Genomic DNA, 57,671 nt, shown 5'->3' with positions numbered 1-57,671 from the left:
CGGATGCAGACCGGCGCGTGTTCTCCCAGGCACGCGGCGAGAAAGAGGACAGTCACCTTCGGCGGTACGCGGTTCGAACGGCTGAGGACGTGTGTCTCTGTGAACGGGACCGAGAGTCTGGCGAAATCGAGTTCACTGACTCGAGTGGCTCGGAGCTTCAATTGGAACTCCGTGAGCACGTTGAGGCCCGGGTCGCTGTTGAGAATGGTGAGTCGGTGGGTGACGATGAGGACGTCGACGAGGAGATCGAGCGGCGACTGGAAGCGTTGGGGTACAAATAGTGTCGCTTCGCATCGCGATGGTCCAAGACGATTGGTGGCCACGGACTGGCGGTGGCCCGGTTCACGTGAAAGAACTCGCGGTTGCACTTGCCGAACAGCACGGCCACGAGATAGATATCTACACGCGGGCTCTCAATCAAGACGGCGAGAGTCACACGGCTCCTGAAACGTTTGCAGGAGGAAAAGTACGTCTTCACCGACTGAAGCCAACGACGAAGTACTGGAACCCTCTCGGTCGAGTTGCGTCGCTCTTCACGCCAGTTCCGCATCTACTGACAGAAGATTTTGACATTGTCCACGGACATACGTTCCTTCCCGCAGTCCCAACGCGAACAGCAGGGCTCCTCTCGAACGCTGCGACCGTGTTTACCGTGCATGGGACTGCACTCACCTCCGGTGTCGGTCATGACGAATCGGCACTCGCAAGTGTGAAACGCCGACTTGAGAAGCAGTTTATTCTCGGGTTCGACTACGACCACGTCATCTCGGTCAATACAGAACATCTCGATCTTCTCGAAGGACATCACTCCCAATTTTCGTGTGTTCCAAATGGCGTCGATATCGACCGATTCGACGTGGAGGTTGAGGACCGCGACGAGATTCTTTTCCTTGGACGACTTGCACCGAAGAAGCGAGTGAGTGACCTCATCAAGGCATTCAGCAAGGTCGCAAACGAGTACCCCGATACCGACCTCGTAATTGTCGGCACCGGACCGAAAAGTGACGAACTCCAAGCACAATCAAGTCGCCTTGGTCTTAACGACCGGGTTCGGTTCGAGGGCCGAGTCTCTAACGAGGCGATTCCATGCCATTATCGCCGTGCCAGACTTTTCGTACTCCCGTCTGTGTGGGAGGGCCACCCATTGACGCTTCTCGAAGCGTGGGCTGCTGAAGCCCCGGTCATCACGAGCGAAGTCGAAGGAATCGCGGAGTTCGTTGACCACAAGGAGACTGGTTATCTTGTTCCACCGAAGTCCCCAGACCAACTAGCCGATGCCCTTCGCTATGGGCTGGACAATCGCGAGGAAACTGAGCGCTGGGCAGCGAACGCCTACGATCTCGTTACTGCCGAGTACTCGTGGGACGGTGTTGCAGAACAGACGAACGAAATCTACGAACGAATTACTGAATAGCCGTCTCAGCGACCCTGTTCGTTACTCCATGTAGCCGAGGTCAGCAAGGCGGTCTTCGACGCTCTGTGTATCGGTGTCTGCCCCTGTACCAACGTAGCCATCGGCGAGGATATCCCAGTCCTCGCGTTCAAGTTCGTCGTCGGTTTCGAGGAGGTTCCGCCCATCCGTCTGCGAGTCGATTGGTATTCCAAGTGCGGCAGCAACCGTCGGCGCGATATCGTATATTTTCGCCCCATCGTCGGTGTTCAGCGAGCGATTCGACAACAGAATCCCCTCCGGCTTATGATTCTTATGTGGATATCGACGGAACGTATCCAGAATCGATCCACTCACGTCGTATCGGTAGTCTCTGGGCGTCAGGACGATATCGGGTGCGTCGTCGAGATGTTGCCCCTCGTATACCTCTTCACGGGGTTCCACGTCGTCAAAGACCAACTCTCCATCCGGGTCACGAACCTCCTTCAGCTCTGCAATAAGTTCTGAACGAACTGCGTCGTACTCCTGTTCTGGGATGACGCCACTCGGGTCGCGACCCTGGACGTTAAGATGAACACCGAGACTGTTGAAGTAAAGTTGGAACGCCTGCGAGTTCTCGTGGTCAACGACCTGGTTCTGCGCGGCGACGAGCGCTTCGGTGGGAAGAAGTCGTTCGACGTAGCCGGCTGCACCAATCGTGGAGAGACCGCTATGGATTCGCTGCGGTGAGAGGCCAACTTTTGACAGCGAGGACGCCATCGTCTTTACTGTTGTCGCGAGTGGGCTTGCCTCGTCTTTCTCGTCACTCTTTCCTTTGAGTTCGTCTTTCTGCTGGCGGAAGTACTGTGATTCGCCTTCGGTCACTTCGCAGTAGCCGTGTTTGGCGAGCCAGGAGTTGATGTAGAACGTCCAGTCGTAATCGCCCATCCCATGGTCCGAGGCGATGATGACCGTCGAATCTTCACCACCGAGATCGATAATATCCCCGACGAACTCGTCGACTTTCTCGAGGACCTGTCGAATCTCGTCTCGGTCGTCGAGGTCGTGAAAGATTGAATCTGTAACCTGGAACTGGACGGCCATCAGGTCCCAGTCGTACTTGCTATCGAGGAACTCTGCCATATCGCGGCGGCAACGAGCGACATCGACGTACTCTCGTACAGCGTCGTCGTCCGTGCCGTACTCGGGATAGATGACGTAGTCGCCATACTCGGCTTCATATTCCTCGCGGAGCCCCTTCGGGTGGAATTCGGTGTCCTCCTGTGCGAGATAACCAGGGACGACAGCACCGTGTTCAAGTTCGGAGACGGGATGCGTGACGGGATAGTTGACCGCGAGCGAAGTAAGTCCGTGTGCGTCGGCCGCTTCGAAGAGATATGGAGAGTCTACGTCTGAGCGTTCGATGAGCCGTTTATTGTAACCGTCGCGAGTGAAGAAGTCGAAGACACCGTGTTTGCCTGGGTTTCGGCCGCTTAGAAGAGAGGGCCAGGCACAGGGGGTCCACGGGGGTTGGGTACTGAGTAAACCACACATTTCATCAAGGCTATTTAGGTTTTCTAGAGATCCACTACGTAGAATTTTGGAAACCTCTTCCTGACCAACCCCATCTAAGCCAATCAAAATAACCTTATTGAGATCACTCATCTGTGGGTGTTATGTATTGTGCAGGTACTGTAATATTGTTTACCATCGAATGATTCGACAGGGGGTTAGAATTTGAATAATGAAATTGGCTCATCGGTGTGTGGTATGACAGTAGTGGACTGCTCCGAATTGAATTAAAATAACACCAAGTAGTGGGAGTGTTGATATTGACATAACTGTGTAAATTGTTTCAATTATGGGATTAGAAACTAGTGCGGGGAGAGGAAGTAGTTCAATAACTACTGCAAAGTCATCTGCTGTGAAGATGCTCACAGTAAGGCAGGTTCCAATCGCCAGGCAAATTCTTGTGACTATCTTTTCAACTAAGAATAGTGCACTAACCAGAGGAAAAGTCGCGTAAATCATGTAATAGAAATAACTCGGCGTAACTACCAGCATTGCAATTGTTATCGTAAGCATCCCAAGTACTCGAGTCTGAATTGTTGATTCAATCGAGTCCACATGAAATACATAGGTGACGATTGGTACTACCAGTAAGATTGCAAGGATCGTGAGAACGGTATTATCTACCCAGGGAAGCAACACACCAATTGGTTGTTTGATAGTCAATATTGCACTTTCTGGTGAAATACCTCCAACAAGAGCGTCGCTATTCCGCCGAACTAGCAATATCTCGAAGATGTACTTTTCAGTTGACTCGATTCCAAATATAACTGCGCCGAATGCTAGACCACCGACACCAACCAAGATCGAGACAACGACCGATTTATACTTTCTACGATGGAGTTGCCAAACTCCTAATAGTGCTGGAATTGCTTTGAATAGTGCTGCAGTCGCAAGGGCCACCCCCCCTTTCACTTGCTTATCGCGCTCTATTGCTACGAAACCGACTGCAATTATTAATGCTAAATGCGTATTTATCTGTGCTTGCATGTATGCGGGGATACTCAGGCTTGATGCAAGGAAAAACACAAATATTACCGATTTATCGGTGGAAGACAGGTTTCGGCCGTGATCACTAATAAATTCGATTGTGATCCAACCCAAACCTATTGCTGCTAATATGGCAGTAGTCGCCTGAATCCCGAACGCAATTAAAAACGATACAAAGGCATATGGCAAAAATATCACAAGTGTGATCGGCGAATACATATACCCAGGGAAGTACCCGTATATCCGCCCATCTTCAATGAAACCATTTGCTGCAAGCCAGTAAGCTCGCGCAGCATGGCCGTCACCACCTTCACTAAAGAATAGAAGAAACAAGAATGACAAAACCCCTAAGCAAATCCCGAATATTAGTGGAATGCGTTCAAAGATCCATTTTCCGAACTTGTCCTCGGAATCTTGACTAATGTAATCAATAAATTCTTTGTACTTACTACCCATCTATTCTATCCCTTATTGATATTGATGTCCACTTTCCAAGTCAAAAGTGTTTCTGATAAATGATTTATCACCATACCGCCGGCAATGGCAATTACGTTAGTTGCTTGAATATTAAATCTTGAGAGGGGAATCGACATTAAAATACTTGTCAGGATATTTAAATCCATATGCACAACAGTTATTCTAACGGCTTGCACAATATGAGACTTCAAGCAGCGTGAAATGAACGCTGTGGGTTCACCTCTCTTTCCTCGGAGGGCACTATCGATAGTGGACACTAGAAGTAATTACTCACTTTAGGAACAGAGAGTTTGTCGAGAGCGATGTCGATCGCTGTTGTTAGCTCATCGAGCGAGTCAAAGAAGCGGTTGCTAACAGCCTTTTGCAGCGGTCTCCAGCATTCTTCGACCGGATTCAACTCCGGTGAATACGAAGGTAGCGTCACGAATGCGAGGTCGTCACGGGCCGCCAGGTCCGTGACGGCCGACGCCTGGAAATACGGCGCTCCGTCCAGCACCACGAGCAAGTCATCTTCAAATTCGTTACATAGTGCTAAAATGAAATGTTTTGCGTGTTCAGCGGTGACGTACTCTTCGAATCGTGAGAAGAAGCGATCACCGTCCTCGGTGATCGCGCCCAGCAGACACGTCCAGTCGCGTTGACCAGAGAGTTTGACCGAGGGCCGCGTGCCGCGTGGTTTCCGCGCGGCACGCGGCTCGACTTGCACGGATTTCTTGGATTGGTCAATACAGACTACGGTGGCGTCCATCTCCCGCCGCTTTTTTGAGTTCTTCGTAGAACGCTTCTTGCTCGGTTTCATCAGCTTCGGCGGCTTTCCGGCGTGGTTTCTGATAGCTCAATCCCGCTTCTTTCAGCAACCGCCGACAACTCAGGATTGAATACTCGACGTCGTATGTTTCCTCGAGAAAGTCTTGGGCAAGCGCCGGCGCGTCGAGCCCGACTTCTTCAGGAGGTTCGTGGACGGTCTCTTGAAATCCTTTTTGCTGTGTTTCTGAAAGTTTTCGCTTCCTTCCAGTTCGTTTATCATCAGAAACGGCTGGCTCAAGCGACTCGACACCGACGAGTCGCTTGAGCCAGCTGTAGATCGTCCAGCGCTGAACGTTGTACCACTAGGCTAGCTCGGTCTGCGTGACACCGTTCTTGTACGCGATAGCTGCTAGAGCCGTTGTGTCGGCTTCTTTCCGTCCACGTTGTCGAGGGCGTCGTGCAATTCCTCGACGGTGATCTCGTCGAGATGCTTCACTATCTCTTGCAACAGTCTCTGTGCAAAAATTCTAACGGTTACTATAGACAGTGCCATCTTGAACATTTTGATGACACCTACGAACCGTCTGATACCGTTCTTCGTCATGGCCAATCGTTATGTGATTTGGAGACTTGCAAATTATCAATGTCACAGCCAAACATCATCCTTCTCGTCATGGATACTGCCCGTGCATCAACTGTTTCAAAAATGTTGTCAGATGGGCATTTGCCGAATATCAAAAAAATCGCCCGTGAAGGTTCAAAATTCGACAAATGTTTAACTACTGGCCCATGGACTTTACCCTCACATGCATCTATGTTTACGGGAGAATATACATCCGATCATAATTCACATGCGGGGAATAAAAACTTCTCTCCAGATGGAACAGTTCTCGCCGAGTATGCACGTAAGAAAGGGTATCAAACAATCGCCTATTCAAACAACACTTGGGTGAGCCCTGAATTCGGGTTTGATACTGGATTTGATGAGTTCCTCGTTCGTTGGGAAGTCTCAAACGACAGTATCGATCTCTCATCTATTGAAAAAGCAGACTCCAATCGGGAACGATTAAAGCTTCTAGTAGAGAAGGTAAAGGAAGATCCAAAGAATTCCATTTTGAATTTTTTCTATGCATTATATCTGAATTTTTACCATCAAAATGATTCCGGTGCGAAACGTACGAATGAGCGGTTAGCAAATTACCTTGATAGTGACGATTTTTCGTCTCCATTTTTCTTATTTGTGAATTATGTTGAGCCACATCTTCCCTATGATCCTCCCAGTAAATTCAAACACAGGTTCGGTGTAGAATCAGGTTCCGAAGAGGTGAATCAAGACCCCTGGCGATATCTGTCCGGAGATGTTGAAATGCAAGATTCTGAGTTTAAAACTCTTGAATCTCTGTACAAGGCCGAGCTAGCTTATCTTGACGAACGTCTCGGAGAACTCTTTGATCATTTGCGATCGGTCGGCGAATACGAGGACTCTGTTATTATTATTACTGGAGATCATGGAGAAAACATCGGTGATTATGGCTTCATGGATCACCAATTCTGTTTATATGATTCTCTAATCAATGTCCCGCTCATATGTCGACACCCCGATTACTTTCCTCAAAATATGAGCTTTGATGGGTTGGTTGAACTCCGTGACATATTTCCCACCATCTTAGAACTTCTTGAGGTTGATATCGAATCGACTCCTGACCATACATCGTCAAACAGCTTGTTATTCCCAGATGAAACAAGTTATTCTCGGGACTATGTTATTGCAGAATACCTTGAACCGCAACCCTCCCAAGAAGCACTATCAGAGTATACGGTGTCAACGGATAATGATCTATCCCAATATGATCGTGCCCTTCGATGTATACGCACAGAATCGTGGAAATATCTTGAAGGGTCCGACGGGACAGAGTCATTATTTGACCTAACCAAACCAAATGGCGAAAGTGTTGATGTTTCCAAAGATAATTCCGATGTTATCTCTGAACTCAGAAATAAGATTAAATCTAAGCAGGGACCTCTTGTCAGGAATCCCGGAGATGATAATCAAGAGATGAGAGAGGACACAAAACAAAGATTAGAGGACTTGGGATACCTACAATGAAAATTATCTCAGGCTAGCGGATTGGTTCTTCAACTTTCTTTGGGATCTTCTTACCAACTCCGACGAGTATCCCTACCGCCTTTGTCCAATGAAAGTACAGTCTATTTGTAAATAATGGTGCCAGAACTTCTAATAAAAGGACACCAACCATTGCCCATAAGAATAGTGGCCAATGTCGAGTAGTCCCATATTTCTTGAAATACCTCACTCGGTTTTGCCCATGTTTGACTCCAATTTCATATCCAGAATCTTGTTTCGGGGGATCATAATGACGTACCGGGAGATCTGGATCAATTATGCAATATTTTCCTTCTTTTGATAGTTCCCATCCGACTGCTATGTCTTCTAGTGCTTCACGTCCTCCGTTATATTGTGGAAAGAGGTGGTCAATAATCACGTCTCGTCGATACGCAAAGTTGTATCCTGGCATCCAATCTGCTTTTGTTGGCCTGTCAATCCCAACGGAGCGTGATTGTATTCCAACTTTATTGATTTTCCAGCCACCCTCTTCAAGCAAGAGTAGCTTTCTGATTATTCTCTCTTTTTCTGAGACTTCTCTCAACCGGTCATCAAACCCAGCTACCCCGACGAAATTTGGGTCTTCAACTTCACGAAACCAACTCTGAACTCTCTGGAGATAATCTGTTCCGATCTCTGCATCGTCATCCAACGTGAGGACAATTTCTCCACTTGCTGCTCGAATACCTGTGTTGCGAGCAACTGAAAGACCGGGTGGACCCTCTGAGTCTGTGACTATAAGATTTGTTTCGTTTGGCAGCTCTCGGTTAAACGAATCGATTAATTCTGACTCAATGTTACCGTCGTCAACTATAATCACTTCCCCCGGAGATGTTGTTTGATTACTGATGGAATCGATACACCGTTTCAGATCCGTTTCCCGGTCTTTTGTTGCGATAATTATCGAGATACGTTCGGTATTAGAATCTGCCATGATTACTGAATCATCGACGAATACTCTTAATGTTATTTCTACTAATCAGTTTCGTAGATGTAGTGCTTTCAATATCCGTCCTATTTATATGACATGACTCCCTGACATCATCGTACTGTATGTCTTCGCGAATTGTTCGAGGATTTTTGTCTATTGTGAGTGCACGGATCGGCGCAATAATAGTCACGATGATTGTCACTCCAATATTAGTCAGAATTTTAGGGAGCTCTCAGTACGGTGAGTATGCAGTAATTGTCTCATCACTAGGATTGATAAATATTATTCTTGATGGAGGTCTGTTTGATGGGCTTAGAAAATTCATTGCTGAACGACCAGACTCTACTAGATGGAGAAACGAGATTTTTGGTTTTTATTTTAGATTTGGTATGGGTCTCACAATCACCGGAGTGATTGTTATCCTAATTGGAACCACGATAGGAATTCCTTCAAGAGTTTTTGGTGATGAGTTCACTTCGTACTTCATCTTCGGGGCTGGCATTCTGATCGGGAGACAGCTTTTTTCTATCTTTCGCAGCACTCTGATGGGCTTTGGACGAGAATCGAAATCTGAACCCTTACGAGTAATATCCCAATTGGTATTTGGTATCTTTGCATATCTCCTTGTGTCGTCTGGGTTTGGGGTTAATGGTGTACTATTGGGCCGAATCATCTCGTTGTCAATAATCTGCCTAATCGGCTTTTATTTTGTCCAAAAGTTTGTCGACCCACTGTCCATATTTTCCAAGCTTTCTGAGGACATATCCCGTGAAAAGCTATTGTCATTTAGTTTCCAGAGTGTAGCTTTTGCTCTGCTCACAGAGTCATTATACCATGTTGACATACTACTATTACAGTCCCTGTCTGGAAGTTCCTCAACTGGTTACTACAAAGCGGCACTAGTTGTTGCTGAATTTCTCTGGTTCGCTCCTGTTTCAATTCAAACTGTGTTCTTACACGCTACATCCCAACTTTGGAACGATGGAAAAGTTGACAAAATAAATTCAATTGCTGGCCGAGTGACTCGCTATACACTACTATTATCATTACTTTTGGCTATTGGGTTAGCCTCATTGTCCCATGAATTTATTACATTATACTATGGACCGTCATTTAGTGAGAGTGTCTCACCACTAATGTTGCTTCTTCCGGGTACTATTGGGTTTGCGGTTGCTAGACCGATATTTGCAATTGGGCAAGGAAAAGGTGAATTAAGACTAATTTTGATAGCAACCGCCGCGGCAGCCATAATTAACGTTGTTCTCAATATACTATTAATCCCAAAGTTTGGAATGAATGGCGCAGCAATCGCTACTAGCATTGGCTATGGATCTATGCTTGCTTTTCACTCAGTTGCAGCTCGTTATCTAGGATTCAATCCGCTCTCTGATCTAAGACTTGGTCGGATCCTCCTGACTTGTGGTGTTTCAGCTCCGATGATTTTTGTCATTCCAAACTACATCGCATCTGACATTCTCTCTTTGCTAATCACGCCTTTGGTTGGTGCTTTGATTTTCATAGGCATGACCATCATATCTGGTGCTGTAAGACCCTCTGAGATTTCAAACATTATTAAAAATATCTAACACCTAGAGTCTCAGAACCAAGACCACCATGTCGGTTTAAATAACTGAATTATATTACTTTCACAACCGGTTGGTCCGAATGTAATACAATAATAGAGATATTATTAAGTTCAATGATGCCACTTCGTATACTAATGGATGAGAGTATACGAGAATCGACTCAAGGTTTCTCCATTAGCTACCTCTCAATTATTGGGTTTGGTTGTGCACTCTTACTCTCTCTCCAGAGTGGCAAACCTGTACTGATATACTTATGTTCAACATTATTCTTGGGTTCATTTCTCGCCCTATCTCTTCAAAATAGTAGATATTCAACTCACCCACATGATAAATTAAACAAGCCACTACTGATCCTCTTGGCATCATCAATTCTGTGTGTTACCATTATAGGTCGTTCAACTGCAGTAGGTGTCCCTTCGATCTACTATGCAACTGTTGTTGTAGCTGTCAGTCTTTTAGGTGCCAAGCTCGTTTTGTCTCCTAAATGGTATGACATCGGAATGATTGTACTATTCGCGACTGCACTACGTAGTTCCTACTACTACTCTTCAGAGGTCATTGGTCGTGATGTTCGACGGCATTACGAATATGCAAAGTATATCGGTGAGTTCGGCCACATCATTCCCGAATCTATTGATTATTACCATTATTACCCGATCAGTCACATATCTGCAGGCGTCACTCAAATTATATCTAACTTACCACCTCGGCCGTCATATTTCATTGGAGTTGGCTTTGGTTGTATAGTTGGGATTATACTCATGGCAATAGTATCTAGAAAAATATTTCGGTCGGTTGGTAGAGAATCAATGAGGATTGGCCTATTCTCAGCACTATATTTGGCAATTGCTCCATTTCATATACGCTGGTCTGTGATCTTGTATGCACAAAGTTTAACCCTGCTATTTTTCCCACTTTGTTTATGGGCCGCATTTAGTGAAGGTCAATCAAAAAAACTAATTGGAATTATTGGGGCTATTTGCTTATCACTAACGCACAATATCCCCGCAGTTATTCTTACTGTGTTCTTATTGATATTTATCATTGGGTCGAGGATTGAAACTTCGATTTTGAATGATCGACCCCTCAAGGTTCGTCATTCAAAGGTTCTATTATCCGCAATCCTGGTGCTGAATTTTTATCTTTGGTACCAAATAGATTATTTGAGACTTCAGGTTTGGCGAATACTGCAGATAGCTACACCAGAGAGTGCCACAACACCGTCAAGTTCAGAAAGTGCAAATCTCTTTCTGACACCATTCTTGCACACCTCGATGGGGTTGCTATTTCTCGGTGCCATTTTCACCAGTATGGGTCTGTATCTAGTCTATAACTATCTCAATGAGGACAAACAAATTTCGTACTCGTATTATCTTGCTTCTAGTATAATTGTAGCCGGGTTGGGAAGTGTTTTAGTTGCAGCGTTTAATACGCGTGCAATTAGATTAGTCCCCTACATTGTCATAGTTGCAGCCCCGATCGTAGGGTTCACACTAGGGAATATTTCACTTGGTAGGTTTAGAAACAAAGTATTGGTCCTTCTTCTCGTATTGCTACTCCCTAGTTTCGTGTATTTCTCTGCTGTAACTGTGTCTCATTCGCCCGGAACTGCACCAACGGAAGAGCGTCCCGGATTGCCAACATCACATCTGTCTACGTCTCAGGTCCAGACAGCTGAGTTTGCACTTGAATATGTTCAACCTAGATCGATTACTGCAGACACGTACACTTGGAGGTGGATGGAAAAACAAAATAGTCTGGAAACCTCCGCAGACCCAAGCCTTCACTCAATTACGTTACTGAACAGTAGTAACACAGTTGACTGCAAGGGATATTACATGTATTATCAAAGTCACTCTCAATTTGGTATTAATATCACACCAGACCAGTCCGTCATTTATGATAACAAATATTCATCAATTGTGACTTGCCCTCTCTAGAAACACAAAATGCGACTTACGCCATAACCGTGTTCAGAGTAGAATGATGAAAATATTATTCTATGGAGGGGGCGATTAAAGAAAATAAAAGATATATGTTTACTGCTTGAATCACAATCTGTGACTGACTCGAAACCCCAACCGCCAGTATTTCTATATCCGGACTATGGTCAAGAGGATGTCTGCAACCATTATGCACACCGTGATTTTGGAAGAGCAATAGATGCTGAGTTCGTTGGAGTTTCTCCTCCTGGCTATATTCCCGGGAGTCATGCAACGATAGTTGGGAAAACACTTAGTTCACTCAATCTGCCAGACATACATAATAGGCCAATAATCTTAGAATATAGTGAAATCCTATATGCCATACCGCACTTAAAGGTGAAGTTCCCAAATTCACCCATTATCCTTCTAGCAAGTCATCATAAATTGTATGGAGGAGATCTACACTTGTCTCCAGGCGGGCTCAAGAAAAAAATTATGAGCACATATAGAAGAATCGAATGTAACTTGGAATCATTTCTTGCAAATTATTGTGACGGAATGATTGCGGTCTCTCAACTTGTGTCAGACTACCTTCGGATTAAGTATCCAAATATGCCCGTATCTCATGTAGCACCACATATTGATGAAAATTTAACTAGTGAACTCTCAAAAACGAGACCTCAGTTGGAAGCTAAAAAAGCAACTTTCGTAGGCTTCGGACGCGATCACAAAGGTGTTGACATTCTCGTCAACAATTGGCCGAAAGTACGGGAGATACACCCGTCTGCGGAGCTGTCTATTGTTGGTCAAAAGCACCCGTCATCCTATGAACAAGTTCCTGGCGTTAAAGTCAAAGGATATGTTGATGACCTAGTCGATGAACTAAACGAAGCATCATTATACGTCCATCCAGCTCGGATCGACCCATTTGCTGTATCCGTTACTGAAGCAATGGCTGCTGGTCTTCCAGCAATTGTGACCGAAACAACAGGGGCAAAAGAAGCAGTAAAGCAAGTGAATTCAGACTTTGTTGTTCAACCAATAGGTGCTAAAATTGTAGAGGAAGTAAATAGATATTTTGAGCTAGAAGTAAATGAGCGCACCACGTTCTCTAACCAGTCACGAACAATAGCTAATTGTTATTCAAAAGAGTCACAGTGTAATGCATTTTTTGATGCGTATAATGAAATAATATCTTGCATATCTGCGTGACATCTACAGATATCCCAAGTCTCGAAGTCTGGTCTTAGTATCAACATTAATGTCTTCGGTTGATAGTTCGGGTTCCATTTGGTGGGTGTCTTCAGCTGACGTGGTCACCCATGGGACCCGTTTCAATGCAGGGTGAGGACATGCAGCAATATGGGAATACAGTCCACACTCCCCAAATAACTCGCCATGGTCCGAGGAAATCACCACTTCATCAGCGTCAATATTCGCAAGCAGATTCTCTACTGAATGCAATACTAGTCTTAGGTTATTAAGATATGCCTCCCATACCTCTTCACGCGACGTAGAACCGTTTCTAAGCGACTCAAACGGGGAATTATGCATCTTCGGTAATTTGTTTCCATCTCTCTCATGCAGGTACGGCGCGTGTGGTTGCATATAATGAACAACCATCCGTTCAGTATTCGTTTCTCTCCCCGTCTTTATTGCGGCATTTGTCACATCATCTGGTAAGGCAACTGTTCCGCAGTCGCCGCCTCGATCCTCATATACTGTGACATACTCGCCAAAGTCTTCCTTCGAAGGTAGAGGTCGATCTAATGCATTATTGATTACTGAACTGTTATGCCAAATCGAATGGCGAGTCATCGTCCAGTATGACCAGTTTGGCTGTCCCTCGAAGAGTGGTTCAACCCACCCGTTTCCACTAACTAGAGCAGTCTCTCCAATCTCTGGACGGTTGCCCTGAAAGGTATTAGCGTACCACTCTTTTGATGTAGATCCAACGGACCAAATAGAATTAATATCATCAAGAAAATTAAATTCAGGCGAAACTTCTTTTAGCGCATCTACACGGCACGCATCAAGAATAATGAGTAGGTCCCATTCCTTATCAAATACATTTGTTCCTATGTCAATATGCTTTTCAGCCCACAGCATCGGGAACATATAGCTGCCGTACAAGGTTTCCAAAGCAGACTTCATAGGCGAGTATCTCAGTATAGCTGTAAAATAATTACGTTGACGCTACAAATGGAACAAGTAGTCACCTGGGATTCATCAAAAAATTTAATTACTCGGCGAGCGACCCCAACAGGAACGACCCGAACACCATCTGGAGGCCAATGACCACAGCCACGGTGGCCACGACGTCGGCAACGGCAATCGGGAGCGCACTAAACCCGCTCGTCACCCACGTAAAGGCCAGGAAGCCACCGTAGGCGAGTCCGGTGAGGAACACGAGCGAACCAATCGTCGCCCCTCTTTCAAGCGAGATATGCTCCGTGAACCAGGTCGTGAACGGATCCGACGCACCACGAACCGGATCCGAAGACACCGTCGAGAAGGCTCCGAACAGCATCAACTGGAAGCCGGCCAGCGTCAACAAGCCGCCACCAATCCCGGTGTGAATGCCGAACTGGGCACCACCGATCTCGACGCCGGTCCACGCTAACAGAAGCGCCAGCACACCAACCATGGACAGCCCAAACCCAGGCGCGGAGAACAGGTAGCCGGGCGCATTCACGAGCATAAACCGAACGTGTCGCCAGCCATCGGGGAAGCTCTCGAGGTTCGCCTCACCCTCACGGGGATGATAGGTAATCGGCTTCTCCTCGATCTCCAAATCCTTCGCGCCGGCCTCCATAATCATCTCGCTGGCGAACTCCATGCCCGTCGACGAACACTCCATGGTCTCCCAGGCATCACGCGTGAACACGCGCATTCCCGAGTGCGCGTCACTCACGCCAGCGCCGTAGAAGACGTTCAGGAATTTCGTCAACAACGGATTCCCGACGTGTTCGTGCAGGGGCGGCATCGACCCCGGCAAGATCTCACCTTCAAGCCGCGAGCCCATGGCCATATCTGCATCACCGGAGCGAACCATGTTCAACAACTTGGGAAGCTCCTTGAAGTCGTAGGTGCAGTCGGCGTCGCCCATGGCGATGTACTGGCCGCGGACGCGCTCGAAGGCGTACAGGTAGGCGTAGCCGTAGCCCTTGCCGTCGGGTTCGATGACGACGGCACCGTTCTCTGCCGCAATCTCGGGCGTGCGGTCGTCCGAACTGTCGGCGACGACGACCTCGCCGTAGATCTGCATGTCCTCGAGGGCGGCTTTGACCCACTCGATACACTGGGCGATGCCACCTTCTTCGTTGAGGGTGGGCATCACGACCGAAAGCGTGGGCGTGATGTCGCTGTCTGCGGACAGCAGCAACTCCTCACCGCTTAGTCTGACGTCCGATGCTGACGTACCGCTCTTGCCGTTGCTCAGCTGTTTCGTACGCTGAGCGTCGTTGTGTGCGCTTGACGTTCCCATAGAGATTGACCACCTGTTGTGAGCACCGTCGAGACTGGATTGCAGTAGCCGGTGGACCCCACGAACGGTTTCTATCTGGTAGAGTCGGACACGTCAGTAAAGAGTTTATCGTCTGAGCACTCTTCCAAGACAGAATATAATATTGATAATATATATGCGAAAACAATTTCGATGAATGAGTTTATGCGGGGGACGAACCTGTGTCGATGTGTGTATCCACTCGGTCACCTCGCGCTCGGCTATCTCGCCGTCGTGGCTCTCGCTCGCGTGCGTGACTGGGAATTTCGCTACCCCCACGGCTTGACCCTCGCCCTCCTCGCGGTCGGGACGCAACTCCCGGATCTCATCGACAAGCCGCTGGCCTACGCGGGCGTGCTCCCGAACGGCCGGTCGCTCGCGCACTCACTCCTGATACTCACCCCGGTCGTCTTCCTCGGCGGCCGGTATCTCACACACAAGGGCTACGGCACCGAAGCGCGCGTTCTCGCGGTCGCCATCGGGTCGCACATCGTCGGCGACTCGTACCTCCTCGTCTTTCGGCAGGAGTGGCGCGAACTCGGCTTTCTGTTGTGGCCCGTCGTGCCCGGCCTTCAGTACCCCGGCGACAATGTCGCCCCGTGGGTTCGGATTCTCAACGCCGGCTTCGACAGCCCGCAACTGCAGTTTCAGTATCTGCTCTTCGCCGGTGCCGTGGCCATCTGGCTCGTGAGCGTCTATCGACGACGGCAGCGTCGAGCGGCGACGTGACACTCTGGTGGTGTAACGTACATATGGGTGTTTCACAAGCTGACGAAAGTAGTTAGAATACCAACTGTTTTGTGCCATGCTAACATACATGATTGTTGGGGTGGGACGAGTTGTCAGCTCGGCACCCAACATCGAACGACGACTGCGTACCCGAGTGGGCACCCACATCGGCCGGTGGGTTACTGACTCGGGGACGGTCACAACCGGATTGGTCTCCGCGATCTCCGCTGAGAGTTGGTCTGGCGTGTGTCGTCGACGACTGTAGTGCAGTTGGCGTCGCCTCCGTGTGAACACGGAGTGGCGCAACCCCAATGGATATGGTTGTGTTTGCCGTAGTCGCGCCTGGGAGCACACGTGCGAGCACACGCTCCCTGCCATCCCCTCTATGATCGACGAGTCAACGACGATTGGCCGTTGTCCGGACTGCGAGACGGAACTCCACGAGTACCACGTGTTAATCGAGTTCGAGACGGAAGACGACGAGACTGGGGTGTTTGCGGACTGTCCCGAGTGTGATGACGTCGTTCGGCTGAATCGGTGACGCTCGCCTGTTTGGTTGTGCGGTGTCTACGAGACTAGTGACTGGGACTACGCGCTACGACACGGTGAGTTCTCTCTGAGTCTGATGCGCTCGCGAAAAATCTGAAAGGTTGTTTAGCCGTTGTACGTCCAGGTCTGCAGGGTCGCAGAGTTGGATCCGGATTCAGAGGTCCAGACGATACGGATGGTGTCGCCCGAGGAGACCGAGAGGCTATCGCCACTACCGAACGTCGTGGAGTCACCCGCGTCGACGTTGTCGTCAGACCCAGTATCGGCATCTGGCCACACATCGTCAAGGCCGCCACCAATAATCGTCAGGCGAGCTGGGTCGATGGCCTCACCGCTTTCGTGGGTGATGACGAGCTGTGGCGTTGTATCATCGTAGTCGAAACTGAAACTCGCTTGCGGCGCAGTATCGCCGACTTGGTCACCGAGACCGAGGACGAACGTCCCGATGACGGCCGCGAGGATGACGGTAATTGCGACCATCAGAATCACGCCGATAACCGGCGAAACAGCGGAGTCGTCTTTGAAGAGGTGTGTAAGTTGCATTGTGTATCTCCTGGCCCGAACAGACGGCTGTCGACGTGTCGTCGACGCGTGTCGCAAAGCAGCGAACAGATGAATCACCTGCTGCGTGTACGCGACCCCTGCGGGCTTACAACCAAACATATGTTGGGCATGCTAATAAATATAGATTGAGTGACTGTCACATAGCACGGAGTATCCGAACATGTTGTCAATCGATTGCAACCACGCCCTCGAACAACAGTCGTCGTGGTTTACATCCTGAATGTCTTGAACCGCGATAGTTATATTTGGATAACACGTTCTAAGCGTCATGCCGCTTGCGACGGAGCCAGTAGTCGCGCGGACGTATGCGACGCCGGTCGATGACCCGTGGGAGTACGTCCTGCAGTATCGCGAGACGATGGACTACGTCGCAGCCAACCCCGATAAGGGGTCGACCGCGGTCGGCACCGCGCTCGACCTCCCGCGGAGTCGCGTTCGCGAGTGGATGGACGGAAGCGTCCCGGACGTGGTCCGTGGTCTGAACACGGCCATCGATAACGGCTGGGTCCCCGACACACTCCGCCAGCCAGCGGCCCGCGCGCTCAACCGCCTCGTCGCCGCGGTGTTCGCAACGGGGAGCATCGCCCTCGAGAACTACCGGCCGTCGTTCGTCGTCGACGAGGCAACCCGCGACGCCGTCGTCGACGCGCTCACGACACTCGGCGCGGGCCACCGGACGATTCACACCGACGACGAGCGACGCGCGACCGAACTCGTCCCGCGACGCGACGCCGCGGTACTGGGTCGCGTACTCACCGCGGCCGGTGCGCCAGTCGGCCCGAAAGCCCAACTGGAGGCGCTTTCGCTTCCCACGTACCTCGACGACGCACCGCTGTCGATACAGGTCGATTTTGTCGAAATCTACGTCGACAGTCGCGGGACGGAACTCGACGGGAAGGCGACGACGCCGCTGCTCGAACAGCGAAACGAGGCATTCCGGCGCGACCTTGCGGCGCTCGTCTCGCGGGTGACCGACGAACCCGTCTCGGTCGGCGCGAACGGTGTGTATCTGTCGGCGACGGCCGCGCGCCGACTCGGCGTGCGGTGACCCCGAACTGCCAGACTCCGCGAGAGTGAATATCGACGCGGTATGCCGTCTCAATCTGCTTCGAGTCCGTGAGTCCCGCGCAGAAAGACGAAGCGCCGACTGAGTCGGTGTCCGAGTCTCGGCTGCAACCCCCAAGCCCCTCCGCGTGATATCTCCCCTCGAGAGGAAGTGCGACCCGCCCAGCAACCGAACGCGAACGTCAGCCCAAATATTCGTAGAACATCAGCGTGGAATGGACAAGTGCGATTTGGATTGCGGTGATCACGATTAGAACCGCGCCGCGGAGGCTCATCCAGTCCGTCTCGCTCTCCGAAAGATGCAACAGGACCGATGCGGCGAGGGTACTGGACCCAAGTAGTGCGAACGGAAGGATCCGATACGGTACGCGGAAGTACCCGACAAGTGGCCAGTAGGTGTGGAACAGCGAGTACGGTGCCCACGGCGAAAACGGCCCCCAGGCGATGAGGACACAGATGCCGAACAGGAAGGCAAACGGTGCTAACTGCCGGAACCGCCGCCGAGAGACGGTATACAGCGTGACCACACCGCCAACGATCAACAGGAGTCGGAAGGTGAACTGAAGCGGTGCGTCCGCAGCGAAGAACTCGCCGATAACGTTCTGGACCTGATACCACACGTAGTTGTCTGCTTGGAGTGTGGTCTGGCTAGTCGTCCCCGCTTGGATAAGCCGAAATCGCGCGTAGAGATACGGCGAGGTCACGATTGCGGCGAGGAGCGTCGACGCGCCAAAGCCTTTCCAGAACAGCGCCGACCGGAACCCAGTCTCCCCGTACAATAGCCGCAGAAGCACGTACAGCGGAAGGACGAAACTCAGATACACGGCGTATTGCATCGATGAGAGGACCTGAATCACGAAGGCGAGACTCAGCAACACGACGCTCTTCCCGACGAAGTCGGTCGCTGCGTGTACGCGCATCCGTTCGACGCTAAACAGAATCAGCGGAATCCACTGCACCTGCCATTGGTTCGTGTGGCCCATTACGTAGGCGTTGAACAGGTAGAACGACGACATGTAGAGGACACCAGCGAGCAGGGCGACCTCTCGGTCGTCGAGCACCGCCCGGACGAAGAGATACGTGAACACGCCAGCGAGGAACATCGAGACGACAAAATACAGATTGTGAAAGAGTATCGTCGAGATGGGGAAGACCAGCGTCGTGACCATCCCTGCGATGATGTACGTCGGCGGAATCGTGTAGTCCGAGAGGATGATGATCTGGCCGTTGCCGGCGAGCAGTCGGTCGATACCCCCCTCGATGGCCGCCATTGCACCGAGGTGGTCGATGTATTCTCCACCTTTCGCTGGATGCTGGATCGTCCACGCACCGTCGTGAAAGAACGAATACGTCGCCGGGGCAGTCAGATGAATCCGGTCTGGAACGGCCAGAAGGGGGAACGTCAACAGCGCGGTAACCGTCGCGAAAAACACGAGGTCGGTCACAGCGGTGGGGGGCCGAACCACGTAGTCCGTAGAGACACGCTGTATGACCCGGTCAGCAACGCCCATTAGTGGTCACCACCCGCGATCGGGGCGACTAGTCCGAGCGGCCGACGCTCCGTGTTCTGGCGTTCGGTCAGGGACACGGCCTGAGCTGGCTCGCTTGCAGTCGACGCCGGCGACGATGCGGCGTCTGCGTCGTCAGTCTGTGACTCCGCGCAGGCGTGGCTGACCGCACGCGAATCCTGACCACCAGTTGCCGCTCGGTCCGCGGACTCGTATCGATAGACGTTGACCGTCGTGCCGTCCATGAGCGTCAGTTGTGTGTGAGTCTGATTGAGCGACTGGAGGACACGGCTGTCTGTGGTCCACGCGGTGAGTTGGTCGCCGACATCGCCCGCAGCGAACATGACTACCCACACGGTATCGTGCTCCGCAACCGCCGCTTCCATCTCGGTTACGTCCTGTGCAGTCAGGCGGTCAGGCGGCGGTAGTGAGAGCGAGTTGACCGTGCTGAAGACATCGTAGTAGCTGAGCGGGGTCTGCTCGACATCGGCTCCCCAAAACGTCTGGACGATGACAAGGTCACCAGTTGTCGTCTCCGAGTCGAGGCAGGCCATCGCTCCATCGATGTTCTCGACAGTCGTGTTGTTGTAGTGGTCGCTAAGCATCACACCCGAGGCAACGACGAGCACCGCGACGACGAGGGCCGCGGCCGTATTCGTCTCGATGTTATCGATCCCTTTCCCGACGAGGATGAACAGTCCAATGCTTGCCGGGGCAGCGTACCGGTAGAAGAACATCGGGACGAATACGTACGAGAGGATGAACGGCACGACGATCGGAACGAGCACCAAGAGCGCCAACTGCCCGGCGCTATCGAGGTCCGTCAGTTCGAATCCGTCGACGGAATCGTATCGGACGACTGCAGTAAAGACGAGCAAGGCGTAGATGAAGACCGTGACGATGGCGACGGGAACCGACAGTCCAGTCCCGTCGACGAGTGGATACTGTCGGGCAACACCAGCGAACTGCCGCACCAACTCAACGATGTTGTAGAGCGAGGGTGGCTGCAGCCACGCAATCAGCGCCTGTGCCCCGTCGGATGAGACAATCGCTGAGAGATAGAATGCCACGACGGGGATGGTACACAAGCCGATCAGGAACTGTGCGCGACCCCAGCGCCGCAAGTCGAGACCGGTCCGGTCATTCGAAAAGAGCACGTAGATGTTCTGTGCGAGAATCACGAAGACTGCCCAGAGATGGGTGTAAATGAGGAGCGCAGTTGCCGGACCGTAGATGAGACTCCCCCGGTGTGGGCTGGATTTCATGACCACAAACCCGTACCACGAGACCGCGGTCAGAAACGCGACGAGCGTATACATCCGCGCATTCTGTGCGTAGTGGACGTGGTAGACGGACAGCGCCGTCACGAGCGCTGCGGCGAGCCCTGTTCGGTCGTTGTACAGCTCAACCCCGAGGAGGTAGACTGCAACGACAGTTGCGACCGAAAACACCACCGACAGCGACCGAACGCTGAGTTGTGACTGGCCGAAGAAGTCCATCCAATAATGCAAGAGAAGATAGTGGAGCGGCGGGTGCGTGTCGTGAGTCACGAACAAGAGCTCCGCGATCGGGGCGCTCGCACGACCGATGGAGTAGAGTTCGTCGTTGAACAGACTCCATGCGGTGATATTGTAGAGTCGTACTGCAAGTGCGACCCCCACAACCACGCCAAGCGCAGCAATGTTGGTCCGACGAGAGAGTGTCCAACGATGCTGCGATCGCTGGTCGGTCACTTCGCTCGTGTCGGCCGCGGCCGCGGTCGTGTTGCGTCCAGCGTGCGCCGTCTTCACCCAATGGAATTCACCTCGGTACGTCCGAGCGAACGCGCGGATGTCTGCGAGCCAATGGAGTACCCAGTAAAATGGGATCGTGGCGATAACGACCATCGCTCGTCTGAATCGGGTTCGACGGGGATGCTTCGACGTCACCCAATAGCCGATGCCGTATTCCACCATCGTCAGCCCGAGAAAGCCCAGTCCGACCAAAAGCAGGGATGTCGGCAGGGAGTGCCACGTATAGCCACCTAAGTTCGCCGCGAGGAGGATCGTGAACAGAGCGAGGATGTTGACGACGCCCAGGTGTGGAATCGCCGACTGCGTGTACAGATGGACTCGCTCACGGGCTGTGTCGGGCGGGTAGCGCAGGTAATGTAACAGCGTGTAGATCTTTCCTTTTTGCCACCGCGTCCGTTGGCCCATCCACGAACTCAGCGTCAGCGGTGACTCTTCGTCCGTCACCGGATCGGAGAGATACCCGGGGGTAAAGCCGTTCTGCCAGAGGAACAACCCCAATTCGAAGTCTTCGGTGACGTTCTCTGGGTCCCACGGCCGTGCGCCAACAAGGTCGTGTTCCGTCGCCCACGCGTAGTCCGTGTCACTCCATGGGTCGTCGTAGCGCTCACGACGAGCGTCACTAATCTGCGCCAGTACTGACCGGCGGAACAGACAGGTTGTGCCTCCCATCGGAATCGGGTAGTTCGCTCCGAAAAAACGTGGGAAAATGACTCGATACCAGTAGCCGTATTCCGCACGGAAGAACGTATTGAGCCACCCATCGTCCTCGTTCACCATATCGAGGCGTCCCTGCAGGAAATCCACGTCGGCATCACGGAAACGCGCACTCGCGTCCGTGAAGATGTCGGGGTGGAATACGTTCTCTGCGTCGATGACTGCGACGACGTCGCTGTCTGTTTTCTCAAAGCCGTAATTGAGTGCTCGCGGCTTGTTCTGGTCACCCGGATAGCGTTCCGGTACACAGAGTTCGGTGAACTCGTACTGCTGTGCAAGCGTAGTGAGCGTCGCTCGTGTTTCGTCGTCGTCTGGTTCCGTGAGGATGACGAGGTTGATACGGGACTGTGGGTAGTCTGCCGCTCGAACAGATCGAATCGAGTTCTCAATGACGCTACTTTCTGCGTAGGCTGGCAGGAGTACGTCGAACTCAAGCGGTTCCTCGCGAGCGACGTCACTCCCACCGTCAGTCACTTTGCCGTCAGGCTGGAGTACACGCTCTGGTTGCGTCTCGGCCGACGTCGCGGGAATGACGACCCCATTGAGGACACGGGAGACAAGCGCTTTCACGAGCGGGTAGTGGAGATACAGATTCACCCACAGCCACGCCAGACTGAAGAGAACGCCCAGCAGGTTGAGGATAGCCCAGATCAGTCTCATGCATCGATCACCCCGTCGACACCACAGGCACGCTTGAGACTCGCTTCGAGCGAGACCTGTGGTTCCCACGCAAGTTCCTCGGACAGCTTCGTACAGTCAGCGATGCCGGTGTGGTTCCGTGCTGCGAGTGGGGTGGTGTGGGCGATGTACTGCGGTTCAGCCGTCACCTGCAGTTCAGTCGCAATCATTGAAACCAACTCGTTGAGCGAGACAGCTCGTCCAGAGCCGATGTTGTAGATGCCAGTTAGCTGGCTCGCTGCGATTCCGACGAGCCCGCGAACGACATCGTCGATGTGGATGAAATCCCGCTGTTCGGAGCCGTCTCCGTAGAGAATTGGTGGATATCCATGCGCAATCGCGTCCACTAACTGCGTGATTATATTCGGATATGTGATCCGACCGGTCTCGCTTCGGGGGGCTTCGGTATAGACAGAAAAGAGCCGAACCCCAGCGATGTTCAGCCCGTAATGGTCGGCAAAGTATCTCCCATAATGCTCACGAGCGAGCGATGCTGCTTGAAGCGCCGTCGTCGGATGAACCGAACTCGTTTCTGTGACTGGCTGTTCCTGCTGTACGTACAACGACCCAGTTGAGGGATACACGACGGTCGAACAGCCGTCTTCGAGTGCCTGTTCAACGACATTGACGAATCCTTCGACGGCGACCGACACACCGCGTCTTCGATCCTGTTCGTGGACGGTGTATGCTGAGAGATCAGCAAAATGGAACACGATATCGACGTCAGTTGGCAGGTCATCCTCGAGCGTACTCCGCTCGTAGAACGTCACACGATCCGGAACATTTGCGAGGATGCCAAACGAGCCGTCGTCGATTGCAACCACGTCGTTTTCGGCAGCGAGATGCGCCGCGACGTGCGAACCGATGAACCCTGCTGCACCAGTAACGAGAATCTGTTTGTCCTGCATCGCTGCTCACTCCACAACCTCAGCCGTGTGACTGTTGTTCGGACGCTGTTCTGTATCGCTGGGTGATCGAAACACCCGCGTGTCGCTCCCGAGGAAGTTGATTCCCGCTCCTGCGAGAATGGCGAACAGGTTTGCGAGCAACGCAGGTGTGTTCACTACCACGAACGCAGCGAGTGTGGCTGTGTAGACGAGAAATCCAGCGAGAGAGACGGAATGAAAGCCGAGGTACTGGCGAACCGTGCTGCCAGCTGGGCGGTCGTACGTCAGGATATAGTTGAGAGCGAAGTTCCAGTGAACAGCCGTCATAAACGCGACTGTCCCCGCAACGAGAAAGTGGGCACTAAGGACAGCAGTACACACTGCAAACACGAGCATATTGACGAGCGAACCAGTTGCACCAACCAGCCCGAACTCGGCACAGCGTACCGCCCGTTTCGGATCGATGCGGTCTGAAACCCCGCGTGAAACCAGACTGAGTTGACCGAGGTGCTCGAGAAAGTTCTGATACTCGCGCGCTGTCAGCTTGCTGTCTCCTCGTTCGCGCTCGGAGAACACGTAGGGAACTTCCGCGACGCGGTCGGCGTCGTAGTTGCCCTTTGCAAGCACTTCAAGCAGAATCTTGTATCCCTGTGGGTCCAACTCGAGGTCACGGATAACGTCCTGGCGAACAGCGAAGAACCCTGATAACGGGTCGGAGATGCCACGCGTTTCAGGGAGTGCAACGGCGGTACACATCGTTGCGCCTTTACTGACGAGTTTTCGCCAGAGCGGCCAGTTCTCGATGTGACCGCCGCGTACGTGACGACTCCCAATCGAGATATCAGCACCCGCTTCGAGCGCATCGACGAGTTCAGTAAGCTTTTCTGGAGGGTGTTGGCAGTCACCGTCGATAACGGCGATGTAGTCGTGGTGTGCGTTGTCGAATCCGTCGACAACAGATTGTGCGAGTCCCCTATCAGCGGTCTGGCGACGAATAACGCGGACACGCCGATCATTCCCAAAGAGGCGAGTCGGATAGAGCCACGTGTAGTCTTCTGAATCGTCATCGACGACAAGTATCTCCAGCGCTAACTGCGAGTCTGAAGCTGTTTTGAGACACCTGCCCAGTAGATGGCTGATATTGTCTCGTTCGTTGTAAGTGGGGACAACGACTGACACACCGTGTTGTCTCCTGCCGTGCGTTCGTTGTCGAAACGAGTTGGCAGTCATGGTGCCTTGTCAGTCATCCATACGCCAGTTAGTTATTGACTTATTGTCACTTGGATCTGGTTTTTAAGTACAGGTTTGTAGGATACACTTATCAGAGATACTATCGCCCGCCTTGATACCGGAATATCGACCGATAATGTCAATGGATAACACAAAATTAAGTCGGACAGTCAGATTGCAAACATGCTCTGTAGCAGTATCTCCGACTCCTTCCTCGTAAAGTGGATCTCGCGGCGCTCATCTCGGTCGGCGCGAACGGCGTGTATCTGTCGGCGACGGCCGCACGCCAACTCGGCGTGCGGTGAGTCTCCCGGTCGAATCCAGACTGTGGTGTCGACTACTCAAGACGCAATATATTCTCAATAATTGAGTAAATTATCTTGGCGGTAGTGAGTTCAACACAATCAACCACAGTAAAATAATAAAATGCGGAATTAATTCAATAGTTGGCTTTTTCACCGTAAGTTGTAGAACATTTATTCATTACGCGGAGAGAAGACGTCGACGACTCTCGATCGAAAATATGTCGAACAACAAATTATATTCAAATAACCACACAGAACACACATATTCTAATCGAACTGTCGATCCAGGTGAGTGCGCCGGGGTGACGCTTCCCCGGAGATTGTATGCAGACGATTATATTATCGTCTCCATACTGGTCGGCCGCGAACACGAACTGGGCGTCGCTATCAGGAGGTCCATCGCTCGGAGATTGTACTCCTCGAGAGGAGAGAACGGCGTCAATCGACGGTGCTAGTCCGACTGGTCGGTCACGCCGTCACACGCACAGAGTTGCAGCGCAGTCCGAAGGTGGAAGTCTTTCTCGTCGGGGTCGTTCGTTTCGAGGGCTTTGTGCAGGTGGACTTTCGTCTGCTCGACGAACGATGACGGCTCACTCATCGCGCCAAGTACGAAGTTCACCAACAGGCGTTCGGCGGCCAAGCATCGTCCTGTCCACGTGCGGTTCGGATTGTTGAAACATATCACTCATGTTGCCTAGCTAACCATATTCTCAAAAGTGTTTCTAGACGATTGCTGTCCCTATAGCCGTGTCTCAGTAGGTTTCGATACGAATGTAGACGGTCAGGTCCACGGACAGTCAGTCGACACGCCAGTTCACCACTCGGCGAGTCGGCCGTCGTCGTGGTGCCACACGGGGTTGTACCAGTTGACGTCGCCGCGCGAGCGCTCGCGGACGTACGCCTCGTCCACGTCGATACCCAGTCCCGGGCCGGTCGGTCGCTTGACGAAGCCGTCGTCGAAGTCGAACTGCTGGGGGTCGTCGAGATACGCGAGGCCGACGCTCTCGTCCGGGTCGTGGAGGCCGAGGTCCTGTTCCTGCATGACCGCGCTGTGGGAGGCGAAGCCGGCCTGGAGGTTCGCGGCGAAGGCGACCGGGCTCAACGGACAATGGGGGACGACCGACACGTCGAACGCCTCGGCCATCGTCATCACCTTCCGGAGTTCGGTGATGCCGCCGACGTGGGTGACGTCCGGCTGGAGGACCGACACCGACCCGTCGGTCAACAGCGGCTTGAAATCGTAGCGCGAGTAGAATCGCTCGCCGGTCGCGAGCGGGGTAGTCGTCCCCTCGGCGAGCGCGGCGAGCGCCTCGGAGTGTTCGGGGCGGACGGGTTGGTCGATGAACATCAGACCGTAGGGTTCGAGCGCCTCGACCAACCGCGACGCCATGGATTTCGAGACGCGCCCGTGGAAATCGACGCCGAGGTGGAGGTCGTCGCCAAGCGCCTCCCGAACGGCGGCGACCCGCTTGCGGGCGGTCTCGACGGCGGCCGGCGGCTCCAACGGGCCGAACTCGTTGGTCGCGTTCATCTTGAGCGCCGTGTACCCCTGGTCGCGCCGCTGAATCGCCTCTTTGGCGACTTCTTCCGGCGTCTCGCCGCCGACCCACTGGTGGACGGGCATCCGGTCGCGGACGTGGCCGCCGAGGAGTTCGTACACCGGTGCGTCGTAGTGCTTGCCTTTGATATCCCAGAGTGCGTGGTCGATGCCGGACAGCGCGCTCATGAGAACCGGGCCACCGCGATAGTACCCGCTTTGGTACAGTTTCCGCCAGTGGTACTCCGTGCGAAGCGGGTCTTCGCCCAGCAGGTACACCTCCACGAGTTCTTCGACCGCGGACCGGACCGTCCGGAGGCGACCCTGCACGATGGGCTCGCCCCAGCCGACGAGGCCGTCGCTCGTCTCCAGTTTGAGCAGCAGCCACCGCGGGGGCACCGCGAACAGTTCGTAATCCGTGATGTGCATGGTCGCACAATCCGGAGAAGATACTTCAATGGGAGGGGGGAGCGTCCAGTCGGCAACAGCGGGGGACGACAGCGGGGGCCGTGAGCTGAGTCGGTCGGAGTCGGCGCGAGCCCGTTCAGTCAGCCCCCGCGCTCGCGTTTTCGAGCGGCTGCGAGAGCGCGTGCTCTGCGTCGTCGGTGAGTTCTCGCTGGTGAATCGTCTCGCCGGTTTGGGTGTCGAACAGGTGGACGTCAGTCGCCGGAGCGTGCGCGTACAGTCGCTCGCCTTCGCTGATGGGTTGTTGCCCGTCGATTTCGACGACGAACGTCTCGTCGTGAGACGCCGCGACCGACCGGACGTACACGTACGAGACGCTGCCCATCGGTTCGACGACGTCGACGACGACCTCGAAGCCGTTGTCCGTGGGCGCTTCGGAGAGCGTGTAGTCCTCCGGGCGCGCGCCGAGGGTCACCGCGGTCCGGTCGCCGACGTTCCCCTGCATGCGTTCTGTGAGGGCGTACTCGAAGCCGTCGGCGACGAGCGTGCCGTCCGTGACCTGGCCCTCGAAGAAGTTCATCGACGGCGACCCGATGAACCCGGCGACGAACCGGTTTGCCGGGCGGTAGAAACACTCCAGCGGCGTGCCGACCTGCTGGAGTTCGCCGTAGTTGAGGACGACCAGCCGGTCGCCCATCGTCATCGCCTCGGTCTGGTCGTGGGTGACGTACAGCGTCGTCACGCCGAGGTCGCTCTGCAGGCGGTTGATTTCGGTGCGCATGGTCGTCCGGAGCTTCGCGTCGAGGTTCGACAGCGGCTCGTCCATCAAGAACACGTTCGGGTCGCGGACGATGGCACGGCCGAGGGCGACGCGCTGCTGTTGGCCACCGGAAAGTTCGCCGGGCGTGTTGTCCAACAGCGACTCGATACCCATCATCTCGGCCGTCTCGGTCACCGTCGCTTCGATTTCGTCGGCCGAGAGGTCGGTCGACATCTTGAGGCCGAACGACATGTTCTCCTCGACGGTCATGTTCGGGTACAGCGCGTAGTTCTGGAACACCATCGCGATGTCACGCGCCCGCGGGCCGAGCTGATTGACGATCTCGTCGCCGATGTACACGTCGCCGTCGGTCTGCGTTTCGAGGCCGGCGACCATCCGCATGAGCGTGGACTTCCCGCTCCCGGACGGGCCGACGAAGACGACGAACTCGCCGTCTTCGATGTCGAGCGATACGTCGTCGACGGCGACGACCGCGTCGCCACCGTCGCCGAACTCCTTCGTTACGTCGTCTAGCGTGATGCTGGCCATGAGTGTGTCTCCGTGGTCGTGGTGCGGCTGGTTGCCCCCGCCGCGCGGGTGTGGGTGTGAGTGTTGGTGTCGTTTGCGAGCGATGCGCGCCGCCGTGCCGACGGTCGTCGGCCGTGTGCTGGGTCCGTCAGTCTCATTCTTTGATCACCACGCCGAAGCTCAGCCCGGCGGCGAGGTACTTGTTCACCGCGATGAGGAAGACGACGACCGGGAGAATCATCGCCATCGAGGCCGCGGCGAGCATCCCCCACTCGATGGAGCGCGAGCCGATAAAGGAGTAGACGAACAGCGTCACCGGGACCGCCTCGAAGTTCGTCAGGACGAGTCCGAACAGGAGCTCGATCCACGCGAAGATGAAACTGATAATCGCGACCGAGAAGATGCCCGGTTTCGCCGCCGGGAGGACGACCTTGCGGAAGCCTTGGAACCGGGTCGCGCCGTCGACGCGGGCGGCCTCTTCGAGCGTCTCGGGGATGCCGTCGAAGAACGCCTTCATCACCCAGACGACGAGCGAGAGGTTGATGCTGACGTACATGAACACCATCCCGATTCGGGTGTCGAAGAGGTTGAGCGACCGGAAGATGACGAAAAACGGGATGACGACGGCGATAGGCGGGAGCATCCGCGAGGAGAGAATCCACACGAGCACGTCCCGCTCCATCGGGATGGCGTACCGCGAGAGCACGTACGCCGCGGGCACGCCGATGAGCAACACGAGCACGACCGACGCCGACACCATGACGACGCTGTTGGCGAACGCCGCGAGGAACGCGCCGTCCTGTGCGAGCCGGATGTAGTTGTACACCGTCGGCAGGAAGAGCCAGTCCGGCGGCAGCGCGTTGGCTTGCCCCGGCGGCTTCAGCGACATCGACGCCAACCAGTACAGGGGGAACAGCACGACGAACGACCACGCCAACAGGAGTCCGTGGCGGGCGACACTCACGAGCGTCTCGCGGGTGTCTTTGTCGAGGCGCTGGTCGCCGGTCGCGGGACCGGACGACTGGGACGTAGACTGCGACGGGTTCTGGGACGCCATCAGTCCCACACCCCCTCGAAGCCGACCTTGGCGATGACGATGTTCGCGATGGCGACGACGAAGACGAGATAGACGACCGCAATCGCGGCCGCCACGCCCGGCGAGTTGTTGATGAACATCTGTTCGTAGATGTTGATGCTCACGAGTTGGGTGGCCGTTCCCGGGCCGCCCTGCGTCAGGCCGTAGACGACGCCGAACGTCCGAAAGAGGTCGATGAGTCGGATGAGCGTGGCGACGAACACCACGGGCTTCATGTACGGGATGACGACGTGGAGGTAGCGACGCCACAGCGGCGCGCCGTCGACGCGTGACGCCTCGATGAGCGTGTCGGGCACCGACGAGAGGCCGGCGTAGAAGATGATGAACATGAACGGCGTCCAGTTCCACGTGTCGAGAAGCACCACCGTCAACAGCGGAATCTCAGAGAGGAACGCCGGGGCCGCGAAGGGCGTCGTCGCCTCGATGAGGTAGGGGATGACTCCGATTTCGCTGTTCAGCATGATGCGGCCGATGGTCGCGAGGGAGACGGGCGCGACGGCCATCGGGATGATAAACAGCACTCGGTAGAACGACTGCAGTCGCTCGGACTCCACGCCGGCGACGAGCGCGGCGAGGCCGAACCCGAGGACGGTTTCGAGGGCGAGCGCGCTGACGACGACGGTCACCGTGATGATAAACGAGTGCATCGCGCCGCCGCGACCGAACGCCGTCGCGTAGTTGTTTAGGCCGACGAACTCGGCCGCGAAGACGTCGAACGTGGGCTCCTCGATGACGCTGAGGTAGAGGTCGTACGCGCCGGGGAAGAAGGTGATAAGCACCATCACCAGCACCATCGGCGCGATGAACCAGTACGGGAGGTAGTCGTTCCACAGCGCCCGCAGCCTGGCGACCCCCGTCTCGCTCGTCGTCGTTTCGGTCTGTGTTTGCGTGCTCATGGCGTCACTCGCTGTAGATCTCCTCTGCGACCTCGGCGGCCGTCGTCATCGCGGCCTCGGGGGACTTCTGGCCCGCGAGGGCGCGCTGGAGTTCCTCGGAGTAGCGCTGTCCCCACTCGGGGTACTTCCGGTCGAACGGGTCCGGCGACGCCGACTGGAGCGATTCGAGCGTCACCTGCGCGAACTCCTCGCCGACCTGCGAGCGGAACTCGTCGTTCTCCCAGACCGACTGGCGGACGGAGAAGGCGGCGTCGCTGTGGAGGTGCATCCACGTGTTGGTCGGCTCCGAGGTCGCCCAGAGCATGAACAGGAACGCCTGCTTCGAGTTCGCCGCGTTCTTCGACGTCGAAATCTGCCAGTTGTACGCGTTGGGTGCGAACTCGCCGTCGGCCGGCTTGGGAACCTTCGCGATGCCGACGGTGTCGGAAACCGACGACTCCGAGCCGGTCAGGCCGGGCCAAAACAGGTTCGCGTCGGCGACGATGTGGCCCGCGCGGCCCTCCTGCATCGTCGAGAGCACGTCGGACCACGACTGCGTGGACGCGCCGTCGGGGCCGTAGTCCCGCAGGAGGTTCGTGTACCACGTCGCCGCGTCGATGACGCCCGACGAGTCGAGGCCGGAGTCGGTCGGGAACTCCGTCCAGAGAGACGTCCCCATCTCGCGGAGGAGCATGTTCAGGATGAAGATGTTCATCCCGTAGCCCTTCTGCCCGCGGCCGACGGTGCCGACGGCCTCCGACTCGTTTTCGTGAATCGTCTGGGCGTTCTGTCGGAACTCCTCGAGCGTCTCTGCGACTTCGAGGTCGTGTTTCTCGTAGAGGTCCGTCCGGTAGAACTGGGTCTGGACCTCGACGGTGATGGGCAGGCCGGTCCACTCGTCGCTGAAGCCGCCGCCGTGGGCCTGCCACCGCGACGCCTCGAAGAGGTCGTCGGGCTGGTACCAGGCTTCGTCGTACAGGCTCTCGTCCTCGAAGTAGGGGTCGAGCGGCTGGAGCCAGCCTTCGTTTCGGTACTGGTTGACCACCTGGTCCATGAAGAAGACGTCGAACTGGCCAGCGCCGGTGCTCACGTCGGTCTGGCGCTTCGTCCGGAACTGGTTTTCGGGCAGGATGTTCCAGACGACGTCGATGCCGGTGAGTTCCTCGAAGACGGGTATCGCCGGCTTGATGGCCGAGACCCACGGGTGCTGGACGGCACCGATGTTGATCTGCGAGCCCTCGAACTGCGCCCAGTCGATGTCGGCGTCGTACTCGCTGAGCGGGATGACGGGTTCGGACGACGACGCAGTCGAGGTGCCGCCGTCGGTGCTCTCCCCGCCGTCAGTCGAACCGCCGCTGTTCTGTGCCTGTTCGCCGCCGCGGGTACAGCCGGCGAGGCCGCCGAGGAGACCCGCTGCTGCTGCCGTCTTGATGAAACTTCGTCGGTTGTGGTCGTTCGTCATTGGTAGTGATGTGGTGTGTGATGTGTCTGAGTGGTCAGTCGCGTCGTGCCGCGTCACCGGGCCGGGTAGATAATCTTCTTCAGCCCGCGGTTGTCCTCCATCTGGTCGAAGGCGGTTTCGAGGCCGGTGAGCCCGAACTCGTCGGTGACGAGGGTGTCAACGTCGATGCGGCCGTTCTGGAGCAGTCGCACCGCTCGCGCGAACGTGTCCGGCGTGAGCGAGTAGCTCGAAACGACCTCGCGTTCCTCGAAGAACAGGTCGTACGGCGAGAGTTCGATCGTCGCGTCGTTCGGGGGGACGCCGAAGATGAGCGTCCGGCCACCCGGCCCCGTGAGCGAGTGCGCCTGCGCGATGGTCTGGGGGAGGCCGACGGCCTCGACGGCGATGTCTACGTCGCCGACGAGGTTCGGAATCACCGTCGTCGGGTCCGTGACGGTCGGGTCGATGGTGTGGTCGGCACCGACCGCTTTCGCCACCTCTCGGCGGGTATCGACCGGTTCGGAGACGACGATGGTCCCCGCGCCGCTCGCCCGGAGCGCCTGGACGAGAAGCAGGCCGATGAAGCCCGCACCGACCACGACGACCGTCTCGCCGCTCGTCAGGTCGACCTGGTCGACGCCGTTGATGACGCAGCCGAGGGGTTCGGCGAACGCGGCCGTCCGGTAGTCGAGGTCGCCAATCGGTTCGAGGTTGCCGACGGGGACGGCCGCGTACTCCGCGAACGCGCCGTCGATGACGTGTTTCGCGGCCCCGCCGAGCGAAGTGAGGTCGTGACAGAGGTTCTCCCGCCCGGCCTTGCAGGCGCGACACTCGTGGCACGGCACGGACGGGTTGATGGCGACCCGGTCGCCCACCTCGTAGGCGTCGACGTCCGACCCGACAGCGACGACTTCGCCCGCACTCTCGTGGCCGGGCACCGTCGGAAAGTCGACGTCGAGGTTGCCGTGGTACATGTGCAGGTCGGTCGTACAGACCCCACAGGCGTGTATCTCGACCAGCACCTCGTCCGCGTCGGGGCGCGGTTTCGCTGTGTCGGTTATCGCTACCGTGTGGGTGTCCGTCAGTTGGGCAGATTTCATTGGTTCGACCGTGACAATCCGTTCAAAAACTGATTGATAAAACCCCATGGCCGAAATCGAAACCGCTCGTTTAGAGAGCCATACTACCGAAAATCGGACGATTCAGATTGTTTCGCAGAGCAAAACGAGGTAGCTATTGCCGGGCATTTGTTGTATAAGCTATAATAATTAACAATTGTGCACGTACTGGGGGCGTGTGTGGTGTGGGCCGTCGTTCTGCTCTGAAAAACAATTTCTATATAGCCGTGCTACCTCGTCGCACTATAGAGATGACGGGGACAACGACGGTCGACGCGACGATGAACTCGTTTCGCATCCTCGAGCGACTGGTCGCGTCCGACGAGGCGCTCGGCGTCACCGAACTCGCGGCCGACGTCGGGCTCTCGAAGGGCGTCGTACACACGCACCTCAACACGCTCGCGGAACTCGGCTACGTGACGAAACGAGACCGGAAGTACCTCGCGTCGATGGGGCTGTTGGCGCTCGGTGAGGACGTGCGGTCGCACCTCGGCGTGTTCACCGCCGCGAGACGGCACGTCGACAACTTGGCGCGGGTCACCGGAGAGGTCTCGACGCTGTTCGTGGAGGAAGACGGCGTCGGTATCTGCGTCTACATGGCCCACGGGTCGAACGACTGGACGCCCGAGTACGCGTGTGGAACTCGCATCCCGCTCCACGTCACGGCCCCCGGAAAGGCCATGCTCGCGTCTCTCGGCCGCGAGCGCGTCGCTGACATCCTCGACGAACGCGGCCTCGATGCACAGACGGCTGAGACGATTACCGACCGCAACGTGCTCCGCGGCGAACTCCGAACGATTCGCGAGAACGGGATTTCGTTTTGCAGAGAAGAACAATCCGCGGGGGTTATCGGGGTGGGAACGTCCATCGCCCTGACTGAGCGCGCGCCAGCGGCGGCCATCGGGGTCTGTGGACCGTCGAGTCGACTCACCGGTCGGTATCTCGAAGAGGACATCACCGGGCAGGTCATCAGCACCGCGAAATCGATTCAGGTCGACCTGACGAGGTGACTCGTGTGGGTCGGAGGTGACGCTGCGCGCTCACCCCGGCGACGCGCCTACAGATTCTCGCCCGTGACGATTTCCTCGACTCGCCCGTGGTCGAACAACTGTTCGTCGGCCCCGAAGTCGGGGTAGTCGTCGCCGTCCTCGTAGGTCGGCCACTCGCCGAACTGGTCGGGATACAGCTGTTTGGCCGTCATCTCGGTCTGGAACAGGTTCATCAGCGGCCCCTGCCACCGGGTCCCCTGCGGGTAGACGCGGTCGTTCTGGACGGCGGCCAGTTCGCGGCCGACCGGGTCGTCCTGGAGGTTCTGTTTCAGCCCGTCGAAGTCGAACGTCTCGGTGACCGTCCACAGCGCGAGAATCACGTCGGGGTCGGCTTCGAGAAGCGCCTCCATGTCGACCTCCTGGAACGGCCCCGTGAATTCCTCGTCGCCGAAGGCGTCGACCGCGCCGAGCGGCCGAGTGTGGGCGTTCCAGTAGCCGGGCGCGTTCAGGCGGAGCAGGTAGATGCTCGACAGGTCCGTCGAAATCGAGAGGTACGCGGCGGTCGGGCGCTCGGACTCCGGCGGCAGGCCGTCTTCGATGGTAGTGAGCTGGTCGTCGCGGACGGACTGGAGCGCCTCGTAGCGCTCGCGCTCGCCGTACAGCGACCCGACGCGTTCGAACAGGTCCCAGAGGTCGTAGTACTCGTAGCCGTCGGCCCACTCTTCCGGGGGCGTGGAGTTGAAATTGCTGTAGTAGTTTCCGAACCACGGGCCGATGTTGTCCGCGACCTCGTCGATGTCGGCTTGGTTCCAGTTGTCCTGCGTGGACACCCACGCGGGGTCGACGAGGTGGAGGTCGCTGTCGAGTTCGTACAGTTTCTCTTTCGTGAAGCCGTACTCGCCCGCCGCGTCGGCCCACTCGATTTCGAAGTCGTCGAAGCCGGCGGTGAAGTACTCCAGGCCCGCGACGGTGCCGTCCCACCAGAGGTTGTTCACGGTGTCGCCCTGCCCGAGCGCGCTCGCCATGTCCGGGAACCACGGGAAGTGAGTGAACACGTTCGTCGGCGGTTCGTCCAGCGTGACCGTCCCGACCGGCGATAACTCGGCCGTGTAGCTGGAGTCGTCGGTCTCAGTTTCGGTCGCCGTCTCGGTGGCTTCCGTCTCGGTTTCGGTCGCCGTGGCGGTCTCAGTCGCCGTGGTCGTCGCGTCGCCGCCCGACTGCCCGGCGCATCCCGCGAGCACCCCGCCACCGAGGAGCGCGCCACCGTACGTCAGGTAGTCTCTCCGCGTCGGCCCCGTGTTCTCGTCGGTCTCTCTCATACGAATTAGGCTCACCTAAACCGATATAGGTGCTTCGAAATTTAGGCCGGGCTAAAAATGAATGACACGACGGTCCGCGTTCTGGGGGGCGACCGTCACCTCACCGACGGTCGGCGGCGAAGCTGCGCGTTATGGTTCGGACACGCCGACGACCTGCTTGCCGATGTTGTCGCCGGAGAACAGGCCGAGGAACGCGTCGGGCGCGTTCTCCAGGCCGTCGACGACGGTCTCGCGGTGTTCGAGGTCGCCCGATGCGACCCACGAGCCGAGTTGCTCGCTGGCCTGGCCGAATCGGGTCGCGTAGTCGCCGACGAGCAGTCCCTGTACTTTCGCCCGCGGTGCGATGAGTTGCGGGAGCTTTCGCGGGCCAGTCGGCACGCCCTCGTCGTTGTAGTGGGCAATCTGTCCGCAGACGGCGACGCGGGCGTCGAGGTTCAGTTTCGTGAACACCGCGTCGGTGATGGGGCCGCCGACGTTGTCGAAGTACACGTCGACGCCGTCGGGCGCGGCGTCGTCGAGCGCCGCGCGGTAGTCGTCGACTGCTTTGTAGTTGATTGCGGCGTCGAAGCCGAGGTCGTCGGTGAGCCACGACACCTTCTCGTCGGAGCCGGCGAAGCCGACGACGCGACAGCCGTTGAACTTCGCAATCTGGCCGACGACGGAGCCGACTGCACCGGCCGCGCCGGACACGACCACCGTCTCGCCGGGCGAGGGGTCGCCCACGTCGAGCAGGCCGAAATACGCCGTCCGGCCGGGCATCCCGAGCACGCCGAGGTAGGCGGGGAGGTCCGCGACCGATGGGTCGACGGGCGCGACGTTATCGGCGTCGAGGACGGTGTAGTCGGCCCACGTGCCGTTACCGCTCACGAGGTCGCCGGCGTCGTACGCCTCGCTCTCGCTTTCGACGACTTCGCCGACGACGCCGCCCTGTAGTGGGTCGCCGACCGACCACGGTTCTGCGTACGACTCTGCGTCTCGCATCCGCCCGCGCATGTACGGGTCGACGGAGAGGTATCGCACGCGTACGAGGAGTTCTCCGTGTCGCGGCTCCGGGAGGTCGCCCTCGCGGAGTTCGAAACTGTCCATGTCGGGTTCTCCCTCGGGGCGCTCGGCGAAGATCCACTCGCGGTTCGTATCGCGCATACCCGAACACCGACCCGCGACGGTAACGACGGTGTTGTTTCCAGCAGCACCGTCCGGTTCGACGGGAAACGCCGGGCATCGGTGCGCCGCCGCGACGAGTCACGGACACCACCTTCGCCGAACCCAGCCCCTATCTGGCCGGGGCGACTACGCGACGGCGAACGATGCAAGTCGCAGTCATCGGCGCGAATGGTGGTATCGGACGGCAGCTCCTCCCGCGACTCGCGGACGCCGGTCACGACCCCATCGGCGTCGTCCGCGACGAATCGCAGTTCGAGGCGGTCCGCGACCGCGGCGGCGAGCCGCGACTGGGCGATCTCGAAGGCGACTTCGAAGCGGCGCTCGAAGGGGCCGACGCGGTCGTGTTCACCGCCGGCTCCGGCGGGTCGACCGGCGCGGACAAGACGCTCATGGTCGACCTCTGGGGCGCTCGACGGGTGATTGACGCCTGTGTCGAGGCGGGAATCGACCGCTTCGTGATGGTGAGCTCCATCGGCGCTGGCGACCCGCTCGCCGGCCCCGAGCCGCTGCGACCGTATCTGGTCGCCAAGCGCTGCGCGGACGACTACCTCGAACAGTCGTCGCTCGACGCGACGATTCTCCGCCCCACGAGGCTCACCGACGCGGAGGGCACCGGGGCCGTCTCGCTGACTGTCGAGGGTCTCGATGGCGACACGCCCGAGATTCCGCGGGCCGACGTGGCACAGGCGGTCGTCGCCTGTCTCGATATCGACCGGACGGTCGGCGAGACGATGCACCTCACGGGCGGCGAGACGCCCATCGAGCAGGCGCTTCGGGGTGGCGACTGAGCCAATATTGTCTGAATAGTGATACTCAACACAAGCAGGAGAAATGCAATAAATAAACAATAGTGTAGTGAAGTATCAGTTTTTGCTAATACAAATTTCGTGACAAACTAAAACATATAATACCACTATTAGGTATTTAAACTGCTTTCGGACAGATAGTGGCGACTATCTACCGTTTCATATTTTGTGCGCACAGTTTCGAGAAGGGGGGACGCCAATATAAAAATGTATAGAAATGGCACAACTATATTGGTTCTCTACCGATCTATATCAGAAAATACATCCAAGAAAACGTGGTCAGCGAAAAGTATCATCCACGTAAGAGGACATCCCACAGTATGTGCTGTGGGGGAAGAGACGACAACTGTCCTCGGGAGTGAAATCGACGAGTGGTACGTGTTTCTCCCGGCTACCGGTTACCGGTCGGTGTCTTGTATTGACGGTTGTACATCGATGGACCTAGTTGTTGATGGTGTCGCCGACAGCAACGTTACGAGTCGCGAGCTGTTGGACGACGAAGAGCGTGATAATCACGCCAGCCCCCGCGTACTGAACTGTCGAGTTGGGGTACACCATCGTGAGGACACCAACCACAAAGAACGCCACTCGAGTGCCGAGTTGCGCCCATTTGCCGTAGCCAAAGCGGTAGTTGATTCCGTGGATGATGCTGATGCCGCCCAGCAAGATGAGCAACCCGGTGAAGACGGCACCGCCGCTGAGTACCCCTGAGACGATGACAGGGTGGTAGATGAACGAGAACGGCAAGACGAACAGTGGGGCGGCGACTTTGATGGCTTCGTAGCACGTCTCGACGAAGTCGGCATTCGCGATACCGGCGGCGACCGCGGCACACGTCGCAATCGGTGGCGTGAGTCCCGAGAGAATCGCGCCGTAGAAGACGAAGAAGTGGGCAGCCAGATCGGGGACGAGGAAGCGACTGACGAGCGTCGGAGCCACGAGGAGTGCCACAACGGTGTAGGCGGCAGTCGTCGGCATCCCCAACCCGAGGAGGATACAGATCACCATCGATATCAGAACAGCGACGAGCATGATGCCACCCGAGATATCCATCATCGAGAGGGTGAGGATTCCGGGGACGCCCGTAGTCATGAGAATATCAACGACGCCGTTGATCGCCGCGAGGATAATGGCGATGGGTGCCGTGATGATCGCACCGCGCCGGAAGCCAGCCACCGTGTCCGAGAGCGTCTCTCGAGTCGCGGCCGTCACCGAGCGCGACTCGTACGCCGCCTGGAAGACGGGGAATGTGATGCCGGTGATCAACATCGTGACGGCGGTGTACAGCGCGGACGTCATCACAGTTAGCTGAATGACGCCGAGCGTGTACACCAACACGCCGAATGGGATGATGAACTTGACCGTGTCGACGAGGGTGTCCCGACGAGTCCGGTCTTCCAACTCGTCGAGGACGGCGTCGACGTCGATCGAGTCGAGCTGATTGCTCGCGATGTAGTGAACCGCGAGAATTATACACACCATCATGATCATCGCCGGAATGAGCCCCGCGGTGATGACGGTCACGTAGCTGATGCCGAGAAGCGAGGCCATGATGAACGCTCCCGCACCCATAACTGGTGGAAGAACCTGCCCAGTTGTGGATGCGACCGCCTCAATCCCCCCTGCTGTCGAGGGCTTGATGCCGTTTTCTTTCATCATCGGGATTGTGAACGACCCGGTCATACCGGCGTTTGCGGTCTGTGAACCGTTGATCGAGCCGATAACCGCACTTGCGACGACAGCGGTCTGTGCAACGCCCGAGTCGATGTACTTCGACGTTCGGACGGCTCCACGGAAGATGAGGTCGAACGCACCATAGCTCTCCAGCAGCCCCGCATAAAGCAAGAAGAGCGCGATCCACGCCGCGACTAACTGAGTCAGGAAGCCGTAGAAGCCGGTGATGTCGAGTGCGAGCAAGAGGAGCAGTCGACTGTAGCTCAACCCGCTGTGCCCGAGGATTCCGGGAATCAGATCACCGAAGTAGCCGTACAGGAGCGCACCCACAAGGATGCTAAGGAACGTCAGCCCGAACGAACGCCACGAGAGGTAGACAATTGCTGCGAGGAATGCAGCTGCCAAGGCGTACTCGTGTGGAAACGCGTAGCCAACACGGTCGATGTACAGTTCCCTGAAGTGCAGGTTGACGTAGACGGTGATGGCAATGGTGATCACTAACGACCCGAGTAACAGGGCTGCGTCGAGATAGTCCCGATCAGCGATGACATCTTCGAGTTCGTTGAGGATGTACACCCCGATTGCACCGGCAATGAACAGGACACCGTACTGTGCCCGCGGCATCGACACGGTGTAGGCATAGAAGATAACGAGTGCCCACAACGCGAGAGCAGCGAGCGTTAACGTCCCACCCACCGCGTCTTCCAGGTCTGTTGATCTCAATCGCTGGATACGTCTTGCTACCATGGTTCACTCTCACAGTAGATTCAAACATATAAATTAGTTATGGTAGACTCAGTCATATGGCGACGTCTTGCATGACAGCAGACAAACGAATCCGTACCTGAGACGTCCGAGTACATCGGCTCTCGGTTTCCGGGGAGTGTGACTGAAGCCGTTGGGAGGCAATCTCAGCTGACGAAAACGGGAGTGGGGCAGCAGGCTGTCGGGCGGTCAGGAACTAGGCAACGATGACTGGACACTCGGCGTCAAGCAGGACGCCCTGTGTGACGCTCCCGAAGAGCACTTTCCCAACCGGAGAGCGACTGGCGGGCGCCATGGCAATCGCATCGGCGTCACAATCCGCTGCAGTCTGTACGACCGTCGCCGCTGGGTCGCCGTGAGCCGCCTCGAACGTCCAGTCAATTCCGTGCTCGTCCAGTCTCTCGCGGGCGACAGTTACGCTCGATGGCGGATCGTACTTTTCGAAGAGTTCCTCCGACGTCACGTGTCCACCGCTGTCGTCGATTGCATCGAACTCCTCGAACACGTTGAGGATCGTGACGGTGACGGCTGACTCGGCAGCGGGGAGGTCGGCAACCGCGTCGACTGCGGCTGCCGTCCGGTCTTCATTCCCGTCGACCGCAAGTAGCACGTGATACATGGGTTACTCGAGAAGTCGTTCTTCGAGGTCGCCCACAACATCCAGCGTCGTTGCCGTGCCACCGATGTCGGGGGTCCGCGGTGCGTCCGAATCAGCTAGCTGTGCACCGACGCCGTCCCAGAGCGTCTCGGCGAGGTCGTCCTCTTCGAGATGCTCGAACATCAACGACATCGACAACAGCATCCCGACCGGGTTCGCGATGCCCTCTCCCATGATATCGAAGGCGCTCCCGTGGACCGGTTCGAACATCGACGGGTACTCCCCGCTCGGGTTGATGTTCGTCGACGGGGCCATCCCAAGACTCCCGGAGATGATGCCACCGATGTCGGTGAGGATATCGCCGAACAGGTTCGATGCGACGACGACGTCGAACTCGTTGGGACGACGAACGAAGTCCATACTCCCGGCGTCGACGAGGAGTCGTTCGACGGTGATGTCCGGGTATTCCTCGCTAATCTCCTCGACGATTTCGTCCCAGAACACCATCCCGTAAGCCTGTGCGTTCGACTTCGTGATGTTGGTTAGTTTTCCACTCCGCTCTGTCGCGGCCTCGAACGCGGCCCGGACGATTGCTTCGGTCCCCTCGCGTGTGTAGACCGCCGACTGAACTGCGACTTCGTTCCCGAATCCTTGGTGTTCGCGTCCACCGACGTCGGCGTACTCGCCTTCGGTGTTCTGCCGGTAGACAACGAGATCGATATCACCGCCCCCGTAGCCACGAAGCGGGCTTTCGACCCCATCAAAGAGATACGAGGGGCGCTTGCAGATGTGCTGGTTGAATCCCTTGGTGATCGGGAGGCGAAGGTTCCGGAGTGTAACGTGGTCCGGCACGTCTGGGTGACCCACCGCACCGAGCAGAATCGCGTCAAACTCTTTGAGCGTCTCTAAACCGTCGTCGGGCATGAGCGCACCCTCTTCGAGATACCGCTCGCTTCCCCAGTCGAACCACGTCGTCTCAATCTCAACGCCGTGGGCCGCAGCAAGTTCGATGAGAAGTGGCTCGGTCGCTTCTGTCACTTCGATTCCGATACCGTCGCCTGGAATCACCGCTATGTCATACGACATCGGTCCGATTGATGCTCTATCTTGATAAAAATATTTGGGTGGCGACCAACCAAGGGGGTATCTCGCTCTCAGGCCGACTGCCACAGGACCGACCCCCTGAGGATAATTTGAGTACCAATCAAATATTGGAATTAACAACAAGGTTTATCATTGATGTACATGAACGTCAAGAGCGGATGTCTAAGCAAGCACACAGCGCACGGACTAGACGGAGTATTCTCAAAGCAGCCGCTGCGGGTGCCGGGACCGTTGCAATCACCGGCTGTCTCGGTGGCGACAGCGAATCCGACAGTGGGTCTGGCAGTGGATCCGGCGGCGATTCAGGGTCGGACGGCGGCTCGAGCGATGATTCGGGTTCGGACGGTGGCTCAGGTGGTACCTCGTACCAACTACGAATGGGCGGCTCCTCACAGGGGAGTACGGCGTTCAACTCGATGCAAGCACTTGCTCGAGCACTCAACGAGCACAGCGACACCCTCCGAATGACCGTCGAGCAGACCCAGGGGAACGTCGCCAACATGTACCAGTACGACCAGGGCAACATCCCTGCCATCGCGACGGACAACAACACGATCAACAAAGCGGTCAACGAAACGGACCGATTCAACGATGAACCGGTCGACAACATCGGCTATCAGTCGTTCCGGTTCAACGGTCTCGATATCTTCTGGGTTGCCGTGGAAGGCTCTGGAATCGAATCGACCGCAGACTTCGCGGGGAAAACCGTCTACCCGATTCAGCCGGGCTTTGGGACGCGACTACTCACCGAAGAGGTGATGCGAGTCGCCGGAATGTGGGAGGAAGTCGACATCATCAACGTCAACACGAGCGACATCCCCGGTGCGATCGAAGAGGGACGCGTTGACGCTGTTGCGGTGTACGGATCGAATCGCGTCGAACTGACTGGCTGGGCAAAGCAGATCGACGCTCGAAACGACGTCTATCTCGTCGATGTCGCCGACGACTTCAAACAGGCCATCGAAGAGGTCGGGGGCGCACGTTTAGCCGAAATCGAGCCGTACGGATGGAATCAGGAGGTCACGAAGGTTACCGACTCGATCGTCAGCTGGAATCTTGACCTGCAGTGTCTGCTCGGCCCGGAAGTGCCAGCAGACGCCGCACACGAACTGGCTCGGATTAGTCACGAACACGGCGAGACGATCCGAGAGGCCGACCAGACGTACGCTGACCACTCTGACCCGGCAGATATGGCCACCGCAGTCATTCCAGAACATCCGGTCCACCCGGGTGTTGCTGAGTTCTACAAGGAACAAGACGTGTGGGACGACTCCTGGACCGTCGGCGACGAAGCGTAACGAAACCAAACTGACGGACGTTTCGTTTTTTATGATTAGTCACCGATTGCACTTCGTATTCAGCAACTTTGTATATAAAGTTCCGTATCATGGCACACACTCGATGCTGATTAGCGGCCAGTATGGGGTCTCACTTCGTTGCGTTCGAAGACGGATGTATGGACACGCGAACAACCATAATGATTGTTGAGTGCATATGTGTGAGTATGACTCACACGAACACTACGTGTGTACGCCGAGACACGCGCGCCAATCCGAAGTGAGGCTCTGAGTGTTCTGTTCCACATTGTGAAACTTTATGTGTCATCGCTGAGAATCACGACTAACGGAAACACAAACCATGAAAACGACACACAAGCTGTTCAGGATTATCGAGGAACTACGAGACCGAAACGGGGCTCGAGTATCGGAACTGGCGACGGAGTTAGAGCTGCCCAAGAGCACGGTTCACCGGCATCTCAAGACACTCGAAGAACGAGAGTACGTGATGAAGACGGGGGATCTCTACTACATTGGCTCCCGATTTCTTTACATCGGTATGGGTGTAAACAACCGACACGAGGCGTTCGCTCAGATCGAACCGAAAGTCAAAGCACTCGCCTCGGAGACTGACGAACGTGCTCAGTTCATGATCGAAGAACACGGCTATCTCGTGTACATCTATCGAGAAACCGGAGAACACGCCGTTCAGACGAACACACAGCTCGGAAAGCGAATGCCAATCCACGCGACCTCCGGTGGAAAAGCGATTCTCGCTCAACTGACTGACGACCAAATCGCTCGCATTATCGAGCGTCATGGGCTCCCAAAAGTCACCGAGAACACCATCACGGACGAAGACGAGCTCTACGACGAACTCCGCGAGATCAGAGACGAGGGCGTCAGTTTCAACGATCAAGAGTATATCGAGGGTCTCCGGTCCGTCTCAGTTCCAGTTATCAAGCCGAACGGACAGCCGTTAGGTGCGATCGGTATCTCTGGTCCGCAGAACCGGTTCAAAGGCGAATTCTACCGCGAAGAACTGCCAGACAAACTCCTGGGAGTCGTCAACGAGGTCGAGCTCAATATGAAATACCAGTAGGACGACTGCCGTGCGGGTGAAGCCATGTTCGTGCGATACATTACAAATATACCGTTGTAATCTCTTGCCACATAATCTATCATCGATAATTATGTCCCGTGAGATGGAACCTTATATAGTACGTGTTGTTGCGTAGATAGATGCCGGCCGGCTCGCTGCTGGGTCACGATTGAGACATTCTCGTGCGGACCACGGCTCACGAAGGGGAAACACAGAATATCGGGTCTACCCACGGGAAGTCCCGGGGCTTGACCCCGAAGTAGTTCACGTCGACGTGATTACCATCACACGAAGATCGTTTACATTTGTCCCGGTCGGCCCCGATCGAAGAAGTGCCCCCGTGGCATCGAGGTGTGGATAAACGTCGTTTTGTGCGAGCCCAGCCTGTGCACTCTCCTGGTCGTCAAGTAGCTCGGCATCGACGAGTGCCCCAGCGGCGTCGGTATTGCCATCGATGCCATCCGTATCAACCGCTCCAACGACGACGCCCGCCGCATCGAGTTCGAGTGCAGCACTCAACGCGAACTCTTGGTTTGGTCCGCCATGTCCGTCGCCCGAGACGGTTACTGTTGCTTCGCCGCCGGAAAGGACGACCGCCGGTGGTTCGACCGGTCGTTTCGCGGCGAGCGCTTCCTCTGCGAGACCGACGTGTACTTTCGCGATTTCGCTCGCTTCGCCTCGGACATGCGATGACAAGATCATCGGCTCGTACCCGTGTTCGTGAGCGACTTCGGCGGCACTCTCCAGCGCGGTTCCGTTATCTGCCAAGACGTGAACGTCCACACCAGCGAAGGCCGGGTGGTCTTCTGTAGGCGTTTCTGGGTGCTCTCCTTGGCAGCCGTCTTTGAGGTGGCGCACAACCGGTTCAGGCGGTTCGATGTTGTAGCGGTCGAACACCGCTTGTGCGTCGTCGTATGTCGTCGGGTCCGGCGAGACAGGGCCGCTCGCCACTGCACCCAAATCGTTCCCGACGACATCGCTGAACACGAGCCCGATGACATCCGCTGGCGAGGCAGCGACCGCGAGACGACCGCCCTTGATTGCTGAGAGATGTTTTCGAACCGTATTGATCTCTCCAATCGTCGCACCGGCCCTGAGAAGTGTCTCGGTGACTGCCTGTACGTCACTAAGAGTGAGTGTACCCGCTGGGGCAGGAAGGAGAGCGCTCCCCCCACCCGTCACGATACTGAGCACGAGATCGTCTGTCGTCGCGTCTGACGCGAGCTCCAGTAGCTCGGCGGTCCCCGAAACGGCGGACGCATCTGGAATCGGGTGAGACCCCTCGACACAGCTGACCCTCGAGAGCGAAACAAGATCGTCTGTCACGACCAGTCCGTCGTCGATTCGGTCGGACAAGCACGTCTCGAGGGCCGCAGCGACGTGGGCAGCGGCGTTACCACCACCCAACACGAGCAGGCGGTCGTAGTCGTCGAGGTCGTAGTCGTGCTCACCGACGTGTAACGTGTTGTCAACTACCGACACAGTCCGCTCGATAACCGACTGCGGGTGTGCAGCGCGAATCCCCGCCTCAAGGCAGTCGAGTACGAGTTTGTGTTCGGATGTAGCTGCAAGGGCAGCCCGATTTGCAAACATCAGTGGATACTCTCAACCAAGAACTCAAAAATGTACTGGCGTTCCGTGTCTCGTGTCGATAGGTAGCTCCGCGACGTTATCGTGCCTTCACAAGCCTATTCTCTCTCCCAACGGGATAGTAACGTCATCCAGGAATATTGAGAATGAACAACAATACAAATACTAGATCTCAGGAATGGGACAGTCAAACCCAGGAGAACGTAGTTGTCACCATATGTCTCAAAAAAACCTCGATAAAATATGTGTGCCGCACTTCTAATCAGATTCATCAGCTATTTTTGCCGTGATATCTTTTTCCATAGTGTTTCACATCGGCAGTCGTCCCAGATAATCGAGCGAAGATAGATTTCACTAGTAATGGAGTATTGTACTATCTTGTGCCAATTGGTCGAGGCAACACCGTGCTCGAAGAACGACAGTAATCGACAAAAAGTACAAAACTAGCGTGTGGCTCATTTGCTCAGCACAGCAGAACGACAAACGATTTCAGCCCACGCCGAGCAGGTGGTAAAACCGTGAGTACGACAACGGACGGGATGGGCACGCGACGCGAGATACTGGGCCTCGTCGTCGGCTTCTTCCTGCTTTCGACGGCGGCCGCGGCTTACGAAATCGCCCCGGCAAGCGTCTTTCCGGCGATTCAGGAGTCTCTCGGGCTGAGTTCGAGCGCGGCGGGCTGGCTCGTCAGTATCATGTACGCGACGGCGGTCGTCACGAGCGTCCCCGTCGGCGTCGTCCTCGACCGGTTTTCCGTGCGCCGCGTGGTCGGATTGGCGACCGTCGCGCTGGTCGTCGCCGGCGGCTGGGGCTGGTACGCGGCCACCGCCGGCGCGTACGGCTGGCTCCTCGTTTCGCGGGTGCTCGGCGGCCTCGCGTACGTCACGTTCTGGAACGCGGGCGCGAACGTCGTCGGCAACGCGGTCCCCGCGGAGCAGCGTGCGACCGCGGTCGGTGTGTTCACCGCGAGCGCGCCGGTCGGGTTCGCCCTCGGCCAGTTCGGAAGCCCGCTCATCGCGAACGTCGCCGGGTGGCCGGCGATTCTCCCGCTGTACGCCGCGCTCGCCGTCGTCGGCGTCGTCTTTTTCATGCTCGCGACCCGCCGCCGCGTTCCCGGCGTCGACGCGCCCGCGCCCGACCGGGCGGCGCTCCGCGAACTGTTCGGCAGCCGGGCGGTCTGGACAGTCTGCGCGCTCTGCTTTCTCGCCTACTCGCTGTACCTGTTCGTCAACACGTGGCTCCCGAGCTTCCTCGCAAGCGAGTTCCCGATTTCGCTGGCCGCGAGCGGCCTCCTGACCGCGCTCTTTCCCGCCATCGGCGCGGTCGCGCGCTCGACCAGCGGTGTGGTCACCGACCGCGTGTTCGGCGGCCGTCGTCGCCGGGTCATCGTCTCGTCGTTCGCCGTCGCAACCCCCGCGATCGTCGCGTTCGCGTTCGTCTCGGGACTCGGCGCGGTCGTCGTCGGGGTCGTCATCGTCGGCTTCGCCATCCAGCTCGTGACGGGGCTCATCTTCTCGTACATCGCCGAACTCGTCGCCCCCGCGGTGCGGACGACGGCCGTCTCGCTCCTGACGAGCGTCGGCCTCCTCGGCGCGTTCGCCGCGCCCATCGCCGCCGGCGCGATTATCGACTACGCGGGGTACGAGCCGGCGTTCTTCGCCGCGGGCGGGGTCGCCGTCGTCGGCGTACTCTTGGCGCTCCGCGCGCCGGAACCAAGTCGGGCGTAAGCCCACCGTTGCGTCGTGTTTTCACCCACAACTGTCGCCCCCGCTCTCGCGCCTATTTATATATTAACTATCCAGTTAGCTTATGTATAGGGCAACCCGACGAGTAGGTATGGCTCGTGCAGTCAACCCCGTTCGAACCGACTACTCGAACATCCAGATGGGTCTGATGGGGACGCTCATCGTCGCTGGAATCGCGGTGCTGATGATACCGTTCGCGCCGTTCATCCTCCTCGGACTGGTGTGGCGGCTGTTCCACTAGACGCGCCGACCTCCCGACAGGCCGCAGTTCGACACGTGTTTTTTGACCGCCTGACCGTCGGGTGTGCCGCGACGCCCCCGATGGCACTCGAATTTGTGGATAACTGGGGCCGCAGTTCTGCCCCAGTTCGGCCAACGGTTATCGGCCCGACGGCGAACAGACGACTATGGACAACGACGACGAACCGGTCGGTCGGCTGCTGACGCGGCGGCAGGCGCTCGCGGTCGGCGGGACGGCCGCGGCGGCGTGGCTCGCCGGCTGTACGTCCGGCGGCGACGCCGAGGGGACAGACACCGAGAACGCGACGAGCACCGAGACGACCGTGTCGCCCGCGATGTCGACCGACGACCCGGACTACCCGGCGACGGGGACCATGACCGATACGTCGGTCACGACGAGCGACGGGACGACCGCCTGCGTCGCCCAGCCCGAACTGACCGAAGGGCCGTACTACGTCGACGAGAACCTCCGACGCTCGGACATCCGGGCGGACAGCGACACCGGCGAGCAGGAAGACGGCGTCAGGCTCGACCTCAGGTTCAAGGTGTTCGAACTGACCGAAGACAGCTGTACGCCCCTCGATAACGCCATCGTCGACGTGTGGCACGCCAACGCCAGCGGCGTCTACTCCGACGTGGAGATGCAGAACACCGTCGGGCAGGACTTCCTCCGCGGGATTCAGCTCACCGACGACGTCGGGGCGGCGTCGTTTACGACTATCTACCCCGGCTGGTACACGGGTCGCGCCGTCCACATCCACTTCAAGGTTCGCTCGTCGGACGACGCGACGGAGGCCTACGAGTTCACCTCACAGTTGTTCTTCGACGACGACCGCACCGACCGGGTGTACACCCAAGCGCCGTACGCCGACCGCGGCGACCGCGACACGCTGAACTCGGAGGACAACATCTTCCAACAGGACAACGCGGCACAGTTAGTCCTCGACGTCACCGAGACGAGCGAGGGCTACAGCGGCACGCTCAACGTGGCGCTGTACACGTCCGGCGAGACGGCGGCGGACGACTCGTTTTCGGGCGCTGACGGCGGTCCGGGCGAGCCACCGAACGGGTCCGAACCGCCGAGTGGGTCCGAGCCACCGAGCGACTCCAGCCCGCCGGCCGCGATGAACGACACGACCACCGAGTAGTCGTCGCTCTGACCGCTGGTGAGTCCGTCGCGACGCCGCAAACACAGCCGGCGGCGACGTTCATCTCTTGGTAGCGACGCGTGCCGTAGTACTTCGCTGTAGCGACAGACTTTACGGATAGTAGTATATATCAGGTGGATAGAAAACAGTCTTTGCTGCTGTGGTAGCAGGTATTAGAAAATACGCCGATGTGAGCGTTCTAGACCGCCGCGAACTCGTTTGTACTCATTCAAACACCAGATTACAACCTCTGTACAATTATAATCTGAATCACCAATTATCGCTACTTTCGATGTGGTTGTACGAGATATCACGTGAGAAATTCGAACTCCCCGTGAAAACTACATATTCCAGAATGATTCTAGAAAACATAATATTTCTGTCTTAAGCTCGGGCGGGGAAATTCGACTGCTTCCGCGGTCTCTACCCGCCGCGGTCGAACTCGTCGTCAATCATCGCCAGCGCGCCGCCGGAGTTGAACAACAGACGACTCACGACCACCCACGTCGGCACCGCGAGGACGACCAGCGCGACCGTACTCACGAGGGGCGACAGCGGCAAAACAAACGCAACAGTAACCGATTCAAACCCTACCGTCCGAGAGTTCTAATTCGACTGTGACGATATCCGCGACCGTCAGTCCAGTCGCGCTTCCAGCGACTCGACGAGCGGTTCGTTGCCGATGTAGACTGGCACGCGGTCGTGGATACCGTCGGGCGTCCCGGAGAGGAGCGACTGCTCGCCGTCGGAGGACCGCCCGCCAGCGCACTCGATGATGTAGCCGATGGGGAAGCCCTCGAACTGCTGTCGGAGTTTGCCGCCCGGGGCGTCAGTCTGTGCGGGGTACGCGAAGACGCCGCCGTAGTGGAGAATCTGGTTCACGTCGCCGATCATCGACCCGCCGTAGCGGAGTTTCATTCCCTCGGTCCGCTCCGTCTCGCGGGCGAACGCCTCGAAGTCGTCGAACCAGCGGTTGACCCGGCCGCCGAAACTGAAGATGGCGGGGTCGTCAGGGAGCGTCAGTTCCTCGCGGAGCGGACGCTTGATGCCTGATTCGAGGATGTACTCGCTGACGACGCCGTCGCGGGCGGCCACGAGCGTCGTCACCGGGCCGTAGAGAATGTAGCCAGCGGCGAGCAGGTTCTCGCCGCCCGTGGGGAGCGGTTCGTCGTAGATGCTGTAGAGCGTCCCCATGACGTTGTTCGGCTTCAGGTTCGTCGACCCGTCGAGCGGGTCGAGCGCGACGGACACGCCCTCGCCGATGTCGATGACGTCGGCGCGCTCCTCGCTGGCGTACTCGCCGACGCCGTCGAGGGGGCGGAGTCGCTTCAACAGCAGTTCGTCGGCGTAGGTGTCGGCTTCCAACTGGCGCTCGCCGCTCGGGTTCGTGCCCTCCTCGTAGACGCGTCGGCCGGGCAGCCCCGCCCGAATCGACGGCGCGGCCGCACAGAGCGTCTCGACGACGGCATCGACCACGTCGTCCGCCCGACTCGATGGGTCTGTCATGTGTTCGATACACCCTGCGGAGTCGGGGATGCGCCGAAGCGATTCGACGGGACGCCGACGGGCGGCGCGCGGACGGGCGTCGGGGTGGTCGTCATAACCGACAGATACCGTGGGCGGAGTATAGTTCTGTCCCCGCGCGTAAGCGTTGCACCGCGCCGACGACGGAGTTGGCGGCGGGTTTTCGACTCGGGCACTAGTAGAATCCTCAGTCGCAGAGCGGTTGTCGGGGCCGCGCTGAACACAGCGCGCGAGTCGGTTATCGGGTGAAACCGACGACGTCTCGTGATGCACCAGCGTCGGGTCAAGGAACATCAGGCACTCGTTAGAGAGAACAGATAGAGAAACAGTATAATCGAACTGCCAAACGTCAATGCTCCGTACAGCGGCACAAACTTCCACGAGGAGGTTCGGCTGAACCAACTCGACACGAGAGTTCCGACTGCTGACAGTCCCAGAAGGCCATACACGACCGGCATTCCCTCTAACGAGAGATAGCCACCAATAACCTCCACAGCGATCGTTGTAGAAAGGAGTCCACAACAGAGAGCGAGGACGCCAGCGGTGGACCGTCGCGTAATCGTCAATCCCATACGAAGTTGTGACAATTCGCTATAACAAATTCGTTGTCGCTCAGTGGAAGCAGATTACTGCGCGGCGAATAAGCGTTCGAACACGACCGTCGGGAACTGCGGTTCGAGTCGGCTGGGCGGCCGCCCCTTCCGGTCGACGCGCTCCGCCGTGACCCGGCGGGTGATGCCGTCTTCGGCGAGTTCGTAGAGGATGCGCTTGACCGTCGCCGCCGAGAGGTCGACCGACTTGGCGATGTGCTGGCTCGTCGCCCGCACCGACTGCTGTTGGTCGGGACGTAACGCGAGGAGTTCGTGAAGCACCTGCTGGCGGTTCGCTGGGAGCGCAAACACGCGGCCGAGCGAGACGCAGGGCCGCGGCACGGCGGCGATGCCCGCGGCGGTGTCGGCGGCGGTGATGCTCTGGTGTCTGTTCCGAGTCGCCTCGTCGGCCGCGCCGAACAGCGCCGCGAGCGCGTCGTGAGCGTCGCCGTCGGCCCACTCGGCGATGTCGCGGGCGAGTCGGTGGTCGAGCGTCCGCTGGGACCCGGCCGCCGACGCCCGCGTCATCAGCACGTCGATGAGCACCTGGCTCTGGTAGGGCTCGAACTCGATCTCGTTGGCCGTGTAGTCGGTCAGCACCGTCTCGTCGGGCGACGAACGCCCGATAGCCAGCCAACTGACCTTGCTCGGAAGCCCGGCACAGAGGTCGACGAACTCCTCGCCGTCGAGCGTCCCCGGCTCCTCGAGGTGGTCGACGGCGACGATGGCACCCGTCTTCGGACCGTCGAGGGTGGCTTTGAGCCGCGACTGCAACGCTTCGGTCTTGATGCCCTGCTTCGGCACCGACTCGTCGACGAGCGCGTCGAGGACGGCGTGGTAGAACGCGAACGCGCTCGTCGTCTCGCGCGCGTCGACGTAGACGAACCGCGGCGCGAACGTCGCCTGCACGCGGGTCGTCGTGTGGATGGCGGCGTTGTTGACGCTCGACACGCGGACGAGGTGGTCGAACAGCGACGTCACGACCGCCGACTTCCCCGACCCCTTGGGTCCGTAGACGTAGGCGTTCGGCGGGAGGTGGCCGTCGAACACCGGGTCGAGGTAGTCGAGTAGTCGCTCCAACACCGGCCCGCAGTTCACCGGGTCGTCGGTGTGTGCGACCGGCGAGAGCGAATCGTAATCGACGAGAAGGCGAGGCGTCCCGTCTCGGCGTTGCCGACGTTTGATCCTCGCTTCGATGTCCATGTCGTGGGAGTAGTTCCGAAATGGGAGGTATATCAGTTCTGACTGCTCACGGGAACAGCGCCGTCCCGGCCGGCTCACGTCTGCGTGTTCCGCTCCCGGCCAATTCGTTATTGGTGGTGTGTGCTTGTCAGTAAACAACATGTTGATTGGTTATAAACATGCCTTTCTGACCGGGATTCGGCGAGCCGTCTCCCGAGTTCTCGAACCGGGGTGTCTCGTGACGGGAGCGTTCGTCACCGGCAAGCCCGTAGAATCAGCATAGTTACGCACTCTCGACCGCGAACAGTATCGATATCTTCGCTTCCGCGGTCGAACGTGTTCGGGGTAATCGACTCGACGGTCGCCCGCGAGGTGCGACGTGTATGGCAGACACCACTCTCGACGTGCGCGACCTCCCACCGGCGGAGCGCCATCCGAAGATTCACGCCGCCTTCGACGACCTCGACGCCGGCGAGTCGCTGACGATTCTCAACGACCACGACCCGAAACCGCTGTTCTACGAGATGCAGGCCGAAGTCGACGCGTTCGACGCCGACAACTACACCGTCGAACGGCGCGCCCCCGACGAGTTCGCGGCGACGTTCCCGAAGCGGTAGCGCCGCGGTTGCGGGTCGTGACCACGGTCCCGGCCCGTCTCCTGCGTTTCTCCATCCTCGGCGAATATGTTCGGAGTCACCGGTAGGGCTCCGCGCCGCGCTAGTCCGCGTATGAGCGTCATTCCCGCGGACGTCGACACGGCCCGACAGCCCCCGATGACGATTCCGCTCCGGCACTTCGTCGTCGCGCTCGGCTTCCTCGTGGCCGCGGTGGGCCTCCGGGTCGGTCTCGCCATCGGCGTCGCCCCCGGTGCCACCCGGCTCGCGCACGCCCATCTCCTGCTCGCGGGCTGGGTGTGCGTCACCATCATGGGCGCGATGACGCAGTTCGTCCCGGTCTGGTCCGGCGTCGACCTCCACTCCCGACGGCTTGCGACCGCCCAACTGTGGGCCGTCGGCGTCGGTCTCGCCGGCCTCGCCGGGTGCTTCCTCTTCGGGGCGTTCGCGTGGCTCCCCGTCTTCGGTGCCGCCGCGCTCCTCGGCTTCTGGGCGTTCGCCTACAACGTCGCGCGCACGCTCTCCCGGCTCGACGGCTACGACGTGACCGAGCGCCACTTCGGCCTCGCACTCGGCTTTCTCGCGGTCGTCACCGCGCTCGGCTTCCTGCTCGCGGTCGACTTCACGCGCCCGCTTTTCGCCGGCGTCGGCGTGAGTCACGCGAGCGTCCGCGCGGCCCACGTCACGCTCGCCGTCTTCGGCGTCGTCGTGACGACCGTCGTCGGCGCGCTCTACCAACTCGCGACGATGTTCACCCAGACGAAACTCCGCGGCGTCGACGTGTGGCTTCGCCGCGTCGAGGAGGTCGGCTACCCACTCGGCGTCGTCGCGCTCGCCGGCGGCCGACTCGTCTCCGACCCGACGCTCGTACGGGTGGGCGGCACACTCGTCGCCCTCTCACTACTCGGGGTCGCCGTGATTCTCGCGCGCCGGCTCGTCGAGTCGTCGGTCGACTGGACGCCTATGCTCACGCGGTACGCCGTCGCGGCCGTCGCCCTCGCAGGCTGGAGCGTTCTGACGCTCCCCGCGTGGCTCGCTGACCCACTTGCCGGGGACCGGCTGTTCGGTGCGCCGGGTGCCGACTCGCTGTTCCGCCTCGGGTTCGTCGGGTTCGTCGTGCTCGGGACGCTCTATCACGTCGTCCCCTTCATCGTCTGGGTCCACCGCTACAGCGACCGCCTCGGTCTCGAACCCGTGCCGATGCTCGACGACCTCTACAGCGCCCGTCTCGCCCGCCTCGATTTCGGCCTCGTCGTCTCGGGCGTCGCCGCCGTCGTCGCACACGACCTCGCCGGACTCTCGTCAGTCTTCGAGACGGCGGGCTGGACGCTCGTGCTCGTCGGTGTCGCGGTGTTCGCCGCGAATCTCCTGCGGGTCATCTGGCTTCACAGCCCGCAGTCGTTGGTCGGCAACGCGGCCGCGTCGGCTGTCGATGCGGACGACGGCGCGGGCTGAGTCAGGGCGTCAGCGACGCGTCTCGCACTTCCTCAGAGACCGAACAGTTCGGGCGCGAGAAAGAGAATCGCGAGCAAGCACGTCAGGACGAGAGCCGCCGCGATGCGCAGGACGCCGGCCGCTCGTCGCCGGTCCTCCGGAAGCGATTCCGCGATTCCGGACAGGGCAGTCCCGGCGATCATAAACAGAAGCCACCCGCCCGACAAGGACTGTTCTACGACGGCGTACTGCCAGTACAACCCCGAGAAGACGAGCGCGCCACAGAGTTGGACGACAGGAAAGAGGCCGCCGGAGGGCTCGCTGAACACGGTTTGGTCCACGATGGAGGGCATCGAACACGTCAACTCACGCGAACGTGAAAAGAGCACCTGCCGTCACTCACCTGTTCGTTCTCGCGCTCGTTCGCTCCCGGTCGTGTCTCCCCCGAACGGGTTCGGCCGCAGGCTTACCGGCCGTTCGGCCGACAACCTACCCGTAATGCCAGAACACGCCGCGCTCGACGACCTCCCGGCACAGATGCACGCGCCCGTCTTCGAGACCAACCGCCCGAAAACCGTCAGACTCCGCCTCGAAGCCGGCGACGAGGTCCCGGCGCACTCTCATCCCGGGTTCGACATCGTGTTTCACGTCGTCGCCGGCCGGATGGAACTCACGCTCGACGGCGAGACGCACGAGGTCGCGGCGGGAGAGCTGTTGCGGTTCGGCGGCGACCGCGACATCTCGCCGCGCGCGCCGGTCGATAGTACCGCGGTGCTCGTGTTCGCGCCGGCCGTTGACGACGACTGACCCGCGGGGCCAACCCGCGAAGTCCCGACTCACTCCGTTTCGCCCGACAGCCGATTCAGCGCCGCCTCGAACTCCTCAGACAGCGATAGCGACTCCGATTCCGCCTCGTCGTCGCGCTCGCCCGTCGGCGACCCAGCGGACCGGGCCGAGTCGCCCGACGCTGCCGGCAAGTCGCCCGCATCCATCGCGTCGAGTTCCGCGTTGATGGCGTCGGCCTGCTGGTGCATCGGCGCGACGCGAACCCGGACGTGGTCGTAGTCGTGGCGGTCGGCGAGGCCGTTCCACGCCCGGAACGCGCCGACGGTGAGCGTCTTCGACTGCGGGCAAAACGGCGTCGTCGGCGTGAACTCCGCACGGAGAATGGATGGGTCGTCCCGGTCTTCCGCGTAGCGGAAGCCGGCGTCCGGGTGTCGCCGGTCGAGGTTCAGCCGCGCGAGATTGTAGCCGAACGTCACGTCGTAGACGCCCCGCTCTTCGAACACCTCGCGGGCGACCCGGTGGACGGCGACGTGGTCGTCGCCGTCGAGGACGCGGTGGCCGTCGAGAAAGGCGTCCGGGTCGGGCAGATGTTCCGGGACGAACTGGTCGCTATCGTCGAAGCGGTCGCCTCGCGACCCGCCGAACAGGGACGGAATGTCTGGCATAGTCCGAAGTGGGGTCGCCACGGGCGTAGGCCCACCCCCGAACACGTTCAACTCACCGTTCGGGATGCTGGCGCTTCGGGGCAGTCGAGAGACAGGTGGAAGACGTTGTTGTGGTCGTGGTTCGCTGATAGTTTGTCGAGTCCGTGCTGAATAGAATGCGCGCCTCGGCCACGGGAAGGAAGGGACTGGTAGGGACGAGCCAAACGGGACAGACAGAGAGGACGCGTCTCGGAACGCAGGTTACCAAAATATCGGACGACAGGGACCGCCGTGGACGCACTCACGTCCGATTTATTGCTCGCTGGATCCGGTCGCGAACGTCGTCCGCAGAATCGTATATTTCGTTGTCGACCGACGCGAGCACCTCGTCGACGGGTTTCCACCCTCCTTGTGTTTCGACCTCGTAGTCGCCGTAGTTCTCGACGAGTTGCTCCGTTGTGGTCGGGTAGTCTTGAACTTCGAGTGCATCGTCGAGGTCCCCGAGTTCCTTTCCAGGTTGGGGTTCGTTGGCGCGGTTACGCGCCTCTTGGATCGCTCGCTCGCGCTGGCGCTGTTCTTCGTTGGCCGCTTGCTTGTTCCGGCCCTGTTTGTCGTCTGGCATCCTTGGCACTTCGAAAGCGAACGTCATAATGCTGTGGCCGATTCTCGGGAGTCGCTTCCGACACACGGGTTCTGTCAGAACCGGCGAGGCTCGACAGCGTCAGGTGGAAAAACGGTCAGTCCGGGGACTGCCGGCCGGTTCGACGGTGCTACTGCGGGTCAGGGTCGGGGTCGAATATCTCTGGGTCCTCCGGCCCCTCGGCGCGGATGACCGCCATACAGCCCTTGCGGACGACGCGCGACAGCGAGTGGTCGACGAGTTTGAAGTCGCCGGGGACGGGCGAACTCATCGTCGCGATGGTCGTGCTCCCCGGCGGGACCAGCCGCGTCTGGATGTGGCTCTGTGGGTCGGTCGTCAGCGAGCCGTCCGGGTAGAGCGTCTCCCAGACGCTCCCGATGGGGTGGAAGCTACTGGAGAGGTTCGGTCCCCCGTCGACGAAGTACACCCGGACCGTCTCGTCGAGGCCGACCGTCGCGGCCGGCCCCCGACCGTTGGGCGTCCACGCGTACTTCTCGCCGTTCATGAGGACGTACGTCGGGTCCTCGTTCCGCATGGCCTCGTAGTCGAAGTTGTGTTGGCCCTCCTCGCCGGCGTCCTTGTCGGTGTAGAGTTCGTGCTGGCCGAGGTATATCTCGTGGTCGACCTCGGGCATCCCCTCCGGCGGTTCGACGAGGATGAGGCCGAACATCCCGGCGCTGATGTGCATGTCCATGTTCGGCACAGCGCAGTGGTAGATGTACGCGCCGGGGTAAGTCGCCTTGAACCGCAGGTGCGCCGTCTCACCGGGGTTCGTCATCGTCGCTTCCGCGCCGCCGCCGGGACCGGCGACCGCGTGGAAATCGACGTTGTGCGGCATGGTGTTCTCTTCTGGGTTCTCGAACGTCACGTTCACCGTGTCGCCCTGCCTGACGCGGACGAGCGGGCCGGGAACCTGCCCGTTGTACGTCGTGTAGGTGAACGTCACGCCGTCTTCGACCTCCGCGGTCACCTCCTCCGGCCGGAGCGTCACGTCGACTTCGGCGGGCTCGCTCCGGTCGATGGGTCCGGGGATGTCCGTCGGGTCGGCCGCGACCTGGTCCACCAGGTTCGCCGAACCCTGCTGTGCCGGTTCGTCCGTCTCGTCGAGCGACTGCGCGGCGGTCGGCGCGTCCGACGCACAGCCGGCGAGCGAGGCGACGCCGCCGAGTCCGAGCCACTGGAGCGTCCGCCGCCGAGTCGTGGATAGCATCTGTGTCTCCCTCCAGTTGAATCGAGTGCCCGGATACGGGTATAAACGGACAATGGTTGTCCGGTTTGGAGACGCGCTCCGAACATCTTCGCGAGTCGTACCACGCCGTGAGACGTGGTGAGCACGGCCGCTACAGAGCGTGCGAATCCCGAGAAGACGAACGGGGGTTCAGTCGTCGCCGACGAAGCGGTCGCGGCGGTACCGGCACTGCTCGCAGAAGAACTGCGCGAGTCCCGCCGGCTGCGTGCCCGTGAAGGCCATCTTCGTGCCGCAGTCGGGGCACCATTCGGAGTGGGTGGTATTCGTGTGGTCTGAACTCATACCACGTACAAACGCGTGAGGAGTTATTACATTAACGATTATGCCAAATTGGGCGAGATTGATACGTTTCGGGACGCAGACGGTGCCAAGGCCCGCGTTGACGAGGGGCGCGAAGGCGGAGCGTCGGCGGCCGCGCCGAGTCACGGCTCCCAAATCGCGGTGACGACGCCCTCGTCGCGCTCGGCGGAGCAGTAGGCGA

At 57.9% G+C, this 57,671-nt stretch carries 51 protein-coding genes and 1 pseudogene (2 of these 52 cut by a window edge); 19 read left to right on the top strand and 33 right to left on the bottom strand.

Annotated features, from left to right (window positions below; all coding sequences use genetic code 11):
- Positions 1-281, top strand: the 3' end of a protein-coding gene (locus AUR65_RS08965) for a sulfatase (RefSeq protein WP_058566505.1). It extends 976 nt beyond the left edge of the window; 281 of the gene's 1,257 nt are visible here — the last part of the coding sequence; the start codon falls outside the window, past its left edge; its stop codon occupies positions 279-281.
- Positions 282-298: 17 nt separating this feature from the next.
- Positions 299-1,414, top strand: a complete 1,116-nt coding sequence (locus AUR65_RS08960; protein ID WP_058566631.1) for a glycosyltransferase family 4 protein — start codon at positions 299-301, stop codon at positions 1,412-1,414.
- A gap of 21 nt (positions 1,415-1,435) precedes the next feature.
- Here the strand turns inward: AUR65_RS08960 and AUR65_RS08955 are convergent, their stop codons facing one another.
- From AUR65_RS08955 to AUR65_RS08945, 4 genes and pseudogenes are all read right to left on the bottom strand, one after another.
- Positions 1,436-3,034: an alkaline phosphatase family protein gene (locus AUR65_RS08955; RefSeq protein ID WP_084816403.1), complete on the bottom strand. Its 1,599-nt coding sequence runs from the start codon at positions 3,032-3,034 to the stop codon at positions 1,436-1,438.
- Positions 3,035-3,124: 90 nt separating this feature from the next.
- Complete coding sequence (locus AUR65_RS08950; RefSeq protein ID WP_084816402.1) at positions 3,125-4,384, bottom strand: glycosyltransferase family 87 protein; 1,260 nt, start codon at positions 4,382-4,384, stop codon at positions 3,125-3,127.
- Between the two features lie 5 nt (positions 4,385-4,389).
- Positions 4,390-4,581: a hypothetical protein gene (locus AUR65_RS19945; RefSeq protein WP_199180580.1), complete on the bottom strand. Its 192-nt coding sequence runs from the start codon at positions 4,579-4,581 to the stop codon at positions 4,390-4,392.
- 80 nt (positions 4,582-4,661) lie between these two features.
- Positions 4,662-5,648, bottom strand: a pseudogene (locus AUR65_RS08945) (IS630 family transposase).
- A 147-nt stretch (positions 5,649-5,795) separates the two neighbouring features.
- On the opposite strand from AUR65_RS08945, the gene AUR65_RS08940 reads away from it, so the two are divergent.
- On the top strand, positions 5,796-7,259 hold the full coding sequence (locus AUR65_RS08940) for a sulfatase (protein ID WP_158250827.1): 1,464 nt from the start codon (positions 5,796-5,798) through the stop codon (positions 7,257-7,259).
- A 13-nt stretch (positions 7,260-7,272) separates the two neighbouring features.
- Here AUR65_RS08940 and AUR65_RS08935 read toward each other — a convergent pair whose 3' ends face one another.
- Positions 7,273-8,211, bottom strand: coding sequence for a glycosyltransferase family 2 protein (locus tag AUR65_RS08935; protein ID WP_084816400.1), 939 nt, complete (start codon positions 8,209-8,211; stop codon positions 7,273-7,275).
- 119 nt (positions 8,212-8,330) lie between these two features.
- On the opposite strand from AUR65_RS08935, the gene AUR65_RS08930 reads away from it, so the two are divergent.
- The 3 genes from AUR65_RS08930 to AUR65_RS08925 all read left to right on the top strand — a co-directional run bounded on the left by AUR65_RS08930 (position 8,331) and on the right by AUR65_RS08925 (position 12,931).
- Positions 8,331-9,794: a lipopolysaccharide biosynthesis protein gene (locus tag AUR65_RS08930; RefSeq protein ID WP_058566503.1), complete on the top strand. Its 1,464-nt coding sequence runs from the start codon at positions 8,331-8,333 to the stop codon at positions 9,792-9,794.
- Positions 9,795-9,928: 134 nt separating this feature from the next.
- Positions 9,929-11,734, top strand: a complete 1,806-nt coding sequence (locus tag AUR65_RS19470) for a hypothetical protein (protein WP_146047394.1) — start codon at positions 9,929-9,931, stop codon at positions 11,732-11,734.
- A 120-nt stretch (positions 11,735-11,854) separates the two neighbouring features.
- Positions 11,855-12,931, top strand: coding sequence for a glycosyltransferase (locus AUR65_RS08925; protein ID WP_146047393.1), 1,077 nt, complete (start codon positions 11,855-11,857; stop codon positions 12,929-12,931).
- A 3-nt stretch (positions 12,932-12,934) separates the two neighbouring features.
- Here the strand turns inward: AUR65_RS08925 and AUR65_RS08920 are convergent, their stop codons facing one another.
- On the bottom strand, positions 12,935-13,873 hold the full coding sequence (locus tag AUR65_RS08920; RefSeq protein WP_199180579.1) for an alkaline phosphatase family protein: 939 nt from the start codon (positions 13,871-13,873) through the stop codon (positions 12,935-12,937).
- Between the two features lie 88 nt (positions 13,874-13,961).
- The gene (locus AUR65_RS08915; protein ID WP_058566502.1) at positions 13,962-15,206 is read right to left on the bottom strand and encodes a glycosyltransferase family 2 protein; all 1,245 of its coding nucleotides are present in this window, start codon (positions 15,204-15,206) and stop codon (positions 13,962-13,964) included.
- Between the two features lie 210 nt (positions 15,207-15,416).
- On the opposite strand from AUR65_RS08915, the gene AUR65_RS08910 reads away from it, so the two are divergent.
- Together AUR65_RS08910 and AUR65_RS20595 are read left to right on the top strand one after the other, a co-directional pair.
- On the top strand, positions 15,417-15,953 hold the full coding sequence (locus AUR65_RS08910) for a metal-dependent hydrolase (protein WP_058566501.1): 537 nt from the start codon (positions 15,417-15,419) through the stop codon (positions 15,951-15,953).
- A gap of 385 nt (positions 15,954-16,338) precedes the next feature.
- Positions 16,339-16,494: a DUF7837 family putative zinc-binding protein gene (locus AUR65_RS20595; RefSeq protein ID WP_008096085.1), complete on the top strand. Its 156-nt coding sequence runs from the start codon at positions 16,339-16,341 to the stop codon at positions 16,492-16,494.
- Between the two features lie 113 nt (positions 16,495-16,607).
- On the opposite strand, the gene AUR65_RS08905 is transcribed toward AUR65_RS20595, so the two are convergent.
- Positions 16,608-17,045 (bottom strand): type IV pilin, encoded by a 438-nt coding sequence (locus AUR65_RS08905; protein WP_058566628.1) that lies wholly within the window; start codon positions 17,043-17,045, stop codon positions 16,608-16,610.
- A gap of 289 nt (positions 17,046-17,334) precedes the next feature.
- On the opposite strand from AUR65_RS08905, the gene AUR65_RS08900 reads away from it, so the two are divergent.
- Positions 17,335-18,114, top strand: coding sequence for a hypothetical protein (locus AUR65_RS08900; protein ID WP_058566500.1), 780 nt, complete (start codon positions 17,335-17,337; stop codon positions 18,112-18,114).
- Between the two features lie 199 nt (positions 18,115-18,313).
- Here AUR65_RS08900 and AUR65_RS08895 read toward each other — a convergent pair whose 3' ends face one another.
- The 11 genes from AUR65_RS08895 to AUR65_RS08850 form a co-directional block, all read right to left on the bottom strand.
- A complete protein-coding gene (locus tag AUR65_RS08895; protein WP_058566499.1) occupies positions 18,314-19,642 on the bottom strand; it encodes a hypothetical protein in 1,329 nt (442 codons plus the stop codon).
- Positions 19,642-22,806, bottom strand: coding sequence for a glycosyltransferase (locus AUR65_RS08890; protein WP_058566498.1), 3,165 nt, complete (start codon positions 22,804-22,806; stop codon positions 19,642-19,644). Before AUR65_RS08890 ends, AUR65_RS08895 begins: the two co-directional genes overlap by 1 nt.
- Positions 22,803-23,732: an NAD-dependent epimerase/dehydratase family protein gene (locus AUR65_RS08885; RefSeq protein ID WP_058566497.1), complete on the bottom strand. Its 930-nt coding sequence runs from the start codon at positions 23,730-23,732 to the stop codon at positions 22,803-22,805. Before AUR65_RS08885 ends, AUR65_RS08890 begins: the two co-directional genes overlap by 4 nt.
- 6 nt (positions 23,733-23,738) lie before the next feature.
- Positions 23,739-24,890 carry a glycosyltransferase gene (locus AUR65_RS08880; RefSeq protein WP_158250825.1) on the bottom strand — a complete coding sequence of 384 codons (1,152 nt, stop codon included), beginning with the start codon at positions 24,888-24,890 and terminating at the stop codon, positions 23,739-23,741.
- An 807-nt stretch (positions 24,891-25,697) separates the two neighbouring features.
- Positions 25,698-25,844, bottom strand: a complete 147-nt coding sequence (locus tag AUR65_RS19940; RefSeq protein WP_199180578.1) for a hypothetical protein — start codon at positions 25,842-25,844, stop codon at positions 25,698-25,700.
- A gap of 216 nt (positions 25,845-26,060) precedes the next feature.
- The gene (gene dgoD, locus AUR65_RS08875; RefSeq protein WP_058566494.1) at positions 26,061-27,212 is read right to left on the bottom strand and encodes a galactonate dehydratase; all 1,152 of its coding nucleotides are present in this window, start codon (positions 27,210-27,212) and stop codon (positions 26,061-26,063) included.
- A gap of 115 nt (positions 27,213-27,327) precedes the next feature.
- A complete protein-coding gene (locus AUR65_RS08870; RefSeq protein WP_058566493.1) occupies positions 27,328-28,497 on the bottom strand; it encodes an ABC transporter ATP-binding protein in 1,170 nt (389 codons plus the stop codon).
- 133 nt (positions 28,498-28,630) lie between these two features.
- Complete coding sequence (locus tag AUR65_RS08865; RefSeq protein WP_058566492.1) at positions 28,631-29,533, bottom strand: carbohydrate ABC transporter permease; 903 nt, start codon at positions 29,531-29,533, stop codon at positions 28,631-28,633.
- A complete protein-coding gene (locus AUR65_RS08860; protein WP_058566491.1) occupies positions 29,533-30,468 on the bottom strand; it encodes a carbohydrate ABC transporter permease in 936 nt (311 codons plus the stop codon). The genes AUR65_RS08865 and AUR65_RS08860 overlap by 1 nt, the downstream gene beginning before the upstream one ends.
- A 4-nt stretch (positions 30,469-30,472) precedes the next feature.
- A complete protein-coding gene (locus tag AUR65_RS08855; RefSeq protein WP_058566490.1) occupies positions 30,473-31,909 on the bottom strand; it encodes an extracellular solute-binding protein in 1,437 nt (478 codons plus the stop codon).
- Between the two features lie 53 nt (positions 31,910-31,962).
- Positions 31,963-32,988, bottom strand: coding sequence for a zinc-dependent alcohol dehydrogenase family protein (locus AUR65_RS08850; RefSeq protein ID WP_058566489.1), 1,026 nt, complete (start codon positions 32,986-32,988; stop codon positions 31,963-31,965).
- Between the two features lie 269 nt (positions 32,989-33,257).
- Between AUR65_RS08850 and AUR65_RS08845 the strand changes: the two genes are divergently transcribed.
- On the top strand, positions 33,258-34,016 hold the full coding sequence (locus tag AUR65_RS08845; protein WP_058566488.1) for an IclR family transcriptional regulator: 759 nt from the start codon (positions 33,258-33,260) through the stop codon (positions 34,014-34,016).
- 47 nt (positions 34,017-34,063) lie between these two features.
- Here AUR65_RS08845 and AUR65_RS08840 read toward each other — a convergent pair whose 3' ends face one another.
- Together AUR65_RS08840 and AUR65_RS08835 are read right to left on the bottom strand one after the other, a co-directional pair.
- Positions 34,064-35,314, bottom strand: a complete 1,251-nt coding sequence (locus tag AUR65_RS08840; protein ID WP_058566487.1) for an ABC transporter substrate-binding protein — start codon at positions 35,312-35,314, stop codon at positions 34,064-34,066.
- Positions 35,315-35,443: 129 nt separating this feature from the next.
- Positions 35,444-36,457 (bottom strand): NADP-dependent oxidoreductase, encoded by a 1,014-nt coding sequence (locus tag AUR65_RS08835; protein ID WP_058566486.1) that lies wholly within the window; start codon positions 36,455-36,457, stop codon positions 35,444-35,446.
- Between the two features lie 164 nt (positions 36,458-36,621).
- Between AUR65_RS08835 and AUR65_RS08830 the strand changes: the two genes are divergently transcribed.
- Entirely contained in the window at positions 36,622-37,266 is a 645-nt protein-coding gene (locus AUR65_RS08830) for an SDR family oxidoreductase (RefSeq protein WP_058566485.1), read from the top strand.
- Between the two features lie 459 nt (positions 37,267-37,725).
- Here AUR65_RS08830 and AUR65_RS08825 read toward each other — a convergent pair whose 3' ends face one another.
- The 3 genes from AUR65_RS08825 to AUR65_RS08815 all read right to left on the bottom strand — a co-directional run bounded on the left by AUR65_RS08825 (position 37,726) and on the right by AUR65_RS08815 (position 41,407).
- Complete coding sequence (locus AUR65_RS08825; protein WP_233194341.1) at positions 37,726-39,705, bottom strand: TRAP transporter permease; 1,980 nt, start codon at positions 39,703-39,705, stop codon at positions 37,726-37,728.
- Positions 39,706-39,919: 214 nt separating this feature from the next.
- Positions 39,920-40,342: a universal stress protein gene (locus AUR65_RS08820; protein WP_058566484.1), complete on the bottom strand. Its 423-nt coding sequence runs from the start codon at positions 40,340-40,342 to the stop codon at positions 39,920-39,922.
- A 3-nt stretch (positions 40,343-40,345) separates the two neighbouring features.
- Positions 40,346-41,407, bottom strand: a complete 1,062-nt coding sequence (locus AUR65_RS08815) for an isocitrate/isopropylmalate dehydrogenase family protein (RefSeq protein WP_058566483.1) — start codon at positions 41,405-41,407, stop codon at positions 40,346-40,348.
- A 176-nt stretch (positions 41,408-41,583) separates the two neighbouring features.
- Between AUR65_RS08815 and AUR65_RS08810 the strand changes: the two genes are divergently transcribed.
- Both AUR65_RS08810 and AUR65_RS08805 read left to right on the top strand, forming a co-directional pair.
- Positions 41,584-42,723: a TAXI family TRAP transporter solute-binding subunit gene (locus AUR65_RS08810; protein WP_233194340.1), complete on the top strand. Its 1,140-nt coding sequence runs from the start codon at positions 41,584-41,586 to the stop codon at positions 42,721-42,723.
- Between the two features lie 340 nt (positions 42,724-43,063).
- Positions 43,064-43,804, top strand: a complete 741-nt coding sequence (locus AUR65_RS08805) for an IclR family transcriptional regulator (protein WP_004975960.1) — start codon at positions 43,064-43,066, stop codon at positions 43,802-43,804.
- A gap of 264 nt (positions 43,805-44,068) precedes the next feature.
- Here the strand turns inward: AUR65_RS08805 and AUR65_RS08800 are convergent, their stop codons facing one another.
- Positions 44,069-45,397, bottom strand: a complete 1,329-nt coding sequence (locus AUR65_RS08800) for a glycerate kinase type-2 family protein (protein WP_058566482.1) — start codon at positions 45,395-45,397, stop codon at positions 44,069-44,071.
- A 515-nt stretch (positions 45,398-45,912) separates the two neighbouring features.
- Here AUR65_RS08800 and AUR65_RS08795 point away from each other — a divergent pair.
- From AUR65_RS08795 to AUR65_RS08790, 3 genes are all read left to right on the top strand, one after another.
- The gene (locus tag AUR65_RS08795) at positions 45,913-47,121 is read left to right on the top strand and encodes an MFS transporter (protein ID WP_058566481.1); all 1,209 of its coding nucleotides are present in this window, start codon (positions 45,913-45,915) and stop codon (positions 47,119-47,121) included.
- A gap of 109 nt (positions 47,122-47,230) precedes the next feature.
- Positions 47,231-47,380 carry a DUF7535 family protein gene (locus AUR65_RS19935; protein ID WP_004041982.1) on the top strand — a complete coding sequence of 50 codons (150 nt, stop codon included), beginning with the start codon at positions 47,231-47,233 and terminating at the stop codon, positions 47,378-47,380.
- A gap of 166 nt (positions 47,381-47,546) precedes the next feature.
- Complete coding sequence (locus AUR65_RS08790) at positions 47,547-48,527, top strand: intradiol ring-cleavage dioxygenase (protein WP_233194339.1); 981 nt, start codon at positions 47,547-47,549, stop codon at positions 48,525-48,527.
- A 636-nt stretch (positions 48,528-49,163) separates the two neighbouring features.
- On the opposite strand, the gene AUR65_RS08785 is transcribed toward AUR65_RS08790, so the two are convergent.
- Entirely contained in the window at positions 49,164-50,033 is an 870-nt protein-coding gene (locus AUR65_RS08785; protein ID WP_058566480.1) for a class 1 fructose-bisphosphatase, read from the bottom strand.
- A 644-nt stretch (positions 50,034-50,677) separates the two neighbouring features.
- A complete protein-coding gene (locus tag AUR65_RS08775; RefSeq protein ID WP_058566479.1) occupies positions 50,678-51,844 on the bottom strand; it encodes a Cdc6/Cdc18 family protein in 1,167 nt (388 codons plus the stop codon).
- Positions 51,845-52,206: 362 nt separating this feature from the next.
- Between AUR65_RS08775 and AUR65_RS08770 the strand changes: the two genes are divergently transcribed.
- Both AUR65_RS08770 and AUR65_RS08765 read left to right on the top strand, forming a co-directional pair.
- Positions 52,207-52,440, top strand: coding sequence for a DUF2249 domain-containing protein (locus AUR65_RS08770; protein WP_058566478.1), 234 nt, complete (start codon positions 52,207-52,209; stop codon positions 52,438-52,440).
- A 111-nt stretch (positions 52,441-52,551) separates the two neighbouring features.
- Positions 52,552-53,892 (top strand): hypothetical protein, encoded by a 1,341-nt coding sequence (locus AUR65_RS08765; protein ID WP_058566477.1) that lies wholly within the window; start codon positions 52,552-52,554, stop codon positions 53,890-53,892.
- Between the two features lie 32 nt (positions 53,893-53,924).
- Here AUR65_RS08765 and AUR65_RS08760 read toward each other — a convergent pair whose 3' ends face one another.
- Positions 53,925-54,224 (bottom strand): hypothetical protein, encoded by a 300-nt coding sequence (locus AUR65_RS08760; protein ID WP_058566476.1) that lies wholly within the window; start codon positions 54,222-54,224, stop codon positions 53,925-53,927.
- A gap of 145 nt (positions 54,225-54,369) precedes the next feature.
- On the opposite strand from AUR65_RS08760, the gene AUR65_RS08755 reads away from it, so the two are divergent.
- Entirely contained in the window at positions 54,370-54,678 is a 309-nt protein-coding gene (locus AUR65_RS08755; protein ID WP_058566475.1) for a cupin domain-containing protein, read from the top strand.
- 29 nt (positions 54,679-54,707) lie between these two features.
- Here the strand turns inward: AUR65_RS08755 and AUR65_RS08750 are convergent, their stop codons facing one another.
- From AUR65_RS08750 to AUR65_RS08735, 5 genes are all read right to left on the bottom strand, one after another.
- A complete protein-coding gene (locus AUR65_RS08750) occupies positions 54,708-55,322 on the bottom strand; it encodes a hypothetical protein (protein WP_058566474.1) in 615 nt (204 codons plus the stop codon).
- 280 nt (positions 55,323-55,602) lie between these two features.
- Positions 55,603-55,923, bottom strand: coding sequence for a DUF5789 family protein (locus tag AUR65_RS08745; protein ID WP_058566473.1), 321 nt, complete (start codon positions 55,921-55,923; stop codon positions 55,603-55,605).
- A gap of 148 nt (positions 55,924-56,071) precedes the next feature.
- Positions 56,072-57,151, bottom strand: coding sequence for a copper-containing nitrite reductase (nirK, locus tag AUR65_RS08740; protein ID WP_058566472.1), 1,080 nt, complete (start codon positions 57,149-57,151; stop codon positions 56,072-56,074).
- Between the two features lie 168 nt (positions 57,152-57,319).
- Entirely contained in the window at positions 57,320-57,472 is a 153-nt protein-coding gene (locus tag AUR65_RS19695) for an HVO_2142 family zinc finger protein (protein WP_158250823.1), read from the bottom strand.
- Positions 57,473-57,612: 140 nt separating this feature from the next.
- Positions 57,613-57,671, bottom strand: partial view of a DUF2249 domain-containing protein gene (locus AUR65_RS08735; RefSeq protein WP_084816395.1) — the final stretch only. 301 nt of this gene lie beyond the right edge of the window; only the last 59 of its 360 coding nucleotides appear in the window; its start codon lies off the right edge, out of view; its stop codon occupies positions 57,613-57,615.

The sequence above is a fragment of the Haloferax marisrubri genome (genome assembly GCF_001469875.2).
Taxonomy (GTDB): domain Archaea; phylum Halobacteriota; class Halobacteria; order Halobacteriales; family Haloferacaceae; genus Haloferax; species Haloferax marisrubri.
This window is presented reverse-complemented; position numbering and strand designations above follow the sequence as displayed.

Excerpts from the sequence above, each read along its gene's own strand:
- AUR65_RS08950 (WP_084816402.1), bottom strand. The coding sequence starts at position 4,384 with ATGGGTAGTAAGTACAAAGAATTTATTGATTACATTAGTCAAGATTCC.
- AUR65_RS08845 (WP_058566488.1), top strand. The coding sequence starts at position 33,258 with ATGACGGGGACAACGACGGTCGACGCGACGATGAACTCGTTTCGCATC.
- AUR65_RS08770 (WP_058566478.1), top strand. The coding sequence starts at position 52,207 with ATGGCAGACACCACTCTCGACGTGCGCGACCTCCCACCGGCGGAGCGC.
- AUR65_RS08765 (WP_058566477.1), top strand. The coding sequence starts at position 52,552 with ATGAGCGTCATTCCCGCGGACGTCGACACGGCCCGACAGCCCCCGATG.
- AUR65_RS08860 (WP_058566491.1), bottom strand. The coding sequence starts at position 30,468 with ATGAGCACGCAAACACAGACCGAAACGACGACGAGCGAGACGGGGGTC.
- AUR65_RS08895 (WP_058566499.1), bottom strand. The coding sequence starts at position 19,642 with ATGGGCGTTGCTGACCGGGTCATACAGCGTGTCTCTACGGACTACGTG.
- AUR65_RS08935 (WP_084816400.1), bottom strand. The coding sequence starts at position 8,211 with ATGGCAGATTCTAATACCGAACGTATCTCGATAATTATCGCAACAAAA.
- AUR65_RS19470 (WP_146047394.1), top strand. The coding sequence starts at position 9,929 with ATGGATGAGAGTATACGAGAATCGACTCAAGGTTTCTCCATTAGCTAC.
- AUR65_RS08820 (WP_058566484.1), bottom strand. The coding sequence starts at position 40,342 with ATGTATCACGTGCTACTTGCGGTCGACGGGAATGAAGACCGGACGGCA.
- AUR65_RS08810 (WP_233194340.1), top strand. The coding sequence starts at position 41,584 with ATGTCTAAGCAAGCACACAGCGCACGGACTAGACGGAGTATTCTCAAA.
- AUR65_RS19940 (WP_199180578.1), bottom strand. The coding sequence starts at position 25,844 with ATGAGTGAGCCGTCATCGTTCGTCGAGCAGACGAAAGTCCACCTGCAC.
- AUR65_RS08905 (WP_058566628.1), bottom strand. The coding sequence starts at position 17,045 with ATGCAACTTACACACCTCTTCAAAGACGACTCCGCTGTTTCGCCGGTT.
- AUR65_RS08775 (WP_058566479.1), bottom strand. The coding sequence starts at position 51,844 with ATGGACATCGAAGCGAGGATCAAACGTCGGCAACGCCGAGACGGGACG.
- AUR65_RS08800 (WP_058566482.1), bottom strand. The coding sequence starts at position 45,397 with ATGTTTGCAAATCGGGCTGCCCTTGCAGCTACATCCGAACACAAACTC.
- AUR65_RS08790 (WP_233194339.1), top strand. The coding sequence starts at position 47,547 with ATGGACAACGACGACGAACCGGTCGGTCGGCTGCTGACGCGGCGGCAG.
- AUR65_RS19695 (WP_158250823.1), bottom strand. The coding sequence starts at position 57,472 with ATGAGTTCAGACCACACGAATACCACCCACTCCGAATGGTGCCCCGAC.
- AUR65_RS19935 (WP_004041982.1), top strand. The coding sequence starts at position 47,231 with ATGGCTCGTGCAGTCAACCCCGTTCGAACCGACTACTCGAACATCCAG.
- AUR65_RS08755 (WP_058566475.1), top strand. The coding sequence starts at position 54,370 with ATGCCAGAACACGCCGCGCTCGACGACCTCCCGGCACAGATGCACGCG.
- nirK (WP_058566472.1), bottom strand. The coding sequence starts at position 57,151 with ATGCTATCCACGACTCGGCGGCGGACGCTCCAGTGGCTCGGACTCGGC.
- AUR65_RS08850 (WP_058566489.1), bottom strand. The coding sequence starts at position 32,988 with ATGAAATCTGCCCAACTGACGGACACCCACACGGTAGCGATAACCGAC.
- AUR65_RS08745 (WP_058566473.1), bottom strand. The coding sequence starts at position 55,923 with ATGCCAGACGACAAACAGGGCCGGAACAAGCAAGCGGCCAACGAAGAA.
- AUR65_RS08835 (WP_058566486.1), bottom strand. The coding sequence starts at position 36,457 with ATGCGCGATACGAACCGCGAGTGGATCTTCGCCGAGCGCCCCGAGGGA.
- AUR65_RS20595 (WP_008096085.1), top strand. The coding sequence starts at position 16,339 with ATGATCGACGAGTCAACGACGATTGGCCGTTGTCCGGACTGCGAGACG.
- AUR65_RS08815 (WP_058566483.1), bottom strand. The coding sequence starts at position 41,407 with ATGTCGTATGACATAGCGGTGATTCCAGGCGACGGTATCGGAATCGAA.
- AUR65_RS08890 (WP_058566498.1), bottom strand. The coding sequence starts at position 22,806 with ATGAGACTGATCTGGGCTATCCTCAACCTGCTGGGCGTTCTCTTCAGT.
- AUR65_RS08825 (WP_233194341.1), bottom strand. The coding sequence starts at position 39,705 with ATGGTAGCAAGACGTATCCAGCGATTGAGATCAACAGACCTGGAAGAC.
- AUR65_RS08830 (WP_058566485.1), top strand. The coding sequence starts at position 36,622 with ATGCAAGTCGCAGTCATCGGCGCGAATGGTGGTATCGGACGGCAGCTC.
- AUR65_RS08855 (WP_058566490.1), bottom strand. The coding sequence starts at position 31,909 with ATGACGAACGACCACAACCGACGAAGTTTCATCAAGACGGCAGCAGCA.
- AUR65_RS08785 (WP_058566480.1), bottom strand. The coding sequence starts at position 50,033 with ATGACAGACCCATCGAGTCGGGCGGACGACGTGGTCGATGCCGTCGTC.
- AUR65_RS08955 (WP_084816403.1), bottom strand. The coding sequence starts at position 3,034 with ATGAGTGATCTCAATAAGGTTATTTTGATTGGCTTAGATGGGGTTGGT.
- AUR65_RS08960 (WP_058566631.1), top strand. The coding sequence starts at position 299 with ATGGTCCAAGACGATTGGTGGCCACGGACTGGCGGTGGCCCGGTTCAC.
- AUR65_RS08940 (WP_158250827.1), top strand. The coding sequence starts at position 5,796 with ATGTCACAGCCAAACATCATCCTTCTCGTCATGGATACTGCCCGTGCA.
- AUR65_RS08840 (WP_058566487.1), bottom strand. The coding sequence starts at position 35,314 with ATGAGAGAGACCGACGAGAACACGGGGCCGACGCGGAGAGACTACCTG.
- AUR65_RS08930 (WP_058566503.1), top strand. The coding sequence starts at position 8,331 with ATGTCTTCGCGAATTGTTCGAGGATTTTTGTCTATTGTGAGTGCACGG.
- AUR65_RS08805 (WP_004975960.1), top strand. The coding sequence starts at position 43,064 with ATGAAAACGACACACAAGCTGTTCAGGATTATCGAGGAACTACGAGAC.
- dgoD (WP_058566494.1), bottom strand. The coding sequence starts at position 27,212 with ATGCACATCACGGATTACGAACTGTTCGCGGTGCCCCCGCGGTGGCTG.
- AUR65_RS08870 (WP_058566493.1), bottom strand. The coding sequence starts at position 28,497 with ATGGCCAGCATCACGCTAGACGACGTAACGAAGGAGTTCGGCGACGGT.
- AUR65_RS08885 (WP_058566497.1), bottom strand. The coding sequence starts at position 23,732 with ATGCAGGACAAACAGATTCTCGTTACTGGTGCAGCAGGGTTCATCGGT.
- AUR65_RS08920 (WP_199180579.1), bottom strand. The coding sequence starts at position 13,873 with ATGAAGTCTGCTTTGGAAACCTTGTACGGCAGCTATATGTTCCCGATG.
- AUR65_RS08900 (WP_058566500.1), top strand. The coding sequence starts at position 17,335 with ATGCCGCTTGCGACGGAGCCAGTAGTCGCGCGGACGTATGCGACGCCG.
- AUR65_RS08865 (WP_058566492.1), bottom strand. The coding sequence starts at position 29,533 with ATGGCGTCCCAGAACCCGTCGCAGTCTACGTCCCAGTCGTCCGGTCCC.
- AUR65_RS08750 (WP_058566474.1), bottom strand. The coding sequence starts at position 55,322 with ATGCCAGACATTCCGTCCCTGTTCGGCGGGTCGCGAGGCGACCGCTTC.
- AUR65_RS08760 (WP_058566476.1), bottom strand. The coding sequence starts at position 54,224 with ATGCCCTCCATCGTGGACCAAACCGTGTTCAGCGAGCCCTCCGGCGGC.
- AUR65_RS08915 (WP_058566502.1), bottom strand. The coding sequence starts at position 15,206 with ATGGGAACGTCAAGCGCACACAACGACGCTCAGCGTACGAAACAGCTG.